This window comes from Streptomyces akebiae, from assembly GCF_019599145.1.
Classification (GTDB): Bacteria; Actinomycetota; Actinomycetes; order Streptomycetales; family Streptomycetaceae; genus Streptomyces; species Streptomyces akebiae.
In genome coordinates this window covers 513,852-571,522 of the sequence record NZ_CP080647.1, presented here as the reverse complement: position 1 = coordinate 571,522, position 57,671 = coordinate 513,852, and the positions used below count along the sequence as shown (strand labels likewise).

Here is a 57,671-nt window from a genome sequence, read left to right as displayed (position 1 = left end):
CACCGACCCCGGGGTGCCCGGCGCCGAGGACTTCTGGCGTTCGCAGGGTGTGGCCGTGTGCGACGAGCGCGAGACGACCGGGGAACGGGTGGTGCACTTCGAGGTCCCGGTGCCCGTGGCCGCGACCCCTTCGCCGGTTAGATGAAAATCATTCTCATGTAGTCTGCGTTCGCGCTCCGCCCCGCCGCCCGTCCCCCACAGAGAACCAAGGACCATGCGCTCTCCCCGCCGCCGTCGCGCCGTCGCCGGCCTGCTCCTCGCCCCCCTGCTGACCGGTTGCTTCGCCTCGGGCGGGGGGACGACCGACGACGCCTCCGGCGACGGCTCCCGGCTGCGGGTGGCCCTCGCCTTCCCGCCCGCCGAGAACCTCTCGCCGTACGGCGCCGACGCCACCCTCCTCAGCCGGCTCGGCGTCACCGAAGGACTCACCAAACTGGACGCCAACGGCGTCGCGGCCCCCGCGCTCGCCGAGTCCTGGACCCGTGAGAACGACCGGAACTGGCTCTTCACCCTGCGTGAGGCCACCTTCCAGGACGGCACCGAGCTCACCCCTGCCGCCGTCGCCGCGGCCCTCACCCGGGCCACCGAGGCCGAGCCGGTCACCGCCGCGCTCTCCGGCACCGCGCTCACGGCGAAGGCCGACGGCGACCGCCGGGTGCGCGTCACCACCGAGGAACCGGACCCCGCCCTGCCGTTGCGGCTCAGCAGCCCCGGCTTCGCGATCCTGTCCGCCAAGGCCTACCGCGCCGAGCGCGTGAACCCGGTCGGCACGGCCACGGGCCCCTTCGAGATCACCGAGGTCACGGGCACCACCGGGGCCACCCTGGACCGCTTCGACGCGTACTGGGACGGTCGTGCCCAGGCGAGCGGCATCGACGCCAGGTTCATCGCCGACGGCTCCGCCCGCACCAACGCGCTGCGCACCGGCCAGGTCGACCTGGCCGAGGCCGTCCCCGTGTCGCAGGCCGCCACCCTCGACAAGGGCACCCGCCGCGAGACGGCCACCACCCGCACCACCAGCCTTCTCCTCAACACGGAGTCCGGCGCCTTCAAGGACCCGAAGCTACGGGCCGCCGCCCGCGAGGCCGTCGACGGCTCCGTCCTCGCCCAGGACGTCTACGAGGGCCACGCTGACGCCGGCGTCGGCCTCTTCGGCCCCGCCGTGACCTGGGCCGCCGGCAAGCGCGTCGAACCGGCCGGCCGCGCCGAGGCCGCCGACCCCGACGGCACCTCCGTGACCATCGCCACGTACGACAACCGTCCCGAACTGCCCGAGGTCGCCCAGGTGCTGCAACAGCAGCTCAGGGAGGCCGGGTTCGAGGTGAAACTGGAGGTCCGCGAGTACTCGCGGCTGGAGAGCGACGCCCTCGCCGGCAAGTTCGACGCGTTCGTCGGGGCCCGCAACTCCCTGCTCGACACCGGCGACCCCGTCTCCATCCTGGCCAGCGACTTCACCTGCGACGGCAGCTACAACCTCGCCCTGCTCTGCGACAAGAAGGTCGACCGGGCCGTCGCCGCCGCCGAGAAGGAAGCCGACACCGCGAAGCGGCAGCAGGCGGCCATGAACGCCGAGGCCGCGATCCTCGCCACCGACGCGGCCGTCCCGCTCGTCCACCAGCGGATCATCACCGGCGTCGGCGACTCGGTGCGGGGCGTGATCCTCGACCCGTACGAGCGCACGCTGGTCGGAACGGGGACCCGGCGCTGATACGGGCACTCTGGCGGGCCCTGCTCGCCGCCGGTCTGCTGTGCGGCATCGGCCTGCTGCCGTGGCTGTCGCGCACCGACCCGGCGCTCACCGTCCTCAAGGCACGCTCGGCCGAACGCGACCCGACGCCCGAGGTCCTGGCGGCCGTACGCGACGAACTCGGCCTCGACGCGGGCCCCTTGAGACTCCTGGGGGAGTGGTTCGGCGGCCTGGCGCGCGGAGACGCGGGCCGGTCATGGATCTCCGGCGCCGAGGTCACCCCGTCCGTCGTCCAGGCCCTCGGTGTCTCCCTGCTGCTGATGACCGCCGCGCTCGTCGTCGCGGCGGCCACGGCCGCGGCGGTCTGCGCCCGCACCCTGTGGCTCGGCGCGCACCGCCGCCTCGACGACCGCCGAGGCGGCGGCAGCGGTGCCGCGATGCTCGCCGCGCTGCCCGAGTTCCTCACCGCCTCCGTCCTCGCCGTCGTCGTCGGGGTCCACCTCGGCTGGCTGCCCGCGCTCGGCTGGTACGGGCCGCAGTGGACGGTGCTGCCCGCCCTCGCCCTGGGCCTGCCCGCCGGCGCCCTGCTCGGCCGGATGCTCGGCGACCTGCTGCCCGGCGCCTTCGCCGAACCCTGGGCGCTGGCCGCCGCCGCACGAGGCATACCCGGGCGGGCCACCGCCCGCCACGCCGTACGCCGCTGCATACCCGGACTGCTGCCGAACCTGGGCCTGTTCGTGGTCGGCCTCACCGGCGGTGCCGTCACCGTCGAGCAGGTCTTCGACATCCCCGGCCTCGGCCGCACCACCCTCCAGGTCGCCCTCGCCCAGGACCTCCCCGTCCTCCAGGCCGGCACCCTCGCCCTCGTCCTGCTGGCCGCCGGCGTCGGCGCTCTCGCCCGCCTCGCCGCCCGCCTCCTCATCGGCACCGCCCTCCGCGACGGCGCGCTCCACTCCCTGCACCGCCCCGTGCCACCGGCCCCGAGCCGCGCCCCCCTGCTGCACGGCGCCCTCCTGCTGACGGTCGTCGCACTCGGTCTGGCCCGCGACCCACTGGCCCTCGACACCGGGGCCCGGCTCCAACCCCCGTCCTGGTCCCACCCGTTGGGCACCGACGCACTCGGACGCGATCTCCTCGCCCGCATCGGTCACGGCGCCTTCACCACCCTCGCCCTGGCCGTCGCGATCAGCGCCGCCGCGCTGCTGACGGGCGTGCTGCTCGGGCTGCTGCCCCGCTTCTCCGGGCCCCTCGTCGACACCGTCAACGCCGTGCCCGCGGTCCTCGCGGGTCTCCTCGTCGCCGGCGTGGCGGGCGGCGGAGCGGCGACACCCGCGCTGGCCGTGGCCGCCGTCGCCTGGGTACCGCTGGCCGCGCACACCACGGCCCTGCTCGAACAGGAGCGGGCCACGACCCACATCACGGCCACGAAGGGGCTGGGCGCGGACGACGCGTATCTGCTCCGCCGCGAACTGCTGCCCGCCGTGCTGCCCCCCGTCGCCCGCCACGCCCTCCTGCGGCTGCCCGGCGTGGCCCTCGCCCTGACCTCCCTGGGCTTCCTCGGCCTCGGCGCGCAGCCGCCGGACCCGGAATGGGGCCTCCTCCTCGCCGAGAACCAGCCCTACGCCGAACGCGCCCCCTGGGCCGTCCTCGCCCCCGCCGCCGCGCTCGCCCTCCTCGGCGCGCTCGCGGTGACGGCGGCGGGCGGGGTGCGGTGGCCGCGCCGTCCGCCCGCCGGGGCCGTACGCCGACCTGAGCCCACCGCCGCCCCCACCGTCGGAGAGACCGGATGACCGAGCCCGAACACCACCCGCCGGCGACGCCCGCGGGGCGAACGACCGGAGAGAGGACGAAGAGGGAGGAAGGAACACGCGAGGCGGCCGACGGCGCGGCCGCCAAGGTGTCGCGGCGCGGTACGTGGGCGAGGCTCAACCCCCTCCTGCGGCTGCTGATCCTCACCCAACTCGCCTTCAACGTCGGCTTCTTCGCGGTGCTGCCGTTCCTCGCCGAGCACCTCGGCACGGCGATCGGCATGGCCGGCTGGATGGTCGGCTTCGTGCTCGGACTGCGCACCTTCAGTCAGCAGGGGCTGTTCGTGGTCGGCGGTGCGCTGGCCGACCGGTACGGCGTACGGCCCGTGGTGCTGGCCGGGTGCGTACTGCGGATCGCCGGGTTCGCGTGGCTCGGGTACGCGGACGAGGACTGGTCCGTCATCGGGTCGGTCCTGCTGATCGGTTTCGCCGCCGCGCTGTTCTCCCCGGCCGTCGAGTCCGAAGTGGCCCGGCAGGCGGTGGTGTGGGAGGAGTCGGGCGGCGGGCCCCGTACGAGCGTGCTCGCGCTGTTCACGGTGGCGGGGCAGGCCGGGGCCTTCGTCGGACCGCTCATCGGGGCGTTGCTGCTGGCCGTCGACTACCAGGTGGTCTGCCTCGCGGGCGCCGGGGTCTTCGTCCTCGTTCTCGCCGGGCATTTCCTGCTGCTGCCGCAGCACATTCCGGGGCGGGCGCGGGTCGAGGTGCGCGGCGGCCTCGGCGGGCTGCTGCGCAACCGGCGGTTCCTGGCGCTGTGCTGCGCGTACGGCGCCTACCTGCTGGCCTACAACCAGCTGTATCTGCTCCTTCCCGACGAGGTGGAGCGGGCCACGGGATCGCAGGCGGCGCTGGCCTGGCTGTTCGGGCTGTCGTCGCTGCTGGTCGTGGCGGCGCAGCTGCCGGTGACGCGGTGGGCGGCCGGTCGGCTCGACCTGCGGCGGTCCATGGCGGGTGGGCTGCTTCTGATAGCCGCCGGGTTCGGGGTGGTGGGCGGGGCCCGGCCCGCCGAGTGGACCGGGAACGCGGGGCTGTTGCCCGCCGCCGGGTTCGTGGTGCTGCTGACGCTGGGGCAGATGCTGGTGGCTCCGGCGGCTCGTGCCTGGGTGCCCGACCTCGCCGCCGAGGGCCGGCTCGGCCTCTACACCGGGGCGATGTCCTCCGTCTCCGGCCTGATCGTCCTGGTCGGGAGCGCGGGCACGGGCTCCCTGCTGGACACGGGGTTGCCCGCCGCCGTGCCCTGGCTGGTGCCCGCCGCGATCACGCTCGCCGCGATCACGCTGATCCCGCGCGGCGTGGTGCGGGCGTGAGCGGAGCCAGGGCACGGTCCGTCACCGGCCGACTCGCACGGCCCCGCCACCCGGACCGGCTCTGTGTCACGGTGGGCACCAGCAGCTGACGGCATCGCAGCAAGGCGGCGGAGGCGGCGCAGGCACCTGGTGGGGCGGGTAGGGGGTGGCTGGAGGAGAATCCGGAGCCGTGCATGTCGACACCAAGGTCAGCAGAAAGATGATCGCCGCCAGAAATTCAACGAAGATGATGAAATTGCGCACCTGATCGTGGTCCTTCCCCCGAGCGGCGCCTGGCTCGCACATAGGTGGAGCCCGTTGTGCTGTGCACGCTATGGGGCAGCGGCACGGCACACACCGGGGATCTCCCTAGGGCGTGCGCGCGGGAAGGTCCGTGTCGACGGCCAGACGGCCGGCGAGTTCGACTCGGGACCGAACGCGGAGTTTGGCGTAGATGTGGTTGAGGTGGTACTCGACCGTCTTGTCCGACAGGAACAGCGCCGCGGCCACCTCGCGGTTGGTGTGCCCCTTGGCGACGAGGACCGCGACCTGCGTCTCTCGTTCCGTCAGCGCGACCGGTTCCCGGCCGCGACGGGTGGGCGTCTCGAATCCGGCCGCTCGGAGTTCCCGTTCGGCGAGCGCGATCCATGGATCGGCGCAGAGGCGCTCGAAGACCTGTCGGGCGGCGGTGAGCGGACGACGGGCGGCACCGCGCTTCCTTCTCCTGCGCAGAAAGCGTCCGTAAGCGAGCTCGGTGCGGGCCTTGGCGAAGGGGTCCGGCAGCCGCTCGTGGTGTCGCAGAGCCTCCAGGTAGGCATCCTCGTCGGCTTCGACGAGCCCCCGGCACCGTGCGCTCACCGCGAGTCCCCATACGGAAGGCGCCGGCCCGACCTGCTCCATGAGGTCGTCCAGCGCCGCTTGAGCGCCGGAGCGGTCGTCCGCAGCCAGGCAGGCTTCGATCAGGTCGGGCTGGTGCTGCAACACGGTCGGTTCCCTCAGCCCCGAAGCGGCCACCCGCTGCTGGAGGTCGTTCAGGCGGGCCGCGGCTTCGGAGTTCTTGCCGTTGCCCAGATCGAGGAGACCGAGTGCGCTGTCGATGTAGGGGCTGACCAGCTCCGCGCCCCGGCCCTCGACGAGTCCTCGGAACTGACGGGCATGCTCGGCGCACTCGGCGTCGCGTCCGCGGGCGGCCTCGATCCGGGCCGATGTGGAGATCGCATAGGCCCGTAGCACCGGCTGTCCGATCTCGGCGGCCAGGGCGGCTCCTTCGCTTGCCAGGGCGTAGGCGTCGTCCCAGCGGCCGGTGCGCAGTTGGGTGTCGGCCAGGACGGTCAGGTAGGGAACGAGCCGCTCGGTGGCCCCCATCCTGCGTGCGCACCGGACAGCTCGTTCCAGTAGCGTTCTCGCGGTGGCGAACCGCTCCAGCCACATGAGGTCCATCGCCGAGAAGCTGGTCACCTCGACGCCGATGGAGAGCGGGTCGGTCGCGGCGAGGAATTCGTCGCAGGAGTCGAACACGGCGGCGGCCGCGCGGCGTTCGCCGGCGAGCATCATCGTGTGCGCCCGCATCAGAGCCGCGGAATGATCAAAGACCGGGGCCTCCCCACGGCAGGCCAGCGCGGAGGCCCGATCCGCGGTCGCCCGCGCCTGGACGATCGCGCCGCCCATACATGCCGCACCCGCGGCGGCGACCAACAAGGGGACCGCTTGTACCGCGTCGAGCGGGACCGCCATGTCGACCAGCTGGTCGTGGACACGTCGTGGTGGCTGGCGTACGAGCAGCATCTGACTGCGCAGCCCGGTCGCCCCGGCCCGCACCGCCGCGTCATCGCTGGCGCTCGTCGCCGCCTCTGCCAGAGTCAACGCCCGGTCCCCCTGGCCGGCGAGCTGTGCCACCTCTGCCGCCGCCAGCAGGTAGCGGGCCCGGTCGACCGGGAGAGGCGAGAGATCAGCCGCACGCTCGTAGGCGCGTACGGCCGCGGGCAGGGCGCCCCGGTCGCGGGCCCGCCCGGCGGTATCGGCCAGCGCCGACGCCGTGGTCGGATCCGGCTCGGCGGCCGCGGCGGCGAGATGCCAGCTGCGTTGGTCACGGTCCACCGGGCCCTCCCGGTCGGCGAGTGCCCCGGCCAGGGCACGGTGGGCTTCTCGTCGCTGCTGGCCGCCCGCCATGTGGTACGCGGCGGCGCGCAGCAGCGGATGCGCGAACCTCACCTTGTTGCCGGACCGGTCGATGACGTTCGCGGCCTCTGGCGCCGATAGGGCCTCGCCGTCCAGGGACAGCTGGCGAAGCGCCGCGACCAGGACCGAGGCCTCCTCGGTGTATCCGGCCGCCGCAACCGTCAGCGCGCGACGACTGGCCTCCGGCAGGGCGGCCAACCGGGCGGAATAGGCGGCCGTCAGCCGTGGACCCACCGGCAGGGGCCCTTCCGGTGGCTGTACGCCCCATACGGAATCGCGCAGAGCGGACGCTGCCTCCAACAGGGCCAGCGGGTTGCCCGCGGTCTCCCGGTAGAGCCGTCTGAACGGCTCGCTGTCGGCGGGTATGTCGGCGACGCCTCGCACCAGCGTGGCGGCTGCCGCCCGGTCGAGACCGGTGAGAGCCAGCGCCGGCAGGCCGGCCTCGATGAACGGGCACCCCTCGCCGTCGCGTGCCGTGACCAGCACGGCCACCGCCTCGGCCTGCAAGCGCCGGAAAGCGAAGAGCAGCGCGCGGGTGCTGGCCTCGTCCATCCAGTGCGCGTCGTCCACGGCGACCAGTACAGGTGTCGTGGCTGCGGCATCCGTGAGCAGAGTCAGCGTGGCCGCCCCTAACGTCAGCCCGTCCGGAATCCGTCCTTCCTCCAGTGACAGGGCGGTACGCAGAGCACGCGCCTGGGCCGACGGCAGTCGGCCGATCGATTGCTCCACGGGACGCACCAGTTCACCGAGCCCGGCGAAGGCGAGTTCGGCCTCCATCTCGATTGCCGTGGCCCGCAGCACCGTCATCCCTGCGGCTTCCGCCACCGCCTTCTCCAGCAGGGCGCTCTTCCCGATTCCCGGCTCGCCGTGCAGCACGAGAACCCCACTTCGCCCCCGTCGGGCATCCGCGAGGAGCTGTCGTACCCGCGCCTGCTCCTCCGCACGCGACAGCAGCCCACATCGTCCAGGTCCAAACGTCACCCGAGCCCCCGAGAAATGACCACCGATCAGTGGCGATGCAACTACACCGTGTGACGATTCTGGCTGATCCCCAGCCACTTCCGCAGGAACTAGGGAACATCCCGATTTACGCAGCCCTCGAACCCGGCACGGTGGTATCGCATCCCGCTCGTCCGTGCGGGGCACACCGCGCCACGGGGACTCGGCAGACGCGGGTGGCCTTCGCGGTCGACGGGATCGGGAGCGGGATCGGGGACACACAGGGGGATTTCGGGGGCGCATGGTGGAACTCCACGACCTGGCCGGACACTTCTTCGAGTTGGGGGCGCGGTACTGGCAGACGGCTGACGCGGGACGGCCGACCGGACGGCTCTTCCAGCAGCTGACCGGCCTCGGGCGACGGATCCTGGCGGTGCTGGACGGGCCCGGCGGTGCCGTACCGGGTCCGGTGAAGGCGTCCGACGTCGCCGGTGTTCTGCTGGACGCCTACGGCCGCGAGCTGACCACCCATCCAGGCCGAGCCCGTACGTACCGGCAGGTCAAGGGGCATTGGGCGGAGGCCGAGGAGTTCACGCCCCACGCGACTGCGGACCAGCTTCGCAACTTCCTGGCGGGCAAGGCCCAGTACGAGCTTCAGGAGGGCCGGCTCACCGAGGCCCTGGCGCTCGTGGACCAGGCCACCCGCCTGCCCCACGAGCCTTCCCGGTCGCTGCACGGCACAACGGCCACCCCCTACGGCGACCTGCGGGTGCTGCGGGCCGAGACATTGCATCGGCTGTACGACGCCGAAACCGCCCTGGAGGTGCTGGTACCGCTGGAGAAGGAACTCGCGGCCGTCCTCCCGGACGGGCCGATCGACGAGAGCGACCCCGCAGCGATGAGGCCCCTCGCGGCCCACCTCGCGGGCGGTGACGCCGGGCGGGCGACGGTCGCCCGGCTGCTTCAGGCGTCCACCGTCTACTTCCGGCTGCTGGATGTGAAAGCGGGCGCGCTACGGGACACCGGCCGGCCGGAGGCCGCCGAGCGGGCGTATCTGATGGGCATGCCGCTGTACACGGCGTCCGGTCTGCCGGAAGCGGGACTGCTGCAGCTGGCCCGTTGCGCGCTCGACCGCGGCGCGGTGGCCGAGGCATACCGACGCCTGGATCTGGCCGCCCCGCTGTTCGAGGACGCCCACGTCGAGGACCGGAGTTCGATGCGGGCACATCTGCGGGTGGTGCGCGGCGCGGCATACTGCCGTATGCGTGCCGAGGCGGCCCGGCTGTCGAAGGCGGACAGGTGGTGGGAACAGGCGCTGCACTGGTGCGACCTGGGGACGCGCCGCACGGCCGACCATCCCGACGACTCTCTCGAGGCCGGTCTGCACGCCGAGCGCGCCCGGACCCACCGCGACCGCGAGGATCGGGCCGGTGCGGCGCGCGCCTATCACGAGATGGCCCTCGCCCTCGACCGGGTGCTGCGCGTGCCGCTCGGGCACCGCTTCGACACACTGCATCTGCGCTTCCGGCGGCCGCTGCTCGACGAGGCGCTGGCCTTCGCCGAGGAGACGGGCGACGCACGGCTGTGCGCCGTCGTCACCGATCTGCTCAAGGCCCGCGCCTTTTCGGCGCGGTTGTCGCTGGCCCGCTCGGACGCGCTGAGCACACCGGACGCGGTGGCCGAAACCACCGAGCAGGAGGCACGGAACGGACCCGACCGCGCCGCGTTCGCCGAACTGACCGAACGGATCGCGGAAGCCGAGCGACACGGCTCCGCGAAGGAAGCCGACCGGCTGCGCGCCCACCGAGCCGAACTGCTCACCAGAATCCGTGCGACCGATCCTCGCTGGCACCTCATCAGGGACGACCCGCCCTTCGACCCGGATCGGCTCACCCGCTTCCTGGCCGACTACGGCACCGCCGCCCCAGGAAGCAATCCCGGCCGCTGCGTGGCCCTGAGCCTGTACGCACGCCCCGACGCGATCCTGTCCCTGCTGGCCGGACCGGACGGCCGGCTCGTCACGGCTGTCCGCCGACTGGACGAGAAGACGCTTGCCGCACTGGAGGCCCATCGGCGCGAACTCCGGGGAGGAGGCGGACGCCTGGACTTCTGGGGCCATCACGGCATCGGTCTCGCCGACCTGATCCCCCCGGCCTTCGCCGACGAGATCGCGGACAGCGGCACATGCCTGCTGTCCCCGCACGGGCGCCTGCACACCCTGCCCTGGACGGTCGTGCGCCACCACGGCCGCCATGTGGTCCGAGAAACAGCCATCGGTATCGTCCCCAACCTTTCGTGTGTGCCGCTTCTGGACCACAGACCCGACGGACCGGTCCGTGCCACGCTGCTGGGCGTCACCCGACAGCCCGACGGCGAGCTGCTCCCCGAGGCACAGCGGGCGGTGCGCCAACTGTCCAGGTTCCTGGGGGCGGACCGGCTGCGCGAGGAACCCTTCACCGGCCGCCACGCCACGGTCGCGACGCTGGGGGGCCTGCTGAACTCCGGGCCACCCATGCGCGGCCGTACGGACGTGCTCCAGATCATCACCCATGGCCTGCCCGACCCCGGGGCGCCCTTCGGCGCCGGCATACGGATGACCGACGGCATGTTCGAGACAGGCGAAGTCCTCATGAGCCGGATGTGCTTCCAGGAGGTGCTGCTCACCGCGTGCAGCACGGGCCTGCGCGCCACGGCCGACCGCGGCGGCGGGCACGGGGCACTCGCCGGGCCGACGCCCCGGACGCCGAGCCCCCTCGAACTGGCCGGTGACGTCGCCAACTCGCTGGTCCACGCCTTCCACGAGGCGGGAGCGGGCTTCGTCCTGGCCAGCCCCTTCCCGATGTGGTCGAGACTGGCGATTCACCACTGCGTCGAGTGGATCGTCCACCGCTGCCACGGCAGCGCTCCGCTGGAAGCCGCCCGACGGGCGGCGGTGGCACTGCTGGACGACGACGAGTCGCCCGAGCAGACCGACAAGTGGGCCGGCATCACGGCGTACGGAGCAAGGTGACCACAGCCCCGGAGGACGACGATGACACCCGACATCGAGTGGAAAGGACGACGATGACGGACGAGACGGAGCCGCAGCCGACACCGCCCGCGCTCTCCGCCGAAGAGGAGGCCAAGGCGCTGAGGGATCTTCTGGACGAGGGCGCGGAACCGGACGAGGACCGCCCCCTGGGCATCCTCAGGAGCCGGTACCGGCCCGCCGACCGCCCCCGCCCCTCGCCCCCGCCGACCTCGCCGGCCCCGCCCCCGCCCCCACCCGCCCCGCCCACACCCCCACCCGCCGAATGAGCGTCCATGCCCTCCAGCCTCGCCGGGCTCGCGGCCCTGCTGTACGCGGCCGTCCCCGGCTACCTCTACCTCGTCCGCTACGAACGCCACAGCCTGCGCGAACGCCCAGGCGCCGCACGGGAGATCGCCGAACTGTTCACGGTCGGCACCTTCACGACGCTGGCCACCGCGGCGGGCGTCCTGGCCCTCGGCGAGCACGTGCCGGGCCTCGCCACGCTCGACGGGGCCCTGTCCGCGGCGGCCTACGCCCGCTCGCACGCCTGGCACCTCGTGCGGTCCGGCGTCCTCGTCCTCGTCCTCAGCACGCTCGTCTGTGTCGTGCTGGGGGAGCTGCGCGGCCGCCGCAGCGGCGCGAGCAGCTGGTCCACCGCGCCCGGCACCGTATGGGCCGAACTCCTCAAGCCCGGCCGTGGCGAGGCCGATCCCGCGGTTCAGGTGCTGATGGACGACGGCACGCTGGTGTGCGGCAGCGGACACATGGTCTCCGACGAGCGAGACACCTACTACCGTGACGTCGCCCTGCACCACCCGATCTCGATCCGGAGCCCCGGCGAGGACCGCCCGCGGCCCTCGGAAGCGGACTACGTCGTCATCCCCGGCGCGCACATCCGGCTCATCGAGGTCACCGCGGTCCCCGTGAACGGCGTCCCGGGAGACTGAAAGCCGGACCGCGGCACAGCCCTTCCGAGACCCACCGAGCGCGGCTCAGGCCATCTGGCGGCGCACCAGCTCGTGCAGCCGCCCGGCGGGGTTCGCCAGCAGCTCGCCCGGCGCTCCCACCTCCGCCACCTTGCCGTCCTCCATGACCACCACCCGGTCCGCGTCCATCACCGTGGACAGCCGGTGGGCGATGACGATCCGTGTGGCGTTCAGGGCCCGCGTGCTCTCGATGACCGTGCGCTGGGTCTCGTTGTCGAGGGCGCTCGTGGCCTCGTCGAAGAAGAGGATGCGGGGACGGCGGATCAACGCCTGGGCGATCATCAGGCGTTGCCGCTGCCCGCCCGAGATCGCGCCGTTGCCCTGGACGATGGTGTGCAGGCCCATCGGCATGCGCTGGATGTCCTCCGCCAGGCCCGCCATCGCGGCCGCCGCCATCGCCTCCTCGGGCGTGAACGGCTCGGTGCCGCAGATGACGTCCAGGATCGAGCCGGTGAACGGCTGTGCGTGCTGGAGCACGACACCGCACTGACGGCGTACGGCGGACTGGTCCAGGGCGCCGAGGTCCTGACCGTCGTACAGGACGCTCCCGGAGACCGGCCTGTCGAAACCGATGAGCAGGCGCAGCAGGGTCGACTTCCCGCAGCCGCTCGGGCCGACGATCGCCACGAACTCCCCGGGCTCGACGGCGAAGGACACGTCGTCCAGCACGAGCGGTCCGTCGTCCGCATAGCGGAAGGAGACCCGGCGGGCCTCCAGCGCTCCGGACAGAACGCCCGGCCGGGTGCTCGCCGTGCGGACCTCCGGCGTCGCCTCCAGCACCGGCTTGATCTCCTCGAACAGCGGCAGCACGGCCACCGCCGACACGAAGGCCCCCGTCAGCTGGGTGACCGACGTCAGCAGCATCGTCACCGAGGTGTTGAAGGTCAGGAACTCGGCCGCCGACATCGAACCGCGTGCCGGGCCCGCCAGCAGCATGAACATCAGCAGGGTGCACAGGGGGAGATACACCGCGCCCAGCACCGTGTTGAGGTTCTTGATGCCACCTACCTTCTGCTGGAGCTCCCGGCTGCGCGCGAACTCGCCGGCCCAGGCCGCGTAGGCGTAGTTCTCGGCGGCAGCCACCCGGAGCTTCGGCAGACCCCGCAGGGTCTGGAAGGCCTGGTTGTTCAGCTTGTTGCCCAGCACCACCAGACGGCGCTGCCAGCGGACCTGCCACAGACCGAGGCCGAGGAACACCGCCGCCACGACGACCAGCATGCCGATCGCCGCCAGAGCCATCGGGACGCTGTACCAGAGCAGCAGGGCGAGGTTCACCGCTCCGACGGTCACCGACTGGGCGACCACCGGGCCGACGCCTGCCAGGGTGCGGCGGATCGCGCTGATGCCCATGGCCGCGCTGGCCAGTTCGCCCGTGGAACGCGAGGTGAAGAACTTGGTCGGCAGCCGCAACAGACGGTCCCAGACCGCCGGTTGCAGCGTGGCCTCGATACGGCCCTCCAGACGGAGGATCGTCAGGTTCTGCAGCAGCAGGAACGCCGCCGACACCACACTCGCGAGCATGATCGCCAGACAGACCTGCACGATCAGGTTCTCCTGGGCCTTCGGCACGTACTCGCCCAGGATCCGGCCCGTCGCGACGGGCACGAGCGAGCCGAGCACGACCGTCACCAGCCCGCTGAGCAGCAGGCCCGTCATGTCACCGCTCGTCCCGTGGAGGCTGAACCGCATCAGGCGCAGCGGACTCAGTACCCGTTCGGGCAGCGGGCGGTAGAACATCACGGCACGCGGCTCGAACTCGGCCGCGTTCGCCTTCTCGATCGGTGTCTCCCGGCCGGACGACGGCTGGACGGCCACATAGCCGCCGCGCCGCCACAGCAGCGCCACCGGCGCACCGGACAGCGCCCGGTGCCCGACCAACGGCCCGACGTTCTCCCGCCACCAGCTTCCGGCGAGGCGTACGGCACGGACGCGGACCCGGGAGGCGAGCGCGATGCGTTCCACGGGGTCGAGCCGGTCGCTCTCGGTGCCGCTCTGCGCCGGCTCCGACAGCGAGATCCCCGCCGCCCGGGCGACGAGCCCGCAGGCCGCGTACGTGGCGTCCGCGTCGGCGGCCGTCGTACGCCGGTTCGTCGAGGACTTGCCGATGGAGGCGAGCAGGGTGCGGTCGGCCTGCGCGCGTACTGCCTCACCGGCCTTGATCCCGGCGGCCGTACGGTCCTCGTGGGTGCGCTCCAGCTGCTCGATCCAGCGGTCCAGCGTGGCCAGCAGCCGGTACTGCTGGTCGACCATGCTCTGCCAGACCCCCGGGTCCATCAGCAGATCGGCCGCCGCCTCCGCGCCGTACAGCGAGCCGTACTGGACACTGCCGGGCGGCACCCGCATCCAGAACACGTCGTCGTCGGTGGGCGCGGCGGCCTGCTCGGTGGCCATCGGCGCCTGGAAGAGGATGGACAGGCCACGGCCGACGCCCAGCGCGAGGGCGTATTCGAGAGGGCTCGTCTGCGGGGGTACGAGCTGCGGGTTGCCCCACTCGTCGTACGACCAGGTCTCGGTGCCCCCTTGCTGGTACAGCTCACGCAGGCCGATGCGCCGGACCACGCAGTCGCGCAGCGGGCGGGCGACCAGCGTGTGCTGGGGCCCGGCGACCGGACCGAGCAGCAGCGCACCCGCTTCGAGGCGGCCCAGATGGTGCCAGTGGCCCTGCTGGACGGCGTCGACCGCGAACAGGTCCAGGGCACCGGAGGCCACCAGCCACAGCGTCTGCGGGCCTTCGAGGTCCAGGCGGGTGTGGCCGGCGCAGTCGAGGGATGTGCCCATCGCGCCGAGCGCGCCGAGGACGAGGTCGCCGTCGTAGCCGCCCTGACCGCTCGGGTCCTCGTGCACGGAGGTCATCTCATCGCTCCCTGACGAGTTGGGCGTACGCGCCGCCGCGGGCCACCAGCTCCTCGTGCCGGCCGCGCTCCACGATCGTGCCGTGCTGCAGGACGACGATCTCGTCGCTGTCGCGGACCGTGCTGAGCCGGTGGGCGATCACCACACAGGCGCAGCCGCGCTTGCGCAGGTTGTCCATGACGGTCAGCTCGGTCTCCGCGTCCAGCGCGCTGGTCACCTCGTCGAGGACCAGGATGCTGGGCCTGCGGACCAACGCCCGCGCGATCTCCAGGCGTTGGCGCTGCCCGCCGGAGAAGTTGCGTCCGTCCTGCTCGACCCTGCTGTTGATGCCACCCGGGCGACGCGTCACCACGTCGTACAGGGCCGCGTCCCGCAGCGCCTCCACCACGGCCTCCTCCGGGATCGAGGGATCCCACAGGGCGACGTTGTCGCGGACGGTGCCCTCGAAGAGGAACACCTCCTGGTCGACGAAGGAGACGGAGGCGGCCAGCGCCCCCCTCGGGATGTCCTCCAGGCGACGGCCGTCGATGCGGATCACGCCCTCCCACGGGGTGTAGAGGCCCGAGATCAGCCTCGACACCGTCGACTTGCCGCTGCCGGAGCCGCCGACGAGCGCCACCTGCTGCCCCGGCCCGACGGTGAGGTCGAAGCCCGTGAGCAGGGGCTTGTCGAGAGGGCTGTAGCCGAAGGTGATGTTCTCCAGCTCGACATGGCCGTTGAGCCGACGCGTGGACTCGGCGGAGTCCGGGCGGGCGTACAACGGGTCGGCCCGGAAGTTCTCCACGTCCTTCAGCCGGGCCACGTCGGCCGCGAAGTCCTGGATACGGCCCGCCACCCCGTTGAGGCGGGTGAGGGGCGCCGTGAACCGGGTGACCAGAGCCTGGAACGCGACCAGCAGACCCACGGATATATGGCCCTCGACCGCCCGCATACCGCCGATCCACAGGATGAGCGCGCTGTTGATCGTGGCCAGGGTCGGGGCGACGACCCCCAGCCAGGCGCTCGGCACCCCCAGCCGCTGCTGTTCCTCCAGCGTGGTGGCGTGCTGCCCGGCCCACTTGCGGAAGTAGCCCTCCTCGCCGCCGGTCGCCTTCATCGTCTCGATCAGCTGCAGTCCGGTGTACGCCGTGTTGGTGAGCCGCGCGTTGTCCGCGCGCAGCTTCGCCGTACGGGTCGCGCGCAGCCGGATCACCACCCGCATCGCCACCACGTTCAGCAGCGCCACCGCGATGCCGACGAAGGTGAGCTGCGGGTCGTACGTGTAGAGGAGCACGGCGTAGAGGACGACCACGACCGCGTCCACACCGGCCGCCGCGAGATCCCGGGCCAGGGTCTCGGCGACCGCGTCGTTGGACTGCAGCCGCTGGACGAGGTCGGCGGGGCTGCGCTGGGAGAAGAAGGTGACCGGCAGGCGCAGGAGGTGCCGCAGGAAGCGGGCGCTGGAGAGGGTGGAGGAGATCAGCCGGCCGCGCAGCAGGTTGGCCTGCTGCAACCAGGTCAGCAGGACGGTCAGCAGCACGCACGCGCCCATCGACGCGAACAGCACGCCCAGCAGGGAGGTCTGGCCGCCGATCAGGAACATGTCGATGTAGGTACGGCTCAGCGCGGGGACGGCCGCGCCGACCGCCACCAGGAGGAGGCTGGCGAGGACGGCGGCGGGCAGCGTGCCGGCGGTGCCGCGCATCCGGGCGGGCATGGCGCCGAGGACACCGGGCCTGCGACCGCCCTTCGCGAAGTCGGCGCCGGGCTCCATGACGAGGACGACACCGGTGAAGCTGGAGTCGAACTCCTCCATGGGCACGAACCGGCGGCCCTTGCCGGGGTCGTTGATGTGGACGCCGCGCCGGCCGAAGCGGCGCCCCATGCCGTCGTAGACGACGTAGTGGTTGAACTCCCAGAACAGGACGGCCGGTGCCTTCACCTCGGCGAGGGCGGCCACGTCCATCTGCATGCCCTTGGCGGTCAGTCCGTAACTGCGGGCCGCCTTCAGCAGGTTGCTGGCGCGCGAGCCGTCCCGGGAGACACCGCAGGCGATGCGCAGTTCCTCCAGCGGGATGTGCCGTCCGTAGTGGCCGAGCACCATGGCGAGGGACGCGGCGCCGCACTCCACGGCCTCCATCTGGAGGACGGTCGGCGTGCGCACGGTCTTCTGCCTGCCCCTCGGCACCGGGCGCTTCGACGGGGCCGCCTTGCGTCTGCCGTGCGTGGGCGGCTGGGCGGTGTCCTGGGACGCGGTCACGGAAGCAGCCAATCGATCGGACGCTCGTCGGCCATCCGGATCGAAGCCGTGGCCATGGTCATGGAGGTCAGCTCGAACGGCGGCCCGTCCTGCGAGGACCACCTGTAGCCCGACTCGGTCGAGGCCGCGCGGTCCAGCCGTACGGTGACGGCCACCGGCCGGCCCTTCTTGGTGAACTGCTCGCCCAGCTGGGTGTCACCGAGGAACGCGCCGATGGACTGCGGGGTCTGCGCGGTGCGGTCCACCTTCTTCACATGGCCGCGCAGCACGCCGTAGCGCTGGGTGGGCGCCGACTGCACGGTCAGGTCCACCTCGGCGTCCTTCGGGATCGAGGCCGCGTTCTCGGCGGGGACGTACACCGTCGCGTAGAGCGGGTCGTCGGCGTCGGCGACCTTCTCGACGGCCGCGACGTTCGCGCCGGTCTGGATGATCTGGCCGATCGTGGCGGCGAGCGCGGAGACCCGGCCGGCCGCGACGGACCGTACGACGGTCTCGCCGTCGGTGGTGGCGACCTTCAGGACGGGGGCCTTGGCGGGCAGTCGCTCGCCCTGCTTCGCGAGGACGGCGGTGACCTGGCCGGCGACCGGGCTCTGCAGCACGTAACTGCCCTGCCCGTGGGTGAGGACGGCGGGCGCGCCGACCGTGGAGGCGACGGACCCCGTGACGGCCCACACGGAGGCGGCGGCCATCGCGATCACCGTCACGGACAGCACCAGCCAGCCCTGGGGGCGGGCGAAGCGCACGGGGAGGTCGAGTTCCTCCGGTGACTGGAGCTTGGCGAGGGCCTGTTGGCGGAACTGCACGGGACTTCCCTCACCTGCGTGACAGGAGACGACAGAAGACTGGATGGCGGAAGGCCGGTCGGCACAGGAGCCGAGGACTTCCGGGGCACCCCGAGAGTCCCGGAACCTGTCAGGTGGTTCCGGGACTCAGCGGCGTCAGGGCTCGATCAGAGACCGGCGACCAGGCTCGTGACCGGGGCGGTGTTCAGGCCGGTCACACCCTCGACGGTGCCGACGGCCGTGTTGACCAGGCCGGAGACCGGGGCGATGCCGTCCACCAGGCCGGTGACGGTGCCAACGGCGTTGACCGAGAGGCCACCGGAGACGGCGTCGAGGGCGGCGTCCGAGATCTCGGCGGTCTCAACCTGGGGGGTGGAGTTCATGTTGGAACTTCCCTTCATATAGCTATTCACAAGGGGGGAGCGGCCCCCTTCTGGGGACAGAACGACGGCCGCGCACGTGGGTGCCCACTTCTCGATCCGGAGAGCTGGCTGCTCCCGTCTCCGAGAGCTCGGCGGCCCCCGCGGTGCGATGGATATAAGCAGATCGCCGCCGCGCACATCCAATCAACATGGCCTCTCACCAGCGCACTTGGTGACCATGACGGTTCATTGGTGCAGGCTTGCGCACGGCTTGGGGCCAGCTTCTTCACATGGATCGCGGCATCGTCATACGCGCTTGATTGCCTGCGTGAAAACGAATTGGACAGTCCCGCCTCAAAGGCGCGACGCGCGATTCGCCCCTGTGCAGAACTCCCCGCGACCGTGACCCCGCTGGGCATTCGGTGTGGAGATTCCCTGAAGCCGGTTTCCCGATCATCGGAGTCGACAGACCGCCACCGGGCGGTAGCCGAGTGTGGCGAGGCGGGGGGTGGGGCGCCGGTGTCACGGGGTTCCCACCGGGCGCGCCGACGGGAAGTCGTGAAATGGCAGGCCAACGGGGGGCGTAGCGCGCTTTGCGAAGTGGAAGATCGGAATCTTTTCGCGGGGCGTTGAACACCCCATCGGAACCATCCGTACCAACTGGCAACCAGGCGCCCCCAGTTCACCCGCCGGACGGCGGTACGGACCCCGTCCCCAGGAGGTCAAGAGTTGAGTCACAAACGAGCCACCAAGCGCAAGGCGTTCATAGCCGCAGGCGGCGTGGCGGCGCTCGGCGCGGCAGCCCTCATCCTGCCGAACGCGATGGCGTCGCAGACGGACGCCAAGGGCGCCGCCCCGAAGACGCTCGCCGCGAGTGACGCCTCGGATCTCGCCTCCCAGCTGCAGGACTTGCTCGGTGACGCGTTCGCAGGCGCGTACTACGACTCGGGCGAACAGCGCCTCATCATCAACGTCATCGACGGCCTTCAGATCGAGGGCGACGACAACAACGTGATCATCCAGGCCCAGGAGGCCGGCGCGGAGGTCCGTGAGGTCGAGAACAGCTGGTCCGAACTGCTGAAGGGCGCGGCCACGCTGAAGGAGGAGGCCACCGTCCCCGGCACCGCCTGGGCGATCGACCCCCGCACGAACAAGCTCCAGGTCACCGCCGACTCCACGGTCACGGGCGAGAACTGGGACACCATCGAGTCGACGGTCAAGTCGCTCGGCGCGGACATGGCGACCATCAAGAAGTCCGCCGGTACCTTCAAGCCCTTCCTGGAGGGCGGCGACGCCATCTTCGGTGGCGGCGCCCGCTGCTCGGCCGGCTTCAACGTCGTCAACGCCGAGGGCGCCCCGGCCTTCCTGACCGCCGGTCACTGCGGTGTCGCGGAGGCCGAGTGGTCCGAGGAGGAGGGCGGCGCGCCGATCGGCACCGTCGACGCCGCGACCGCCACGTTCCCGGGCGCCGGCGACTTCGCCCTGGTCGACTACAACGACCCGGCGACGCAGGCGGCCAGCACGGTCGACCTCGGCAACGGCCAGACGGTCGACATCACCGCGGCCGGCGAGGCGGCGGTCGGCCTCCAGGTCTTCCGCATGGGCAGCACCACCGGTCTCGCCGACGGCCAGGTCACCGGCCTCGAAGCCACGGTGAACTACCCCGAGGGCACGGTCACCGGACTCATCCAGACCAACGTCTGCGCCGAGCCCGGCGACAGCGGCGGCTCGCTGTTCACCGAGGACGGCCAGGCCATCGGTCTGACCTCCGGCGGCAGCGGCGACTGCACCGTCGGCGGCGAGACCTTCTTCCAGCCGGTCACCACCGCCCTCGCGGCCACGGGTGCCACCCTCGGCGACGCCGGCGCGGGCGCCGGCGAGGAGGCCGACGGCGGTGCCGCCGCCGGTGCCGGTGAGGAAGGGGGCGCCGCAGCCGCGGGCGCGGGTGAGGAAGAGGGCGCCGCAGCCGCGGGCGCCGGCGACGAGGGTGCCGTGGCCGGCGCGGGCGACGAGGGTGCCGGTGACGCGGGTGCCGCCGCCGGTGCCGGTGAAGCGGGCCAGGAGCATGAGCAGGGCGTCGAGGAGCAGGGCGTCGAGGAGCAGGGCGTCCAGCAGTAGGCGAACGCCACCGAGTACGTGGACGACGGCCGGGGATCAGCGGCCACTGACCCCGGCCGTCGCCCCACGACCCACCCGTCGGCCCCACCACAGCGGTTCCGGCCGACAGGTGGCACGGTCCGGCCCTCCGGCGGGAGGGCCGGACCCATGTGCGTGTGGCGGTGTCAGCCCGCGGAACCGGTGGCCCGGAGCAGCAGCAGCGCCACGTCGTCCGCCCGTTCCTCCGCCGCCTCGGTCTCCCTCACCAGACTGTCGGCCAGCGCGTCCAGCGGCCGCTCCCCGGCCGACGACAATCGCTCCCCGAGATCCGCCAGCGCGTCCTCGATGTCGACACCCGGCGACTCGATCAGCCCGTCCGTGTACAGGACCAGCACCGAACCCTCCGTCAGCGCCACCTCCGTCGTCGGGTACGTCGCCGCCGCGTCGATCCCCAGCAGCGGACCACCCGCGAGGTCGAGCACCCGCACCTTCCCGTCCGGCCGGCGCAGCAACGGCGGCGGATGCCCGGCCCGCGCCATGACGGCCGTCCCGTGCTCCGGGTCCAGCCGCAGATACAGACAGCTGGCGAACAGTTCCGAACCCAGGTCGATCAGCAGCCGGTTGGTACTGCTCATCACCTCCTCCGGCGTCTGCCCGACGGTCGTGTACGCGCGCACCGCCGTACGGATCTGCCCCATCAGCCCCGCCGCCGTCACGTTGTGCCCCTGCACGTCGCCGATGACGGCCGAGGCCCTCCCGTGGGAGAGGACCAGGTCGAAGAAGTCGCCGCCGATGTCCATGCCACGGGTGGCGGGCAGATAGCGCGAGGCGGACTCGATGCCCGGGATGGAGGGCAGCGAGTGCGGCAGCAGCGCCTTCTGGAGCCCGTGTGCCACCTGGTGCTTGGCGTCGTACAGCAGCGCCCGCTCCAGCGCCTGGGCGATGAGGCCGCTGAGGCTGGTCAGCACCGCGCGCTCCTCGGCCGGGAACGGATGCGGCTCCGCGTACCCCAGCACCCAGGTGCCCACCGGCCGCCCCGAGGCGATCAGCGGGATGTACGCCCAGGCGCCCAGCCCGTCCGGGGTCTCCTGGCGCAGCGGATAGAGGTGCTCCAGCTGCTGCCGGGACTCGAAGAACGCGGGTACCCCGGTGGTCAGCGCGTGCGCCCCGGGCATCGCCGCGGTGAGCGGCATCCCGTCGAAGCGTTCCACGAGGTGCGGGTCGGCGTAGCCGCGGTGCCCGAGCACATGCAGGCGCCCCGCGCGGGAGCCGAGCATCACCAGGGCCTGGCTGCCGATGGCCGGGGCGATCTCGTCGGCGACCAGGTCCACCACGTCCTGCACCCCGACCGCCTCGGTGAGCGCGCTCGCCAGCGCCAGCACGTGGTGGATGGTGACCAGACGGCCCGGCCCGTGGTCCTCCTCCCGCGACGCGTGCTCGGCCTCGGCGACCGCGCGGGCCCGGGAGATCCGTACGCTCAGGCCGTTGCTCCCCGGGTACAGCCGGAAGGACAGCCAGTCGCTCGGCGGTCTCAGCGCCACGAACGAGGTCACGTGCTGGCTCATCAGGGCCGCCCGGTACCGGTCCTCGTACGCGGGATCGTTGAGCCACGGCACGGACACCCACAGCTGGGTGCCCAGCAGACCGCTCACCGGGATGCCGAGCAGTTCGGCCGTGGCCGCGTTGGCGAAGGTGATCCGCCCGTGCAGATCGAGCGCGCACATCCCGTACGGCAGCCGCGCCACCATCCGCGCGGCCTCCACCGTGCCGAGCGTGCCCGCGACCGTGGTCGTCGAGGGCGCCGACAGGTCCGGTTCCGGCAGCACCGGACGGCCCTCGTCCTCGGCGCGCCGCAGCCGCATCGCGAGCCGGTCGCAGGCCGAGGTCAGCTGGTCCCGTTCGCGCTCGCTGAGCTCCGGCGGGTGGGAGCCGGGCCAGGTCAGGAAGACGGCGCCGTAGATGGTGTCGCGGGTCGCCACCGGCAGCGCGGCCAGGGCGAACGGGTAGGGCAGGACCACGGCGATCCGGGGATAGCGGCGAGCCATCTGCTCCTCGCCGTTGACCCACACCAGGCGCCGCCCCCGCACGGCCTCGGAGACCGGTATCGGCGAGTTCAGTCCCACCCGTTCCCAGGGCGCGGCGAACGACCTCGGCAGCCCCGCCATGACCGCCATCTCCAGCACCGGCTCGTCCGGTGTCAGCAGATACACCGCGCCGGAGTGGGCCTGGACGTCGTCCATCATCGCGGCCAGCGCCAGCGACAGCAGAGGATGGCCGACGCGGCCCGTCTCGACGGTCGTCCGCGCTCCGGACACGTGGACGTCGGACATGCCGACCACCTCCTCGCACGACCGTGCGACAGACCCCAGGGTCAAGGCTCCCCCCTGGGGGCCGACCGCGCACGGCGAGAGCCGCGCCGCGGACACACCGCTGTACCCCCTGTCGACCCCGCCATGCCCCCGCGATGATGCGCGGCAGCGCGCACGGGCGCCGCGAGTGCGCCCCCACGCACCCCGATGGCTGGTTCTTCGCGCCCGGGCATGGTCGGGGACGCCAACAATGGGCACGCGCTGAGCGGAGGACATCGGTGGCCGGCAGGCGGAGGGGCGAACGTGATCCGGGTACTTCTCGTGCACGACGAATGTCTGGTCAGATCGGTGCTGGCGGAGTGGCTCTGCCGGGAACCCGACCTGGCGGTGTTCGACGCGTCCTGGCGCGTCGCGCCGGGGCGGGTGCGGACCTTGCGGCCCGAGGTCTGCGCGGCGGACCTGGACTGCGCGGACGCGGTCGGCATCCCGCCGCTCGCCGATCTGCGCGGCACGGGCGGCCCCGCCCCCGGCCTGCTGGTCCTCGCCCACGCCGGCAGACCCGGCCTCCTCAAGCGGGCGGCGGAGGCGGGTGCCCTCGGCTACGTGGACAAGGAGGGCTCCCCGCAGCGGCTGGTGTCCGCGATCCGGGAGGTCGCCCGAGGGAGACGTTTCATCGACGACTCCCTCGGCTTCGGCTTCCTCAAGGCCGCCGAGATGCCGCTGACCCGGCGGGAGTTGAGCGTGTTATCCCTGGCTGCCGAGGGAGCCTCCGTCGCGGAGATCGCCGGCAGCCTGCACCTCTCCCACGGAACCGTGCGCAACTACATGGCCGCGATCACCCGTAAGACGGGGGCGCGCAACAGGATCGACGCCATCAGGATCTCGCAGGGGGAGGGATGGCTCTGAGGCGCCGGGGGAGCGGACCGGTACGGGAACCGGGGACCAGGCGCCGACCAGGTCCCGGTAGAGCGGTGAGCGGGCCATGAGGTCGTCGTGGTCCCCGTACGCGGCGGACCGTCCGTCCATGAGCAGCACCCGGTCCGCGCGGCGGGCCGAGCTGACGCGGTGCGCGACGACCACGAGGGTCGTGCCCGGCCGACGGGCGAAGGCCCGCTCCGCGCGTTCCTCCGCCTCCGCGTCCAGGTGACAGGTCGCCTCGTCGAGGATCACGACCGACGCGTACGACAGATACGCGCGCCCCAACGCGACGAGTTGCCGTTCCCCGGCGGACAGCGCGCGCGGGTCGACCTCGGCGGCCGGGCCGCCCAGCCGGACCATCACCTCGGTGAGCCCCACGGCCTCCGCGGCGGCCCACAGCTCGTCCTCGGGCACGGGTTTCGGCCGTAGCTCGCCGAGGTTTTCTTCGAGGGATCCCCCGAAGACGTACGCCTCCTGCGGGATGAGCACCCGGTGTGCGCGGGATGTGACGCCGGGTACCGGGCGGCCACACAAGTGGACGGTGCCGTGCCGGGGGCGCAGGAGACCCGCGACGACCCCGGTGAGAGTGGACTTGCCGACGCCGCTGGGACCGACGACGGCCAGGTGCGTGCCGTGGGGGATGCGCAGGTCGAGCCCGTCGAGGACGGGGGTGCCGCGGGAACCGTAGGCGAAGGTGACGGAGGCGAGGCGGAGAGCGTCGTGCGAGGCCGCCGCGCGGGGGAGGGCGTCGCGGACATCGGCCTCGCCTGGGACGCCGGGATCCGCCGGCGACGGGGTCGGCGTCGAGGGCCGGGGGGCGTCCTTCGGGGGCGGTGGGGCGGGCACCGGGGCCAGCCGGCGGAGGACCACCGCGAGGCGGGAGCCGCTGGTGCCCAGGCCGTGGACCAGGTTCTGCAGGGCGGGGAGGAGGGACTGGGTGACGTAGGCGAGGGCGCCGACCAGGGCGCCCGCCGTGACCCCGTGGTCCAAAAGCCAAGGGGCGGTGACCAGGAGCAGCACGACGGGCAGTTGGCCACCGATCGCGAGGGAGGCGACCCGTGCGACGCCCCAGCGGGCCAGGGAGCGAGCGGCCCGCAGTTCGGCGTCGACGCACCGGCCGGTGTCGGCGGCGACCGTGTCCTCCGCGCCGGCCGCCGTGATGTCCCGCAAGCCCGGACAGACGGCCCCGAGCCGGTCGGCGAGGGCCTCGTCGGCGACGAGGAAGCCCTCCTGGCGGCGGGCCAGGGGCCTGAGCGTCACCAGGAAGAGGGCGACGCCGACGAGCAGCGGGGGCCCGACGACCAGCAGCAGGGGCGGGGCCAGCGAGAAGAGTCCGACGAGCGCCCCGGCGGAGGTGAACAGGAACGAGCGGGACACCATGACGAGTCCGGCGAAGGTGTCCCGGGCGATCTCCACCTGCTGGGTCAGCCCGGACAGCGCCCCGCCGTCCGCCTCCCGGACCCCCCGTTCGACCACCCCGCGCACCAGCCGGTCCCGCAACGGCTCCACGAGCCCCGCCACGCACCCGTACACCCGCCACGTGCCCAGCGCCCCCAGCACCACCGCCCCCGCACCGGCCCCGAGCCACCCCAGCCCGACCCCGGCCCGCCCCACGAGGAACCCGTCGTCGAGGGCCCGCGCGAGGGCGTACCCCATCAGAAAGGTCTGTCCCGTCTCCACCACGGACCACAGAACCAGCCGTGCGACGACCCGCGCCCGCCCGCGAAGAAAGCGCAGGCCCCGACGGAGGAGGCCGGGCGGGCGGAGGCCGCCCCCGGCACGCCGTCGTCCTCCCCGGCCGCCCTTCATCGGCCCTCTCCGCCCGGCACGCCCCGCGACGCGGTGCCGTCGCGGGCGGCGTCCGCCCGGCCCGTGCCGACCGGGGCCCACGACCCGAACAACTCCCGGTAATCCGCCGTCCGCCACAGCTCTGTATGCGGCCCCACCGCCCGCACCCTCCCCTTCTCCAGCCACACCACCGTGTCCGCGCGGGCGGCCGTGGTGACGCGGTGGGCGATGAGCAGGCGGCTGCCACCGGTGGTGGGGCGCAGGAGGGCGTCGGTGATGTCGTGCTCGGTGAGGGTGTCGAGGCTGGAGAGGGCGTCGTCGAGCACCAGGAGACGACTGTCGCGGGCGAACGCGCGGGCCAGGCCCAGGCGTTGCGCCTCACCACCGGACAGAGGAGCGTCGGCGCAGGGAGTGGCGTAACCGTCGGGGAGGCGGCGGACGAAGCCGTCGGCGTGCGCGGCTCGGGCCGCCTCCCGGATGCGGGCGGGGGAGGGGCGGACGACGCCGAAGGCGATGGTGTCCTCCACCGACCCACCCAGCAGGGCCGGGCGTTCGAAGGCGTGGACGATCGCCCGGCGCAGCTCCCGGCGGTCCAGCTCGGGCAGGGGCACCCCGTCGAGCCGTACCTCTCCGTCGTCGGGATCCGTCAACCGCCCGGCCACGGCCGCGAGCAGCGACTTGCCCGCGCCCGACCGGCCCACGACGGCGACCGTGGCGCCGGCCGGGACCACCAGATCGACGCGGTCCAACACGGTGCGCCCGCCCCGGCGGACGGTCACGGAGCGCAGCTCCAGTCGGCCCGTCCCGGCGGGCGGCAGGGCACGTTCGCCGTACGTGGTCGGGGGCTCGCTCCGTACCTCGTCCAGGCGCTCTGCCGCCGTCCGCGCGCGGACCAGGCCCGAGAGCTGCCCGACCAGGACGCCGACGCCCGCGGCCAGTACGGCGTAGCGGGACGCGGCCAGCAACTCGCCCACGGACAGGTGCTGTCGGGCGAGCAGGACGCCGGCGGTGGCCACGACGGCGAGTTGCAGGAGCGGGGCCACGGTGGCGGCTCGGGCGGCGGCGCGGCCCTGGACGTGCCACATGCGGTGCCCCTGGTCCGAGAGTTCGGCCAGGGGACGCAGGACGCGGGCGACGGTGCGGTCCGCCGTGCCGGCGGCCACGATCGTGCGGTGCCCGGCGACGGCCTCGGCCAGGCCGCCCGCGATACGGCCCTGGGCGCGCTGGTAGCGCGTCACGCAGTCGGAGGAGTCCCGCGCGAGGGCGCGCAGCACGAGGGCGAGCAGCGGGGCACCGATCAGGAAGACCGCCGCGAGCCGCGGGTCGATCAACGCGAGGGCCGCCACCGCGCCCAGGGGCCCGGCGAGCGCGGCGAGCAGCGCGGCGGCGGTCGCGGGGGCCGTTCCCGCCTGGGCCGCGTTCCCGACGAGCCGGGCCACCAGGTCTCCCGGGCCGAACCGGGTGAGGGCGCGTGGCCCCACGGCCAGGGCATGCCGGACCAGACGGTGGCGCAGCCAAGCGGTGGCCCGGGCGTTCGTGGTGCCGCCGAGCACGGTCTCGACCGCGTCGAGGACGGCCACCGCGAGGACCAGCGCCGCGCACCACAGCACCCAGCGCGAGCCGTCCGGGTCGCGGGCCAGCAGCAGGTCGAGGGCCCGGCCCAGCGCGACCGGCAGCGACAGGTTCGCCCCCGTCGAGGCCATGGATACGAGCGCCAGGGCCGTGCAGCGGGGGCCGGAGTGGCGGACGGTGGCGCGCAGCAGGGGGTCGGAGACTGCCGCCGGGCAGTGGGCAGCGCCTTCGGTGAGGGTCGTCATACCCGTCCTGACGTGGGACGACCGGATGAACGGCCGGATGAAGGACCGGACGAACGGCCGGATGAACGGCCGGATGAACGGCCGGATGAACGGCCGGATGAACGGCCGGATGAACGGCCGGATGAACGGCCGGACGAATGACCGGAGGGGCCCGCTGGGCTCGATGGGGCCCGGTGAAGGTGGACGAACGGCCGTCGAGCGGGGCGGCCGGGTGGCCAGATGGATGAGCCCCGGACGGCCCCTCCCCGGACAGGGGAGAGGAACCGTCCGGAGCCGTCGGCGCGACTCAGCCGCCGTGCGGGTCCGACGGGCGTCCCGGGTGGCCGGGACGCCCCGCTCGGGTCAGAGGCAGAGCGTGATGCTGGCCGCGCTCACACAGGACAGCACGCTCAGGGAGCTGGGGCCGCCGGTGCCGGTGGTCTCGTCGGCTTCCATCGTCTGCAGGTCGAGAAGTGCCATATCGCTTCCTTTCGATCGGTGGCCCGCTCAAGGGCCCTGGTGGGGACGGGAGTGTTGCGTCACGACTGGCGCCGGGCGGCGCAGCCGCGTCAATGGGGCCGCCGTCGCGGCGGCGGCAGGAGCGGAAGGTGCGCCGTGGTGTCGTCGTCGGCGGCGGCGTGGGCCGCGCCGAGTGCCAGCAGGCACCCGGCCGTTCCGGTACCGAGGTCCATGGAGAGCCGCATCAAGTGGTTGCCGGGGAAGGCCAGTTGTCCCTGGTAGGGCATGGAGTGCCAGCCGAGGGCGGCGATCTGTTCCGTCAGCCGCTCGCGCGGGGCACCCGTCCGGGCGAGGTGCAGGATCATCCCGGCGCGGCCCTCGAACAGCCCCGGCTGCGCGTAGAAGCGGTAGGTCGCGGCGGTCAGGACGCCTGCGCGGACCCGGGCGAACTCGTCCGTGCCCGGGGCGAGTTGGCCGGTGCCGGTGCCGGTGCCGGTGCCGGTGGCGGTGGCGGTGCCGGTGGCGGTGGCGGTGTCGCTTCCGCCGTCCGTGCCGGTGGCGGTGGTTCCGGTCGCCGCCAAGTGGTCGTCGAGCACCATCGCGACGCCCACGCTCCCGTCGCCGAGGTACGGCATCGTGCGCCACCCCTCGTCGACGGCCAGCCCGCCGTTCCTCTGCTCGACGAGACACTCCAGGTCCTGCCGCAGCGCCTCGCCCGCCGCGTCGAGCAGCGCGCGGTCGCCCGTCGCCTCGTACCGGCGCAGCAGGAACAGCGCGGGCCCGCTCGCGCCCCGCAGCAGGCCGGCACGGCGGCGGGGTGGTGCCGGGCGGGGCTCGGCGAGACGGGACACGAGGAGCTCGGCCGCCTGTGCCGCGTGGTCGCGCAGCGCGGCCTCACCGGTGGTCCGCGCCAGCTCGTCGAAGACCAGTCCGAGCCCGGCGAGCCCGCCGCGCAGGTCGGAGGACAGCTTGTGCCACTTCTCGCCGAGGAGCTGCTCGACCAGGTCCAGGGCCCGCTGCCGGTGCCCCAGCCGGTCCAGGGTGTGGGCGACGCCCGCGAGACCGTCGTACAGACCGAGCGGCGTGCCGATCGGCACCGGGGCGGTGTGGTCGAGCAGCCAGCGCTCGCCCTCCTCGTAGCGTTCGGCGCCGACCTCCGCGAGCGCGTACAGGACCCCCGCCGCGCCGTGCGCGAGCCCGAGGCCACCACCGTCGGAGAACTGGGCGACGTCGCCGGGGAAGAGCCGGTCGTCGCGCTCCGGCGTCGCGGAGGCCAGGATCGCCTTGACCATGGAGTCACGGCTGTAGGGCCAGTCGCCGGGCTCGGCGAGGGACCAGCCGGCCTCCACGACACCCGCCCCGGCCGCGGGTGCCCGGGTCCGCGCCACTCGTGCGGGTGCCCGCTCCTGGGCCCCGTCGTCCGTTGCCCGCTCCGCGCCCCCGCCGCTGCGGGAGATCTCGGCCACCGCCTCGTCCAGGAACGCGGGCGGCACCTGCGGGAACTGCTCCGCGATCACCGCCGCCAGATGTGCGGCCTTCTCCCGTTCCACCACCAGCAGCGAGGTGACCGGCAGGAACAGTGCGAGGCGCAGACACGCGAGGGCGTAGCGGTCGACGTCGCGGCCGGTGCGGTCCCAGGGCGCGAGGAAGCCGGGGTGGGCGACGACCTGACGGCCGTTCTCCTCGGCGGGCGCCGCCGCCTCGAAGTCCAGCAGCGACACCGAGCGCTCGTCCGGCGCGACCATGATGTTGAAGACGTGCAGGTCGTTGAAGACGATCCCGCGCGAGTGCACCGCCTCGACCGCCTCCTCGACGGCCCGGTGGACGTGCAACGCCCAGGCCGTGTACGCGGCGACCGCGTCCGGTCCGGGGTCCGGGGCGAGCAGCGGGTGCCGCTCGGCGACGTACGAGTTGAGCGGGCGGCCCTCGACGAAGTCCATGACCAGGAAGCGGTGGTCGCCCAGGGTGAACCAGTCACGCACCTCGGGCACCACCCCCAGGCCGGCGAGCCGCTCGAGCGCGGCCTTCTCCCGCTCCAGCCGGGTGACCGCGTCGGCCCCGTCGGCGGCCAGCCCCGCGTGCGGGCGCCCCTCCTTGAGCACCACCCGGCGGCCGTCGCGGGTGTCGGTGCCGACGTACACCCCGCCGCCGTTGGAGAAGTGCAGCGCCTTCTCGATGCGGTACGGCAGCTCGCCGACCGTGGTCGTGTTGCGTGCCGCCAGCTGCGGCTCCAGGAAGGCGGGCAGGGTCACCCAGTCGGGCACATGGAAGGTGGGCCTGCGCTGGTCCGGCACCAGGGTGCCGGCGCCGTCGCGGACGGCCGGGACGAGCGTGCCGCGCTCGTCGACGACGAAGGAGCGGGCGAAGGCGCCGTAGCGGACGTACAGCGGCCCGTCGTTCCAGCGCAGGTCGGTGAGGATGTACGGCCCGTCGAAGCCCTCCAGGAGCGCTCCCAGCTCGCGCAGGACGAGGTGCAGCTGCTCCTCGTCGGCCGGGTAGACCGTCACGAACTTGCCGCTGGTGTCACGTGCCGCGTACTTCGCGTTGCGCAGATGGAGCAGGTGCGGGCCCGGCACGAACTTGAACGGGATCCGCCGGGGCACGCAGTAGTCCCACACGATCGCCGCGACGCGGTCCGCGTTCGCCCGGGTGGCCGAGGCGTGCACTTTCCATCCCTGGGTGGGTCCGGGACGGGGCCGCCCGCCGTCGTCGACCGGGGTCAGCGTCAGCCAGTCCCCGATCCGGGCGGACCGCCAGCCCCCGGGGACCGCGCGCCCGGCCGTCTCGTAGCCCGGCGACGCCGCGTCGGCGCCGTCACCGGCCAATAGGTCCGGTGTCTCGTAGAAGTGTCGGTCGGCCAGCGCGTAAGCCTCGTACCGCTTGTCCATGCGCGTCCCCCGGGTCGTGTGCCGTCACCGCCGTCGCCCCCTGGGCCGGGTGAGGACGAGCCTTCCAGCCCGCCCCGGGGCCCGACAGTCACGGCTGTCACCACTGACCCGTCACGGCTGTCACGCGACCACCGTGCGGAACGCACGCGTAAAGATCTGTTCGGTCTTTTTCGAGTCCTGCGGCTCCCCGCGGCAGGGCCCCGGCCTCGCGGAACGGTCCCAGGGGCTGCGCGAGCGTGCCGGAAGCGCTGTAATTGCGGACGTGGTCAGTGAGGGCGCTGCGGAACCAGGAACGAGGACGCTGCGCGCCGAACTCGCGCTCAAGACGCTCGGCGGCGATCTCGATCCGTACGAGCGGCTGCACGCCATCCTCGAACAGGTGCTCGTGTTCACCAGTGCGACCGTCGCGGCCGTGTACCTCCCGGACGGTGAGGGGCAGGCGCTGTCCCTCACCGCGTCCGCCGGCGTGCCGAGGAACCTGTACGGGCTCTCCGACAGCTACCCGGCCGCGGGCACCGCTCCCGTGGCCGAGACGTGCCGTTCGGGCCGACCGAGCTGGCTCGTCTCCACCGACCTGCACGAGGACGCAGACGCCCACCCGGTCGCCGCCGACCACCCTGGCGCAGACGCCCACCCTGGCGCAGACGCCCACCCGGTCGCCGCCGACCACCCTGTCGGCGACGTCCAGGAGGGCGCCGGTCCCCCCGAGGACGCCGACATCCGCCGTGTCCGGGCCGAAAGCTTCTCCCTGGGCGTGCTGCCGCTGCGCGAGCGCGGCTGTCTCGTGGCCGTCGGCGACGGTACGGACGCCTTCGACGCCGAGGACCGGCACTGCCTCGACCTGCTCGCCGAGGCGGCCGCCGGTGCCGCCCCCGCCCCGCCCGCCGGGTTCGGAGCCTCGTTCGACCTCGCCATGGACTCCGGGCGGGTCGAGGTCGACGACGCGCTGCTGGAGCTGTTCGGCATCGGCCAGGACGACTTCGACGGCCGGGTCGAGACGCTGATCGCGCTGACCGTGCCCGAGGACCTGCCGGCGCTGATGTCCGTCGTGGAGGCGGACCACATGTCCATCGGCGACCGGGAGCTGGAGTTCCGCATCCTGCAGCCGTCCGGCGAGCAGAGGTGGCTCCGGCTGCGCGGCCGGATCCTGCCCGGCGGGGAGAACCGGCCCGCCCGTCTCGTCGGCACCGTCGCCGACGCCTCCACCCTGCGCACCGGTCGCGGCGACGTGGCCCGCATCCAGCGCCTCGCCGCCGCCCTGGCCACCGCCGGCACCGTCCGGGACGTCAGCCAGGCCGTGGTGACCGCCCTGCGCAAACCGCTGCGGGCCGACCGGATCGCCCTCGCCGAGCTGGAGGGCGACCGCCTGGTCGTCACCGTCCTCGATCCGCCGCAGCCGGAGGTCTGGCCCGAGGTGTGGCGCTCCGAATGGCGCTCCGAGTGGCCGGACGCGCCGGTGCGCACCATGCCGACCCTCGCCACCGCCCTGCGCGAGGGACGCGCCGGGATCTGGCCCGCCGGAGCCCATCTGGAGCCGGCCCTGGCCGACGTCGGCCCCGGCGGCCTCGCCGTCCTCCCGCTGCCCGCCGGCGGCCGCATGGCGGGGGCGTGCCTGATCGGCTGGGACAGCCCCCACGACTTCGGTCCCGAGGAACGTGCCCTGCTCACCGCCGCCTCGGGCCTGGCCGGGCAGGCGCTGATGCGGGCCCACGCCTTCGACGCCGAGCACGAACTCGTGGGCATGCTCCAGCGCACCCTGCTCCCGCGGCGGCTGCCCCAGCTGCCCGGCGCGGTCGCCGTGGCCCGCTATCTGCCCACCACCGCCGGTCTGGAGGTCGGCGGCGACTGGTACGACGTGATCCCGCTGCCCGACAACCACGTGGCCCTCGTCATCGGCGACGTCCAGGGCCACAACGCCGGAGCCGCCACCCTGATGGGTCAGATGCGCACCGCGCTGCGTGCGTACGCCGTGGAGGGGCACCCCCCGGACGTCGTCGTCTCGCACGCCAACCGGCTCCTCATGGACATGGAGACCGACCTCTTCGCCACCTGCTGCTATGTCGACATCGACATGGAGGAGGGCTCCGCCTGGTACGTCCGCGCCGGCCACATCCCTCCCGTGCTGCGTCACCCGAACGGCAGCACCGAGATCAGCGAGTCCGAGGGCGGCCCGCCGCTCGGCGTCGTGATGCAGGCCGACTTCCCGATGAGCCCCCTGCGACTGACCCCCGGCACCGTGCTGGCCCTCACCACCGACGGCCTGGTGGAGTCCGCGGACATCGACGTCGAGGACGGGCTCGACCAACTCGCCGCCGAACTGTCCGCCGCCGACCCCGCGCACCTCGGCGTGGTCGCCGACACCCTGCTCGGCGGCGCCAACCGTGACGACGACGTGGCCCTGCTCCTCATCCGCTACGACGGCATGGCGCTGCGCCCCCAGCGCGAGAACTGGAGCGTGTGGCGCGTCCCCCAGGCGGTCGGGCAGGCCCGCCGCTACACCCGGCGCGTCCTGCGCCGCTGGGGCGCCGACTCCGTGTCCGACAGCGTGCTCCTCGTGGTGTCCGAGCTGGTCACCAACGCCCTCGTGCACACCGACGGCCGGGTCCGCCTCGACCTCACCCTGCTCGCCGACCGCCTGCGTGTCTCCGTCGCCGACTCCTCCCCACGCACCCCGGTGAAACCCACCGTCATCGGCTGGGAGGCCACCGGCGGCCGCGGCATCCTGCTCGTCGAGGCCATGTCCTCCGCGTGGGGCACGGTCCCGGTCAGCGGCGGGAAGCAGGTGTGGGCGGAGATCCCCATCGAGTGACACGCTGGCCGGGTGCGCCTGTTGCTCCTCTCCGACACCCACCTGCCCAAGCGCGCCAAAGCACTGCCCGCGCCGCTCCTCGCGGAACTGCCGCACGCCGACGTGGTCGTGCACGCCGGCGACTGGGTGGACGAGGCCACCCTCGACCTCCTCCAGGCCCGCTCACGGCGGCTGATCGCCGTGTACGGCAACAACGACGGCCCCGGGCTGCGCGCCCGTCTGCCCGAGGTGGCCCGTGCCGAACCGGGCGGGCTGCGCCTGGCCGTCGTCCACGAGACCGGCCCCGCCCAGGGCCGCGAATCCCGCTGCGCCGCCCGCTTCCCCGACACCGACGTCCTGGTCTTCGGCCACAGCCACATCCCGTGGGACACGACCACGTCCACCGGCCTGCGCCTGCTCAACCCCGGCTCCCCGACCGACCGCCGCCGCCGGCCCCACTGCACCTACATGACGGCGACGGTCGCGGACGGCGTGCTGACGGAGGTCCACCTGCACCGACTGCCGCCCAGGACCTGAGCGGGGGACGCGCCGCCGCCCCGCTCACCGGGGCGGGGTCGGCGGATGGATCAGCCCGGTCGTCGCGGTCAGCGGCACCCCGCTGCCGCCCCACCTCAGCGCGACGATCTCCGCCGCGACGGACACGGCCACCTCCTCCGGTGTACGGGCACCGAGGTCCAGGCCGACGGGAGAGCGCAGCCGGGACAGTTCGCCCGGGCCGAGCCCGGCCTCCCGCAGCCGCCGGGTGCGGTCCTCGTGCGTCCGGCGGCTCCCCATAGCCCCGACGTACGCCGCCGGCCGGCGCAACGCCTCCTCCAGGAGCGGCACGTCGAACTTGGGGTCGTGGGTGAGGACGCAGACGACGGTGCGCTCGTCGGTGGCGGTGCCGCGCAGATAGCGGTGCGGCCAGTCGACGACCACCTCGACGGTGGGGGGAAAACGTTTCGGGGTGGCGAAGACCGGGCGGGCGTCACACACGGTGACCCGGTACCCGAGGAAGTCGCCGATACGGGCCACCGCCGCCGCGTAGTCGATCGCGCCGAAGACCAGCATGCGGGGCGGCGGCGCGAAGGAGTGCAGGAAGACGGTGACCGAGTCCTCGCGCCGCTCGCCGTGCGGGCCGTAGTGCCGCGCTCCGGTGACCCCCTGGGCCAGCTCCCCGCGCGCGTCGGCCGCGACCGCGGCGTCCAGGCCCTCCGTACCGAGGGAGCCGCGGGTCCGGTCCGGCCACACCGCCAGCGTGGCACCGCGCCGTCCGGGGCCGTCGACCACGGTCGCCACCGTCACCGGAAGCCCGGCGCCCACCGTCTCGACGACCTGCCCGAACGACGGATCCTCGGTCGCCGTCACCCGGCGCACCAGGAGCGTGATCTCCCCGCCGCAGCTCAGCCCCACCGCGAACGCGTCGTCGTCGCTGTAGCCGAAGGTCGCCGACCGTGCCTCGCCGGACGCCACGACCTCCTGGGCCAGCTCGAACACCGCGCCCTCCACACAGCCGCCGGAGACGCTGCCCACGACCTCGTCCCCGGGCCCGACCGCCATGGCCGCCCCCGGCCCGCGCGGCGCGCTCCGGCTGACCGCGACGACGGTGGCGAGGCCGAAGGGGGAGCCCGCCGCGTACCACTCGCCGAGCGCCGGGAGGATCTCACGCATCGTCCGCTCCTCTCGCCACCACCGCCGGACGCCCGAGCGGGCCGGACCGTGGATGTGCCGGGGACCGCGGCCCCGGGGGGCTCCCCCTCCATCCAAGTACGAGGGCCGGGGTACGGCACACCGACGGGTCGCCCCCTGCCGACGTGCACACGCGTGAAGGGGGCCGATCGGGTGCCCGGACGCCCAGGAGGACGACCGTCCGCGCCCCTGTTCGGGTGGCCTGCGCCGCCCGCCGCGCAAGGCGCGTTGCCATGCGGGCCCCCGGTACATGAAATGACCATGTTCCTGATTCCGAACACCCACAGTCACCCACCTGGGAGGATGCATGCCCTCAGCCACTGCCCGCGGCGCCGTGACCCTCGGCACCCTGGCCGCAGCTCTCACCATGTCGCTCGCCGCGCCGGCCGCGGCGGACGTCGGGGACGAGGACGTCGTGCGGGTCAAGCTCGTCGGTCATGCCGCGTACGACACCGCCCCGGAACACACCGCGCCGGGCGACAGCTGGACCACGTACCTGCACCTGCACGACCCGAAGGGCAAGTACGTCGGCGACGGCGGCTCGCGCTGCACCGTCGTCGAAGCGGACCACCACCGGTTCACCGCCCAGTGCACGCGGGTGCTGCGCCTCAAGGGCGGGGAGATCACCCTCCACGACATGATCAGCCGCACGGGTCACAAGCCCGTCACCGCCAAGACCTCCATCGCGGGCGGCACGGGCATCTACAACGACGCCGAGGGCGAGGGCTACATCACCTTGGAGCGCAAGCGCATCGTCTTCGACCTCTACGTCGATGACTGACCGGCACACACGCGCCGACGGCACGTCGGCCGTTCCGCCGTCCGAGTGCACCCCGTCCGAACTGGAGGTTCTGTGATCACATCGGCTGTCCGCAGGGTGGTCGTGACCGCCCTAGGCACCACCCTCGCCCTTCTTCCGACGTCGGCGCAGGCCGAGCAGAAGGACCAGGACAACGACATCGAGAAGGTCGAGCTCGTCGGCGTCAACCGGGTCGCCACCTGGCCGTCCCTGGACGGTGTGGTGGGCGGTACCTGGACCACCCCGCTGGACCTGTACACCAAGCACAAGGTCAAGAAGACCGGGAAGACGGAGCTGCGCCACGCCGGTGACGGCGAGTCGGAGTGCGACGTGGTGCAGAGCCGGGCCCAGGCGGTCACCGCGCAGTGCACCCGCGTGCTGCGCCTGAAGAAGGGCACGCTGACCCTCAGCGACATGGTCGACTACCGGCCGCTGCAGCCGGTCACGGCCAAGACGGCCATCGTCGGCGGCACCGGGCATTACCGCTCCGCCTACGGAGACGGCTACATCACGCTGGACGGTCACCGGACCCACATCGTGCTGAACGTCGACGAGTGACGCGAGGCTGACCCCACCGGTGCGGGAGACGTGATGCGCGCGTCCCCGCACCGGTGCCGTCCGGGCCGTCCTCAGTCGTTCACGCCCGAGGTCTTCTCGATGAGGCGGGTGAACACGATGAGCGCCCCCAGAGCGGGCAGCAGACCGGCCAGTGTCCACAGGACGCAGAAGCCCGCCGACGCACTGACCGTCATGAGCAGCAGTGTGGGCGCGTCCTCGGAGATTCCCGCCATCAGCAGCAGGAACACGATGGACAGGATCCCCATGGCGATGATGGTGAAGAACGGCCACAGATAGTTGACGATGGGGAGGAGCCGGGCCTTTCTCGCCTTGCGCAGAAAGGTGTTGTCGCAGGCGCGGGTGATCATCGCCAGGACGGCGAACACGGACCCGATGATGACACCCACCATGGAGACGGCGACGCCCAGCACCTCGTCCATCGGCAGGTCGTCGTCGTGCCCGATCCAGGCGCCCCCGAGACCGCCGAACGTCGCCGCCAGCGGTTCCCCCCACCACCAGCTCCGCAGGCTCACGTGCACAAGCCTCATGAACTCCTTGAAGTACTTGTTCCCCGTGGTGCGTCCCGGGGGCTCCTCGGGGGACGAGCCAGTGTCGGTCCGCGGTTCTGTGCCCATGCAAGCCCAGCCCGATGGTGGTCAGTCACGCCGAGCCCCTCACACGCGGCTCGGCCTTTCGCGTCACTTCGTCACGGGCCGGGCAGGAGGTCGTCACCGCCCGTCCGGCGTCTCTCCGCCTCCACCGCCGCCTCGTACCTGCCCATGTCCCGTATCGCGTCGTACAACGACGCGCAGCGCTCGTTCCGCGAATCCGAGCGCTTCTCCCCGTCCGGTGCCCCGAGGCGGTCGAGACGGGGCAGGGCGCTCCTCGGGTCGAAGTCACGAGTGCCTGGCTTGTGTTCGCGGAGCCCGCGAAAAGAGCTGTCCACCGCTCGTACCGCCTTTCAGGTGTGCCGGACGGAGTACGGAACAAATCGGCTCAAACTGCGCTCAACCATAGGCCGGTTCCGTCGGCAGGGCCCTTCGTGGTGACGTTCGGGTGAACATCGGCTGAATTCCGCAGGGCCGCGGTCGGCGGCGTCCCCCGTGCGGCCCGGTCGCCCCGGCGGTCGGCGGCGAGCCCCGGCGTGGTCGCGCGAGGGCAAAGAATCGGCCGTGAAAAGTGAACTGTCTTGCGAAAATGGGTACTTACTCGTGCGTCAGTTGCTATTGACGGCTCGCCTGCCCATTGGGACGGTAGTGCACATGTCGAATGTGGCGGACATGTCAAGATTGCGCACTCGTCTGCTCGGTGTTCTGGTACTCCTCACCGGCTTCCTGACCACGGCGGGCTCCACCCAGCCCGCCTCCGCTCTCACTGACGAACTCTGGTTCGACGCCCAGGCCGCGGCCACCCTCACGGTCGACGGCGGAACCTTCAAGGACGGCCTCGGCCGCGAGGTCGTCCTGCGCGGCTACAACGTCTCGGGTGAGACGAAACTCAAGGAGAACAACGGTCTGCCCTTCGCGTCGGTCGCCGACGCGAAGAAGTCGGCGACCGCGCTCAGGGCGCTCGGCGGCGGCAACTCCGTCCGCTTCCTGCTCTCCTGGGCGTACGCGGAACCGGTGCGCGGGCAGGTGAGCACCTCCTACCTCGCGGCGGCCACCGCCCAGATGGGCGCGTTCCTGGACGCCGGGATCAAGGTCTACCCCGACTTCCACCAGGACCTGTACTCCCGCTGGCTGTTCGACTCCGACAGCTGGTACACCGGCGACGGCGCCCCCAAGTGGGCCGTCGACCTCGGCGACTACCCCGACGAGTACTGCGGCATCTGCCCGTTCTGGGGCCAGAACATCACCTCCAACGCGGCCGTGACGGAGGCGACGTACGACTTCTGGCACAACACCTACGGGCTCCAGGACTCCTTCCTGGACACCGCGCAGAAGACGATGACGTATCTGAAGGCGAATCTCACGACCGCCCAGTTCCAGGGCCTCGTGGGCTTCGACCCGTGGAACGAGCCGCACCCCGGGACCCTCGACTCCGGGCAGACCAGCAGGACGTGGGAGAAGAACGTCCTGTGGCCGTTCTACGTCAAGTTCCGTGCCCGGATGGACGCGGCGGGCTGGCAGTCCAAGCCGGCGTTCGTCGAGCCGAACCTCTTCTGGAACGCCAACATCGACTTCCAGAAGCAGGAGGGCGGACTCCTCGACGCGGGCACCATCGGACCGCGCTACGTCTTCAACACCCACTTCTACGACCAGAAGGCGATCTCCGGCGTCTTCATGTGGGGCAAGGCGGAGAACGGCCAGTACGTGAACGACTTCGGTACCGTCCGTGACCGGGCCACCGCCGGCGGCACGACGGCCATCGTCAGCGAGTTCGGACACCCGCTCAGCGGCTCGGTCTCCGACAAGGCGCCCACGGTCTACAAGGCCATGTACCAGGCGCTCGACTCCCGGGTGAAGGGCGTCGACTGGTGGTCGAACCCGACCGCCTCCGGCCCGGTCCTCTCCGGCTCCCAGTGGCAGTGGGACATCTACTGGGGCCGCCACCACGAGCTGATGAACGACAACCCCGACAAGGTGCAGGTCGAGGGCGACGCCTGGAACGACGAGGATCTCTCCGCCGTACGGCTCGACGACTCCGGAACGGCCGTGCTCCGGCAGGACGCCCGGATGCTGGACCGGATCTACCCGAGCGCCACCGCGGGCCGGACGGTCGCCTTCACCTACGAGGACCGCTCGCGCGACGGCTCCACGACGCTGACCTGGAACCCGGTGCCCAGCTCCCTGCCGAACGTCTCCTCGTTGGTCGGCTCCGGCCAGTACTCCCTGTTGGTCTGGCGCTCGGACGGCAGCACCGAACCGACCGAGCTGCACCTCCCGGCGTCCTTCCCCACCGCGTCCACCACGGTGGTGTCCGACCTCGGGGTGACGGCCGCACCGCCGGCGTACACCACGTCCACGCCGGTCGCCGCCGCCAAGGAACCGGGCGGCACCGGCAGCCGTCGCCTGCTCCTCACCGCCGCCGACACGGGCAAGCTGCACTACGCCCTGGTCACCAACGGCGCGACAGCCCCGTCCGCCACGCAGCTGAGCGCGGCACGGACGGAGCTGTCCAACTGGCTGACCACCAGGTTCAGTTAGCCGAGGGTCCGGTCCAGTCGGCGGGCACCTTCGCCACCCGCACCCGCTGGGGGTGGTCGCCGACTGCGACGGACACGGTCTTCTTCCCGGTGGCGAAGTCGATCGCGGTGACCTGGTCGGCGCCGCTCTCGGAGACCACACAGGACTTGCCGTCACCGCTGACGGTCGACCAGTACGGCTTGGAGACGGGGACGAGCGGGCCCTCCTGGAGGGTCGCGCGGTCCACGACGGTCGCGTAGTCGTCCATCGTGCCCGCGATGCACAGCTTGGTGCCGTCCGGCTTCATGGTCAGACCGTGGTGGCGGGAGTCGTTGACGAAGGTGGTGCGGTCGTCGCTGACCCCGGGGGACTTCGGCAGGGTCTTGGTGCGGGTGATCTTGTCGGTGGCGATGTCGTACTCGAAGAAGCCGTTGAAGAACGACACCTGGAAGTACAGCTTCGTCTCGTCGGGCGAGAACGCGGCGGGACGGACCGCGTCCGAGTAGTCGCTCAGCCCGATCGCGTTGAGCCGCTCCCGCATGTCGATCACCTTGACCTGCTGGAAGGTGTTCGCGTCGGCGACGGTGATCTTCCGGTCACCCTTCGTCCAGTCCAGCCAGGGCGCGTCGGTCTGGGTGTTCACATCACCGATCGCCATGTTCCAGATGTACTTGCCGTCCTTGGTGAAGATGTTCTCGTGCGGCTTGTCGCCGGTCTTGAACGAACCGACCTGCTTGCCGGTGACGATGTCCAGGACGTGCACGGTGTTGCCGGTCGACGCGGACACCGCCACGCGCTTGCCGTCGGGGGAGACCGCCATGTGGTCGGCGCGGTAACCCGACACCGCGAAGCGCCAGTTGATGGCGCCGGTCCTGACGTCGATGGAGACCACGTCGGCGAAGCTCGGCCGGGAGACCACCATCGACGAGCCGTCCGGTGTGGAGTACATGTCGTCCACGAACTGGTCGTGGCCCTCGCCCACGCTGTTGCGGATCGTCATGAACGCGATCCAGCGGATCGGATCGGCGTTGATCTCCGCCATCCGCGCGTCCTTGTCGGGGATGACGTTGACCCGGCCGATCTTCGCGAAGTCGCCGGAGGACTTGATGACGTCCGCGGTGCCCTCCCAGTTGTTGCCCACGAACATCACCTCCCGCAGGTCGGCAGCGGCGTTCGCCGGGGTCGCGGTCGCCGCGGCGGAGGCGGTCAGCGCGAGGGCGACGCCGACGGCACCGAGATGCCGGTTCCTGCGGCTGCGGCGGGTGGGGGAGAGGGGCATGTCGGATCCTCCTGCGCGGGCGGAGTCTGAACACACCTGTGTTCAGAGCAGACTTACTGGAAAGTAAGGAACGGTCCGGCTTCACCACAAGACCAGGGACACGACAAAATCGAGCGACGGCCCCATCGGCCGTCCTACGTGGGGTTCGTCGGGAGGAGAAACGTGTCGGGCAGGCTCAAACAGCCCACCGGCCGTTACGGGGGCAGATCCGCGGCGGAGCGCCGGGCCGAGCGCCGGGACCGCTTCCTCGACGCGGGTCTGCAACTCTTCGGCGACAGCCCCGGCTTCCGGGGGACCACGATCGCGGCGCTGAGCGAGGCCGCAGGGTTGTCGACGCGCCAGTTCTACGAGGAGTTCCGCTCCCTGGAGGACGTGCTGGCCGCCCTGCACCTGCGGGTCAACGACTGGGCCGAGGAGGCCGCGCTCACCGGACTGGCCACCGCGGAAGGGGAGTCGATCGCCGAGCGTGCCACCGCCGCGTTCCTCGCCTACGCCGCCAATGTAACCGGCGACCCGCGCCGACTGCGCATCACCTTCACCGAGATCGTCGGCGTCAGCCCCCGTATGGAGCGCCAGCGCCTCGAACGCCGCGCCCGCTGGATCGACTTCATCTGCGCCGAGGCCACCGCGGCCGCGGAGCGCGGCGAGGCCGTCCACCGGGACTACCGCATCGCCGCCACCGCCTTCATCGGCAGCGTCAACGGCCTCCTCCACGACTGGCAGGCCGGCTGGGTCGACGCCCCCCTCGACGAGGTGGTCGACGAACTGGTCCGACTGCTGCTGGGGATACTGCGACCGGAGGGTTGGCGACCGGAGGAGGGCGGAGGGGCGGAGCGGTAGGGGGGCGGCGGGGTGGTTGTGCGGGTGCGGGTGTGGGGGGCTTCTCGCGCAGTTCCCCGCGCCCCTGAAAGCAGGGGCTGCGCCCCGGGCTTTTCAGGCCGCGGAGATGTCGCCTTTCAGTCCCGCGGGCGTCCTCGCACGCTCAGCCCGCCAGTCGGTTCACCGCGGACAGGACGGGGGCCACTCCGTCCTCCGCGCGCAGTTCCTCGGCCAGCGCTCGGGCGCGACGGCCGTACGACGGGTCGGTGGTCGCCCTTCGCAGAGCGGCCGTCAGGGCGGTGGCCGTGAAGCCGCGCAGCGGGACGGCACCCGGGGACACCCCGAGGGCGACCAGACGGGCCGCCCAGAAACCCTCGTCGAACTGCACGGGTACCGGAACGGCCGGGACCCCGGCGCGCAGGCCCGCCCCCGTCGTGCCCGCGCCCGCGTGGTGGACGACGGCCGCCGTCCTCGGGAAGAGCAGGGAGTGCGGCACCTCGCCCACGGTGAACATGTCGTCGCCCTCGCCCCGCAGTTCGCCCCAGCCCTGCTGGATCACCCCGCGCAGCCCGGCCGCCCGCAGGGCCCGTACGATCTCGCCGCTCATCCGTTCGGGAGCGGGCACGGTGGCGCTGCCCAGGCCCACGAAGACCGGGGGCGGACCGGCGTCGAGGAAGTCCAGCAGCGGGGCCGGCAGGCGGTCCTCGCGGTCGTACGGCCACCAGTAGCCGGTGACGTCCAGCCCGGCGCGCCAGTCCCCGGGCCGTGGCACCACCCGGGGGCTGAAGCCGTGGAACACCGGCCAGCCCAGCCGCTCCCGGGCCCGCCGCGCGGCCACCCGGCCGGTGGGCGCGAGCCCGTACTCCGCGCGCAGTCGGCGCACCTCCTCCGTGAAGATCCACTCGACGGCCGTGTTCACCGCGTGCCCTGCCGCCCGGTTGACGACCGGACCCCAGGAGCGCACCCCGGTCATCGGAGGCGCGAACTCACCTGTCGGCGCCAGCGGTTGGAGGTTGACGCCCAGGCTCGGGATCGAGAGTCCCTGGCCGATGGTGTGGCCAAGAGGTGCCAGGGTGCCCGCCAGCAGCAGGGCGTCACTGGCGCGGGCGGCGGCCACCAGATCGTCGGCCATCCGGCCCACCAGACTCCGGGCCATCTCCATCGCCCGGTACAGCTTCCCGGCGCCGGTGGAACTCCGGTGCAGTCCCTGACCGCGCTCCGACTCCAGCTCCGCCCGCGGATCCACGGGCAGAGCGTGGAAGACGACCCCCGAGCCCGCCACCAGCGGTTCGAACCGGCCGTGGGTCACCAGCGTGACCTGGTGCCCCGCCCGCACCAGCCCGTGTCCGAGCCCGGTGTACGGCGCGACGTCACCCCGGGAACCCGCCGTCATGATCGCTACACGCACGCCCGCCAGTATGGCGTCGCGGCCACGCCCCGTCAGGGGGGCCCGCACGGCGATGACCCGAAAATGCCCCCTGTCCGAAAGCGCGCCGCGCCTCGGGTCGGCCGACTACCTCGGGAAGGTCGCACCGACCGTCGAGGACCGGTCAGCGACGGCCACGAAGGCGGGCCCCGCGTTGCGCGGACGCCGGGTGCGGCAACTGCCGTCGGGGCCCGCCGCGCGCAGCGCCGAGCCGACCAGGGCCGTGGACAGCCGTCGGCCCGCCGCCGTGAGCGTCCGGGACGGCGCGGCGCCCCGGACCGCCCGAGCGTCACCCGGGCAGAGAAGGTCCAGTTCGGCCGGGAGGAGAGGCCGATCCGCACCGGACGTCCCTCCGCACGCCCTCCGCGGTCACTCGTCCCAGGCCTGGATCATGGTGTGGTCGACGATCTTCCCGTCCTTGAGGGAGATCATCGAGCTCGCCAGGACCTTTACCCCGTCGGGGTATTCACAGGATTCGGTGAACGCGACCTGGTCACCCTGGACCAGACACTGCTCGACCTTGTGGGTCATCTCCCGGCTGCAGACGTCGTCGAACATCGCGCCGATCTCGGACCGGCCGTGCAGGACCTTGGGGTGGCTGGGCTGGGTGTTGCGGTCCACGACGCGCAGTTCTGCGTCGTCCGCGTAGAGCGACGTCAGTGTGGCCGCGTCGGCTTCTTCCGTGCCCCTGCGCAGCGCTTCGACGTCGAAGGCGGGGCTGGTCGAGGTGCCCATGGATGGCCTCCTTCGAAAGGCCGTGGCCCGGCATGGGTGAACGGGCCGCGAACGGCCTCTCCCTCGAGGCTCCTCCGCCGGACGGGACACGGCAAGCGCAAGCGCGACAGGCGCCGCGCGGTGGGGCACGCGGTCCCGCGTTCGGGTATGCGCCTCCCGGGTGAGCGGCCGTGACCGTCGGGGGCCGGGAACCGTTGCTGAGGGCATGATCTCAACTCGACGTATCGTCGCCGCCGTGGGTCTCGCCGTCGGTGTCACGGGGCTGGCCGCACCGATGGCGAACGCGGACGCCGTCGCGGAAACGACGCAGCTCAACCCGATGACCACGCTGGACTCGCTCGCCGCCAGTGACCTCCCCGAGGAGCACAGGGCCGCCCTGTCGCGCCCCTCGCAGCAGCTCAAGAGCCTCGACCAGGTCCACGAACTGAACCGCCTCAACGAGTTGCACCAGGTCACCGACATGGCCGCTCCCGCCCTCGGCCTGCTGGGCGCCATCGAGTAGCGGAGCCGGTCGCACACGACGGGAGCCCCGCCACGCGCGTCGTGGTGGGGCTCTTGACATGCGCGGGGGCCGGGCAGAGCATCACGGAACAGTAACGTAATTGAATTTCGCACTAAGAACGCTCAAGAGCGATCATGCTCGATCGCGTACCGTCGTCGATACGTAACCCGAGGAAGCCGCATCATGGCCATCACCCGTGACCTTCTGATCGGCGGCAAGGACGTGCCCGCCACGTCCGGCCGCACCGCCGAGGACCTCGACCCGTACACGGGGGAGGTGTACGCGACGGTCGCGGCGGCCGGGCCGGAGGACGTCCGGCGGGCCGTGGACGCCGCCGACGCGGCTTTCGAGGAGTGGGCCGCGCTCACCCCCTTCGCCCGGCGGGCGATCTTCTTCAAGGCCGCCGACCTGCTGGAGGGCCGGGGCGACCAGGTCGCCGACATCATGGCCCGCGAGGCGGGCGGCACCCGGCCGTGGGCGTACTTCAACGTGGCGCTCGCGGCGAACATCCTGCGCGAGGCGGCGGCCGCGATCACCGCGCCGCGCGGCGAAGTCCTCAGCAGCCAGAAGGAGGGCGCGCTCGGCCTCGCGGTACGCGAACCCCTCGGCGTGGTGGCCGCGTTCGCCCCCTGGAACGCGCCCGTCATCCTCGGTGTGCGGGCCGTGGCGGCGCCGCTGGCCGCCGGCAACACCGTCGTCGTCAAGCCCAGTGAGGACGCCCCGATCGCCTGCGGACTGCTGGTCGCGGACGTGTTCCGGGAGGCGGGCCTCCCCGACGGCGTGCTCAACGTCGTCACCAACGCCCCCGAGGACGCGGCGGAGATCGCCGAGGCGCTGATCTCCGACGCGCGGGTGCGCGCGGTGAACTTCACCGGCTCCACCGGCGTCGGCCGGATCATCGGCGAGCACGCGGCCCGTCATCTCAAGCCCGCCGTACTGGAGTTGGGCGGCAAGAACGCCGTGATCGTGCTCGATGACGCCGACGTGGACTACGCCGTCGACGCCGTCACCTTCAGCGTCTTCATGAACGCCGGGCAGATCTGCATGTCCGGCGACCGCATCCTCGTCCACGAGTCGCTGGCGGCGGAGTTCGCTCAGAAGTTCACCGCCAAGGTCGCCACGCTCCAGGCCGGCGACCCGAACCACCCGCACACGGTGGTCGGCCCGCTGGTCAGCGCCGACGCCGCCCAGCGGATCGCCGCGCTGGTCAAGGACGCCGTCGCCAAGGGCGCCACGGTGCTCACCGGGGGCGGGCAGCCGGAGGGCGCGGTGCACCCGGCGACCGTGCTCACCGACGTCCCCGAGGACGCCGACCTCTACTACCAGGAGTCCTTCGGACCGGTGTGCGTCCTGCAGTCGTTCGCCGACGACGCCACGGCCGTGGCCGCCGCCAACGACACCGACAACGGCCTGAGCTGCGGCGTCATCACCGAGAACGCCACCCACGGACTGGCCGTCGCGCGCCGGATCCGTACCGGCATCGTGCACGTGAACGACCAGTCGGTGGCGGACGAGCCGATGGCCCCCTTCGGCGGGGTGAAGGCCTCCGGCTACGGGCGCTTCGGCGGCCGTTGGGGCATCGAGGCGTTCTCCAACACCCGCTGGGTGACCATCGCCGGCCAGCAGTCGCACTTCCCCTTCTGACCGCCTACCGGTCCTTCCCGACGGCCGGGATCACCCGGCCGTCGCGAGGAACTGCGTGGCCGCCAGCTCCGCGTACAGCGGGTCGGCGGCCACCAGTTCACGGTGGGTGCCGACCGCGCGGACCCGGCCGGCGTCCATGACGACGATGCGGTCGGCCATCGTCACCGTGGACAGCCGGTGCGCCACGACCAGCACCGTCGTCGTACGGGCCACATCGGCGACCGTGTCGCGCAGCGCCGCCTCGTTCACCGCGTCGAGCTGGCTCGTCGCCTCGTCGAGCAGCAGCAGCCGGGGCCGGCGGAGCAGGGCCCGCGCGATGGCGACCCGCTGACGCTCACCGCCGGAGAGCTTGGTGCCCCGGTGGCCGACCAGGGTCTCCAGGCCCTGCGGGAGCCTGGCGACCAGTCCGTCCAGGCGGGTCGTCTTCAGCACACGGCCGACCTCGGCCTCGTCGGCCCGCGGGTTGCCCAGGAGCAGGTTGTCCCGCAGCGTCCCGGACAGCACGGGCGCGTCCTGTTCGACGTACCCGATCGCGGACCGCAGCCGGGACAGGTCCCACTCGGCGACATCGCGGCCGTCGACCGTGATGAGCCCCGCCTCGGGGTCGTAGAACCGCTCGATCAGCGAGAAGACCGTGGTCTTGCCGGCACCCGAGGGGCCCACGAACGCCGTCATGCCCCGTGCCGGGACCTCGAAGGTCACCCCGTGGTGGACGTACGGCAGATCGTCGGCGTACCGGAAACGGACCTCGTCGAAGGCGAGCGCGGCGGGCGCCGCGTCGGAGGACGGCAGCGGGGCCGGACGGGCGGGCGGTTCGGCGGGCAGCCGCAGCGCCTCCTGGATGCGGGCGAGGGCGGCGGCACCGGTCTGGTACTGCGTGATCGCGCCCACGACCTGCTGTATCGGCGACATCAGATAGAAGACGTACAGCAGGAACGCCACCAGCGTGCCCACGTCGATCGCGCCGGTCGCGACCCTCGCGCCGCCCACCGCCAGCACGGTGATGAAAGCGATCTGCATGGCGAGTCCGGCCGTGTTCCCGGCGGCGGCCGACCACTTGGCGGCCCGCACGCTCTGCCGCCACGACTCCTCCGCCGCCGCGTGGATCGTCTCCTCCTCACGGTGCTCGGCACCGGACGCCTTGACCGTGCGCAGCGCGCCGAGGATCCGCTCCAGCGAGGCCCCCATCGCGCCGACCGCGTCCTGCGCGGCCCTGCTCGCCCGGTTGATGCGCGGCACGATCACCCCGAACACCACGCCCGCGCCCACGATCACGCCCAGGGTCACGAGCAGCAGTACCGGATCCACCAGACCCATCAGCACCACCGTCGCCACCAGGGTGAGCCCACCGGTGCCGAGGCCCACCAGGGTGTCGGTGGTGACCTCGCGCAACAGGGTGGTGTCGGAGGTGATCCGTGCCATCAGGTCGCCCGGTTCGCTGCGGTCCACCGCCGTGATCCGCAGCCGCAGCAGATACGACGACAGGGCGCGGCGCGCGCCGAGCACCACCGACTCGGCGGTGCGCCGCAGGACGTACGAACCCACCGCGCCCACCGCCGCGTTGCCCACCACCAGCGCGGACATCAGGAGCAGCGCCCAGGTGATCGTCCGGTCGTGCGACAGGTCGTCGATCAGCTCCCGGGCCACCAGCGGCAGGGCGAGGCCGGTGGCCCCGGTGACGAGGGACAGCAGCGCGCCCAGCAGCAGTGCCCCACGGTGGGGCCGTACATAGCCGAGCAGCAGCCGCCAGGTGGGTGGCTGCCGCTCGGCGGTGGTCTCAGGGGTGCTCACGAGGCTCCTCGGCAGGTCGGTCGGGGAGTGGGGACCGGGCGCGGAGCTTCAGCCTACGTCGGGGGTGAGGAGCGCCGGGAACGACTTTCGACCGCCCGGCAGGAGGGCCCGGTCCGGGGCGAGCGGGGTGTGCGGGGGTACGTTCGGTGGACGGTGGTGGCCTGCGGTCCTTTCCTGCGGGAGGCGGTAAAATACCCCCAAGGGTATATAGAGGAGTGAGTGGTCGTGGAGCTGGACTTCGAAGGCGATGAGCTCAAGTCGGTGCTGAACCGGCTGAAGAGGGCCCAGGGGCAGATCTCCGGGGTGATCAGGATGATCGAGGAGGGGCGCGACTGCGAGGACGTCGTCACCCAGCTGGCCGCGGCCTCCCGTGCCCTGGACCGGGCGGGCTTCGCGATCATCGCCACGGGGCTGCAGCAGTGCCTCACCGACGCCGACAAGAGCGAGCGGAACGGCGAGACGAACGAACAGATGCGGGCGCGGCTGGAGAAACTCTTCCTGTCGCTCGCGTAAGCACGTGCGGGCGCGGGGCCGCGGCGATGCGGGCGAGCTCCAGGCGTGCCCGACCGGCACGCCCCGCAGGGCCGTGGCCCCGGTCACCCGACCGCACAACCTTTTCGGCCATGGCTCCCTCGGCACGGGAGGCCCTACTCGCTGGTCAGTCCGTAGGGTGACCATGGGCGGGCGACCGCCGTTTCTCGGATCGAACGGAAAGGTTCACCATGGCGCAGGAAGTACGCGGCGTGATCGCACCGGGCAAGAACGAGCCGGTGCGGATCGAGACGATCGTGGTGCCCGACCCGGGACCGGGGGAGGCCGTGGTGAAGGTGCAGGCGTGCGGGGTGTGCCACACCGACCTGCACTACAAGCAGGGCGGCATCAGCGACGACTTCCCCTTCCTGCTCGGCCATGAGGCCGCCGGTGTGGTCGAGTCCGTCGGAGCGGGCGTCACGGATGTCGCCCCGGGCGACTTCGTCATCCTCAACTGGCGTGCGGTGTGCGGTAGTTGCCGGGCATGTCGACGTGGTCGCCCCTGGTACTGCTTCGCCACCCACAACGCGAAGCAGAAGATGACGCTCGCCTCGACCGGTCAGGAGCTGTCACCCGCTCTCGGCATCGGCGCCTTCGCGGAGAAGACCCTCGTCGCCGCCGGCCAGTGCACCAAGGTCGACCCGGCCGCCGCCCCGGCGGTCGCCGGACTGCTGGGCTGCGGGGTGATGGCCGGCATCGGCGCCGCGATCAACACCGGGAACGTGGGGCGCGGCGACAGCGTCGCCGTCATCGGCTGCGGCGGCGTCGGGGACGCGGCCATCGCCGGTTCCCGGCTGGCCGGCGCCGAGAAGATCATCGCCGTCGACATCGACGACCGGAAACTGACCACCGCCAAGAGCATCGGCGCCACCCACACGGTCAACTCCAAGGACACCGACCCGGTCGAGGCGATCCGTGAGCTGACCGGCGGCTTCGGTGCCGACGTCGTCATCGAGGCGGTCGGCCGCCCCGAGACCTACAAGCAGGCCTTCTACGCCCGCGACCTGGCCGGCACGGTCGTCCTCGTCGGCGTCCCCACCCCGGAGATGAAACTCGAACTCCCCCTCCTCGACGTCTTCGGCCGCGGCGGCGCCCTGAAGTCCTCCTGGTACGGCGACTGCCTGCCCGACCGCGACTTCCCCATGCTGATCAACCTCTACCTCCAGGGCCGCCTGGATCTGGAGGCGTTCGTCACCGAGACCATCGGACTCGACGACGTGGAGAAGGCCTTCGAGCGGATGCACGGCGGCGACGTCCTGCGATCGGTGGTGACCCTCTGATGGCCGCCCGCATCGAACACCTCGTCACCTCGGGCCAGTTCAGCCTCGACGGCGGCACCTGGGACGTCGACAACAACGTCTGGCTCGTCGGCGACGACCACGAGGTCCTCGTCATCGACGCCGCCCACGACGCCGACGCCATCGCCGAGGCCGTGGGGGACCGCAGGCTCGTGGCCATCGTCTGCACCCACGCCCACAACGACCACATCGACGCCGCCCCCGCCCTCGCCGAACGCACCGGCGCGCCGATCTGGCTCCACCCGGACGACCTGCCGCTGTGGAAGCAGACCCACCCCGACCGGCTGCCCGACCACTGGCTGGCCGACGGCCAGGTCATCGAGGCCGCCGGCGCCGACCTGACCGTCCTGCACACCCCCGGCCACGCCCCGGGCGCCGTCTGCCTCCACGACCCCGGTCTCGGCACCGTCTTCACCGGAGACACGCTCTTCTCCGGCGGCCCCGGCGCCACCGGCCGTTCCTACTCCCACTTCCCGACGATCATCGACTCCATCCGCGACCGCCTGCTCGCCCTCCCGCCGGACACGGTCGTCCGCACCGGCCACGGCGACACGACGACGATCGGAGCGGAGGCCCCGCACCTTCAGGAGTGGATCGACCGGGGCCACTGAGAGGCCCGCTCGCCGCGCCCCGCGCCCCCGCAGGGGCGCGGGAACGCGCGACACATCCGGCTCCCGGGCGTCGCCACCGAAAACCCGACAGAAGATGTCCGGCTTCCACGACATCCTCGTGTCGACGACGCCGGAACATCCACGGCGTCGGCAAGGTGACACCCGTACGCAATGGAGGTCGAAGATGTCGAAGCCGCTGGACGGCAGGATCGCACTGGTCGCAGGAGCCACGCGCGGAGCGGGCCGGGGGATCGCCGTGGAGCTGGGGGCGGCCGGAGCCACGGTCTACGTGACAGGGCGTTCCACGCGGGAGCGGCGCTCCGAGTACGACCGCCCGGAGACCGTGGAGGACACCGCCGACCTGGTCACCGAGGCGGGCGGCCACGGCATCGCCGTACCCACCGACCATCTCGAACCGGCACAGGTGCGGACCCTCGTCGACCGGATCGCCGAGGAGCAGGGCCGGCTCGACGTCCTCGTCAACGACGTCTGGGGCGGCGAGAAGCTCTTCGCATGGGAGAGTCCGGTCTGGGAGCACGATCTCGACAACGGGCTGCGGCTGCTGCGCCTCGCCGTCGAGACCCATGCCATCACCAGCCACTTTGCCCTGCCGCTGCTGCTGCGCCACCCCGGCGGCCTGGTCGTGGAGATGACCGACGGCACGGCCGAGTACAACGGGGCCAACTACCGCAACTCCTTCTTCTACGACCTCGCCAAGTCCGCCGTCCTGCGCATGGCGTTCGCCCTCAGCCACGAGCTGGGGCCGCGGGGCGCCACCGCCGTGGCCCTCACCCCCGGATGGCTCCGCTCGGAGATGATGCTCGACGAGTTCGGGGTCACCGAGGAGAACTGGCGGGACGCCCTCGAACGCGTCCCCCACTTCGCCATCTCCGAGACCCCCCGCTTCGTCGGCCGGGCCGTCGCCGCGCTCGCCGCCGACCCGGAGGTCGCCCGCTTCAACGGGCAGTCCCTCTCCGGCGGCTCCCTCGCCCGGACCTACGGCTTCACCGACCTCGACGGCAGCCGGCCGGACGCCTGGCGCTATATCGTCGAGGTCCAGGACGCGGGCAAGCCGGCGGACACGACCGGCTACCGCTGAGCACCCTCACCGCGGTTGAGCGGGCCACCGTCACCGTGATGCGGTGGCGGTGCCTGCAGCTGCCATCGTGCAGAGTGGCCGGGCGGGAGCGCCAAGTCCTCCCGCACGGCGACGTAATAGGCCTCCCGCCCGGCGCGCTGCCGCTCCAGCAGCTCCTGCCAGGCCCGGGGATCACGGGTCCCGGCGCGCAGGAACTCCTCCATCCTCATCACCGTGACGACCCAGGCGCGGGCCTTCTCCACCACCTCGGGGCTGCCGAGGAGCAGCAGTGCCTCGCCGGAGGGGTCCCGGGCGTCCGTCGCCTCCGCCATGAGGGGCGCGGCCTCCTCCGGTGAGAGGGGGTGGGGATGCGGGTCGTTGCCGAGATGGGAGGCGACCCGGTAGGCCAGGGTGATGGACTGCTTCAGAGCCCGCGCCCAGTCGGCGTACACCGTGAGCCGTCGCTCCTCCCAACGGGTCGCCCGCTCCTGCCGGAACCGCACCTGCTCGCCCCGCATCACCACCAGATACGAGCCGAGCGCGCCGATCACCACACCGAGCAGGGCCGGGAGTTGCTGGATGAAAGTTGACATGATCAGACGGTAACCGGGACGAAGATCGCGTCGCATCCGTCCCGGTGACGGGTGGCGCCGAGTAGTTTCTGCCGTATGCATGCGACGGGACGCTTCGAGGGTTACGGGGTTCTCATCACGGGCGCGGCGCGCGGGATCGGCGCGGCCACGGCCCGGCGGCTGGCCGAGGAAGGGGCGAAGGTACTCGTCACCGACGTGGACGCGGAGGCGGCCGAGCGGACCGTGACGGAGTTGCGGCAGCGCGGGCAGGCCGTCGAGGCGTACCGGTGCGACGTCGGGGACCGGGAGTCCGTCGAGGCGGCCGTCGCGTACGCGGTGACGGCCCTCGGTTCGCTCGACGTCCTGGTCAACAACGCCTTCGGCTGCAGCCCGGACGCGCCGCTCTTCGAGGACACCCCCGACGAGACCTGGGCCCGCGACCTGGACCTCACCCTGACCGGCGCGTTCCGCTGCGCCCGCGCGGCCCTGCCGCACCTGGTGGCCTCGGGACGCGGCGCCATCGTCAACATCGGCTCCGTCAACGGCCTCCAGCACTTCGGCAGCCACGCCTACAGCGCCGCCAAGGCCGGTCTCGGCTCGCTCACCCGTACCCTCGCCGGTGACGCCGCGCCCCGTGGCGTCCGCGTCAACCTGGTGGCCCCCGGCACGGTCCGCACCCCCGGCTGGGCGGGCCGCGAGGCCCACTTGGACGACCTCGCCGAGATCTATCCCCTGGGCCGTGTCGGCGAGCCGGCCGACATCGCGGCGGCCGTGGCCTTCCTCGCCTCCCGGGACGCGGCGTGGATCACGGGCACCACCCTGCCCGTGGACGGTGGCCTGCTCGCCATCAACACGGCGTTCGCCCGGGCGGCGCGGGCCTGGCGGGACGAGGAGCGGGCGTAAGCCTTCGGGGCACGGCTCCGCGACGGTGATCAGGCCCGCGACGGCGGTCACGGCTCCCCGACGGCGATCAGACCCGGCGACGGCGGTCACGGCCTCGCGGCGGTGGTCACGGCCTCCGCGGCCGTGACCACCGTTTCGAGAACCCGTTCCGTGTCCGCCGTCGTCGTGCGCCAGTTGCTGAACGCGGCTCGCAGCGCGTGCGTCCCACCGAGGACGGTCGGGGTCACGAAGGCCTCGCCGGAGACGGCGATCGCCCGGGCCAGGGCCTGGACCCGTTCCCGGGTGGGCCGTTCGGCGAGGGTGAAGCAGACGACGTTCAGCCGGACCGGTGCGACGAGGGTCAACCCCGGCGCCTGTGCGAGGCGTTCCCCGAGGGCGCGGGCCAGCGTGACGTTGCGCTCGACGATCTCGCGGTGCCCCGCCCGGCCGTACGCCATGAGGGAGAACCAGGCCGGGAGGGCGCGCAGCCGACGGGAGTTCTCCGGAGTGAGGTGCAGGAAGTCGGGCTCGCCGGTGGGGAGGCCGAGGTACGGGGAGTCGTTGCGGAAGACACGCACCTGGAGGTCCCGGCGGCGGGTGAACTGGACGGCGGCGTCGTAGGGAACGTTCAGCCACTTGTGGAGGTCCACGCAGATCGAGTCGGCGGTGTCGAGGCCGTCGACGAGATGCGCGTACGACGGCGACAGCGCGGCGAAGCCGCCGAACGCGGCGTCCACGTGGAGCCAGAAGTCGTGGCGTTCCTTGAGTGCGGCGATGGCGCGCAGATCGTCGAAGTCGACCGAGTTGACGGTCCCGGCGTTGGCCACCACGATCGCCGGCCGCCCGTCCAGCGCCTCCAGGGCGGCGGCGAGGGCCTCCACGTCCACGGCCTCACGGCCCCCGGACAGCAGGGGGACGGCACGCAGCCGGTCGCGGCCGACGCCGAGCACGGAGAGCGCCTTGGCGATGCTGGAGTGGGGGCTGCCGGACAACACGTCGACGGGACCGAGAGCGGCGACGCCCTCTTGGGACACGTCCACGCCCAGCCGTTCGCCGAGCCACTCGCGGGCGACGGCGAGCCCCACGGTGTTGGAGACGGTCGCACCGGTCACGAAGGCACCGCCGTACTCCCCGCCCAGTCCGAACAACTCCCGCAGCCACCCGAGGGTCTGCCGTTCCAGAGCGCTCGCGGAGGAGTCCTGGTCACCGGAGACGTTCTGGTCGTAGGCACTGGTCAGCCAGTCCCCGGCGACGGCCGCCGGGGTGGCCCCGCCGGTGACGAAGCCGAGGTAGCGGGGCCCGGCCGAGCCGGAGAATCCGCCGGCCCAGCGCTCGGCGAACTCCGCCAGGGCTCCTTCCGCGCCGACGCCCTCGACGGGGAGCGGCACGGTCCCGGGCGGCCCGTCGAGCCGGGCGACGGACCGCTCCGCGAGACCCGCCACCTCCTCTGCGGCGAAGTCACGGGCGGCCTGCAACAGTTCGGGAAGCCGGGAGAGATCGTCGGCGAGTACGGAGTCCATGATCGGCAGCGTAGGGCGGGAGTCGACCGTGGTCCCGGTCCACCTGCGGAGAACTGGCCCTGTCGACGGGCGGACGGGTGGGACGGGCTGACGGCGGACGGGCGACCGGGCACGGGACGGCATGGCTCTCCTTCGCATTCCTGTAATTCCCCGAGGGGTCGATGGCGAATGGTGCGCCTATTCCGACCCTCCGGGCAAGCGCTTCCGGGAATTACCGGAAGTTACTCCGGCGTACCCTTGTGGCAGAAAGCGTCAAGGTGTCTGAAAGGCTGCCATAAGTGCACGATCCGGACAGCGTCGAAAAACTTCGTTGAGGCTTGAACGGCGCCCGCGTTCTTCGCGTATTCGACGGCGTGAGCAGGAATCCCGTTACCGTCACCGTCGCGTACCAGGTGGTGCCGGGGCGCGAGGCCGACTTCCACTCATGGGGGTGGGCCGCGCTGCGTACAAGTGCGCAGCAGCCGGGTTTTCTGGGGGGTGGCGTACTCGTCGACGGAGAGGCTGAGTGGCATGTGGTCTACCGCTTCGACAGCGAGAACTCGGCCCGGACCTGGGAGAATTCCGTGGTCTGGGCTCAGTGGTCGGCCCGCGCCGACGGACTGGCACAGGAGACCGGCCGTCGGAGCATCGTGGGTTCCCGGGCCTGGTTCGACTCCCAGACCGCCCGGGCCCCGACGCCGGCCGGCCCTCCGGGGCCACCCCCGAAATGGAAACTGTGGTTGGTGAATTCCGGTGCGGTCTTCCCGCCCGTGTTCTTGTTCAACCAGGCGATACTTCCCTATCTCAACGACCTGAATCCGCTTTTCCGTACACTTCTGCTGTGTCTGACCGTGGCAGCCATCGTCACCTGGATTCTCATGCCGAGACTCCAGAGATTCTTGAAGAAATGGCTGTACCCGCCGTTGCAGGCGTTGCGCGGCCGGCACAAACGACGGACCGCCTAGGTCCGAGAACGAAGAGGGGGGTGGGCGGGTGAAGACCCTGCTCATCGACAATTACGACTCGTACACGTACAACCTGTTCCAGCTGATCGCCGAGGTCAACGGCGAGGAGCCGGTGGTCGTGCTCAACGACGCTTCGGCCGACGACATTCCGGATCTGGGAGAATTCGACAACGTGGTGGTGTCGCCGGGACCCGGCCACCCCGCGGAACGGCGTGACTTCGGAATCGCCGCCCGGCTGATATCCGAGGCCGAGATCCCCGTGCTGGGCGTCTGTCTGGGCCACCAGGGCATCGCGGTGGGGGAACACGCCGATGTCGAGCCCGCCCCGTGGCCCCGCCACGGGCACCTGTCCACGGTCCGGCACGACGGCCGCGACCTGTTCCGGGGCCTCCCGCAGAACTTCACGGTCGTCCGCTACCACTCGTTGTCCGTGCGCGAGCCGTTGCCGCCGGCCCTGGAGGCGACCGCCTGGTCCGAGGACGGCGTCCTCATGGGTCTGCGTCATCGCGAACGGCCGCTGTGGGGCGTCCAGTTCCACCCCGAGTCGATCCTCACCGACCACGGTCACCGGCTGCTGGTGAACTTCCGCAACCTCACGGCGGAACGGGCCGGCAGCCCTCGCACCAAGAACACGGCCGTCGCACCCGTCACGAACACGCACCACACCGCGCTCACCTCCCTCGCGGGCGCGATCCCCCGCCCCCGCCGGGCGCCGGGCGCCGGGTACCGACTGCACACCCGTCGCATCGCCGGAGCCGTCGACGCCGAGGCCGCCTTCACCCGGATGTACGCCGACGCGCCGCACGCCTTCTGGCTGGACAGCTCCCGCGTCGAGCCGGGCCTGGCGCGGTTCTCGTTCTTCGGCGACGGCAGTGGCCCCCTCGCCGAGGTCGTCCGCTACGACGTCGACAGCGGCAGTTGCGAGATCGAACGGGAGGGCCGGCCCACCCGCAGGGTCCAGGCGAGCGTCTTCGACTATCTCAAGCGGCAGCTGGCCAGCCGCAAGGTCGACGCGACGGGTCTGCCCTTCGACTTCACCGGCGGCTACGTCGGCTACTTCGGCTACGAACTCAAGGCCGACACCGGCTCCGAGAACCGGCACAAGGCCGAGACCCCGGATGCGGCCTGGCTGTTCGCGGACCGGCTGATCGCCGTGGACCACCAGGAGGGGCACACCTACGCGGTCTGCCTCTCCGAGGACACCCCGGCGGCGTCCCGCGAGGCCGGCGACTGGCTCGACACCGCGCTGGCCCAGCTGACCTTCGTCGGCTCGGACCCCACGGTCCCCCTGAGGGCCGCCACCGCGCCCTACCCGCGCGCCGCCGAACCCTGGCTGGTCCGCGACCGCGCCACCTACCTCGCCGACATCGAGGCCTGCAAGGCGGAGCTGAACGCGGGCACCAGCTACGAGGTCTGTCTGACCAACGCGGCCCGGTTACCCGCTCCCTACGACCCGTACGACTTCTACCGGGTGCTGCGCCGCGTCAACCCCGCCCCGTACGCAGCCTTCCTCAGGTTCGGCGACCTCGACATCGCGGGCTCGTCGCCCGAGCGGTTCCTGCGCATCACCCGCGACGGCATCGCCGAGGCCAAGCCCATCAAGGGCACCGCACCCCGGGGCGCCGATCCGCACGAGGACGACCGGCTCCGCGACGAACTGGCCGCCGACGCCAAGACCCGCGCCGAGAACCTGATGATCGTCGACCTGCTCCGCAACGACCTCGGCCGCGTCTCCCGGACCGGCTCCGTGAAGGTCACCCGCCTGATGGCCACCGAGACCTACGCCACCGTGCACCAGCTGGTCTCCACGGTGGAGGGCAGGCTGCGCGAGGGCACCGACGCCGTCGACTGCGTCCGGGCCTGCTTCCCCGGCGGCTCGATGACCGGAGCACCCAAGCTGCGCACCATGGAGATCATCGACGCGCTGGAGACCGAGGCGCGGGGCGTGTACTCGGGAGCCCTCGGCTACCTCGGGTGCAGCGGCGGCGCGGACCTCAACATCGTCATCCGTACCGCCGTGTTCCAGGGCGGCCGTATGCATCTGGGCGCGGGCGGCGCGATCGTCCTCGACTCCGATCCCGCCGCCGAGTACGACGAGATGCTGCTGAAGACGGCGGCACTGATGCGGGCCCACCGGGAGCACGCCTCCGCCCCCGCCGTCACCGAGGAGCCGACGCGATGACGATCACGACGACGTCCCGGCCCACCCGGCAGTCCGCCGACGCGGGCGCCCCCGGCAACCTCGCGGCCCATCTCGCCGCCCTCGTCGAGCGACGCGGCTGGGCCGACCGCCCGGCCTTCCACCAGGGCCACCGGGCCTGGTCCCACGGAGAGATCCACGACCTCGCGGCCCGCACCGCCACCGTCCTCACCGATCACGGCGTCCGCCCCGGCGACCGCGTGCTGCTCGCCCTCCCGGACTCCGTCACCTGGGTCACCACGTTCCTCGCCCTGGCCCGCCTGGGCGCGGTGGCGGTCCTGGTCAACCCCGAACTCACCCCGCCCGAACTGCAGTTCATGGCAGAGGACACAAGGGCGGCCCTCTGGGTGACGGGGCCAGGGGTCGACGGTTACATCCCCTCGCCCCGAACGGCGCATTGGACCGCGACCCCTGCGGCTCCGCAGCGCGGGCGGGACCAGCCACCGACGACCCGCACCGGGAACATGTCCGAGCCGGCGCGGCGCCTCGGTGCCGACC

General features: G+C 72.3%; 43 protein-coding genes and 1 pseudogene (2 of these 44 cut by a window edge). 25 read left to right on the top strand and 19 right to left on the bottom strand.

The window, feature by feature from the left end:
* The 4 genes from K1J60_RS02465 to K1J60_RS02450 form a co-directional block, all read left to right on the top strand.
* Window positions 1-145: the end of a GNAT family N-acetyltransferase gene (locus K1J60_RS02465; RefSeq protein WP_259407525.1), read on the top strand. 410 nt of this gene lie to the left of the window's left edge; 145 of the gene's 555 nt are visible here — the last part of the coding sequence; the start codon falls outside the window, past its left edge; its stop codon occupies window positions 143-145.
* Between the two features lie 69 nt (window positions 146-214).
* Window positions 215-1,708, top strand: a complete 1,494-nt coding sequence (locus K1J60_RS02460; RefSeq protein WP_220644688.1) for an ABC transporter substrate-binding protein — start codon at window positions 215-217, stop codon at window positions 1,706-1,708.
* Between the two features lie 299 nt (window positions 1,709-2,007).
* Window positions 2,008-3,477: an ABC transporter permease subunit gene (locus tag K1J60_RS02455; protein WP_220651234.1), complete on the top strand. Its 1,470-nt coding sequence runs from the start codon at window positions 2,008-2,010 to the stop codon at window positions 3,475-3,477.
* Window positions 3,474-4,799: an MDR family MFS transporter gene (locus K1J60_RS02450; RefSeq protein WP_220644687.1), complete on the top strand. Its 1,326-nt coding sequence runs from the start codon at window positions 3,474-3,476 to the stop codon at window positions 4,797-4,799. The genes K1J60_RS02455 and K1J60_RS02450 overlap by 4 nt, the downstream gene beginning before the upstream one ends.
* Before the next feature lie 348 nt (window positions 4,800-5,147).
* On the opposite strand, the gene K1J60_RS02445 is transcribed toward K1J60_RS02450, so the two are convergent.
* Window positions 5,148-8,198, bottom strand: a complete 3,051-nt coding sequence (locus tag K1J60_RS02445) for an AAA family ATPase (RefSeq protein ID WP_259407524.1) — start codon at window positions 8,196-8,198, stop codon at window positions 5,148-5,150.
* Here K1J60_RS02445 and K1J60_RS02440 point away from each other — a divergent pair.
* Genes K1J60_RS02440 through K1J60_RS02430 form a run of 3 tightly spaced genes read left to right on the top strand, consistent with a single transcriptional unit; the run spans window position 8,197 to window position 11,852 of the window.
* A complete protein-coding gene (locus K1J60_RS02440) occupies window positions 8,197-10,905 on the top strand; it encodes a CHAT domain-containing protein (RefSeq protein WP_220644685.1) in 2,709 nt (902 codons plus the stop codon). The two genes, K1J60_RS02445 and K1J60_RS02440, sit on opposite strands and share 2 nt — an antisense overlap.
* 53 nt (window positions 10,906-10,958) lie before the next feature.
* Entirely contained in the window at window positions 10,959-11,192 is a 234-nt protein-coding gene (locus K1J60_RS02435) for a hypothetical protein (protein WP_220644684.1), read from the top strand.
* A gap of 6 nt (window positions 11,193-11,198) precedes the next feature.
* On the top strand, window positions 11,199-11,852 hold the full coding sequence (locus K1J60_RS02430; protein ID WP_220644683.1) for a DUF6338 family protein: 654 nt from the start codon (window positions 11,199-11,201) through the stop codon (window positions 11,850-11,852).
* A 45-nt stretch (window positions 11,853-11,897) separates the two neighbouring features.
* Here K1J60_RS02430 and K1J60_RS02425 read toward each other — a convergent pair whose 3' ends face one another.
* From K1J60_RS02425 to K1J60_RS02410, 4 genes are all read right to left on the bottom strand, one after another.
* Window positions 11,898-14,744: an NHLP bacteriocin export ABC transporter permease/ATPase subunit gene (locus K1J60_RS02425; RefSeq protein WP_220644682.1), complete on the bottom strand. Its 2,847-nt coding sequence runs from the start codon at window positions 14,742-14,744 to the stop codon at window positions 11,898-11,900.
* A 1-nt stretch (window position 14,745) separates the two neighbouring features.
* On the bottom strand, window positions 14,746-16,911 hold the full coding sequence (locus tag K1J60_RS02420; protein ID WP_259408218.1) for an NHLP family bacteriocin export ABC transporter peptidase/permease/ATPase subunit: 2,166 nt from the start codon (window positions 16,909-16,911) through the stop codon (window positions 14,746-14,748).
* Between the two features lie 68 nt (window positions 16,912-16,979).
* On the bottom strand, window positions 16,980-17,786 hold the full coding sequence (locus tag K1J60_RS02415) for an HlyD family efflux transporter periplasmic adaptor subunit (protein WP_220644680.1): 807 nt from the start codon (window positions 17,784-17,786) through the stop codon (window positions 16,980-16,982).
* A gap of 146 nt (window positions 17,787-17,932) precedes the next feature.
* On the bottom strand, window positions 17,933-18,148 hold the full coding sequence (locus K1J60_RS02410) for a hypothetical protein (RefSeq protein ID WP_033528587.1): 216 nt from the start codon (window positions 18,146-18,148) through the stop codon (window positions 17,933-17,935).
* 708 nt (window positions 18,149-18,856) lie between these two features.
* Here K1J60_RS02410 and K1J60_RS02405 point away from each other — a divergent pair.
* The gene (locus K1J60_RS02405; protein WP_259407523.1) at window positions 18,857-20,245 is read left to right on the top strand and encodes a S1 family peptidase; all 1,389 of its coding nucleotides are present in this window, start codon (window positions 18,857-18,859) and stop codon (window positions 20,243-20,245) included.
* 164 nt (window positions 20,246-20,409) lie between these two features.
* On the opposite strand, the gene K1J60_RS02400 is transcribed toward K1J60_RS02405, so the two are convergent.
* Window positions 20,410-22,554 carry a SpoIIE family protein phosphatase gene (locus tag K1J60_RS02400; RefSeq protein ID WP_220644679.1) on the bottom strand — a complete coding sequence of 715 codons (2,145 nt, stop codon included), beginning with the start codon at window positions 22,552-22,554 and terminating at the stop codon, window positions 20,410-20,412.
* A gap of 186 nt (window positions 22,555-22,740) precedes the next feature.
* On the opposite strand from K1J60_RS02400, the pseudogene K1J60_RS02395 reads away from it, so the two are divergent.
* Window positions 22,741-23,355 (top strand): annotated as a pseudogene (locus K1J60_RS02395) (LuxR C-terminal-related transcriptional regulator); the annotation flags it as partial.
* Here K1J60_RS02395 and K1J60_RS46820 read toward each other — a convergent pair.
* The 4 genes from K1J60_RS46820 to lanKC all read right to left on the bottom strand — a co-directional run bounded on the left by K1J60_RS46820 (window position 23,278) and on the right by lanKC (window position 30,382).
* A complete protein-coding gene (locus tag K1J60_RS46820) occupies window positions 23,278-25,260 on the bottom strand; it encodes an ABC transporter ATP-binding protein (protein ID WP_317619690.1) in 1,983 nt (660 codons plus the stop codon). The pseudogene K1J60_RS02395 and the gene K1J60_RS46820 overlap by 78 nt on opposite strands.
* The gene (locus K1J60_RS02385; RefSeq protein WP_220644678.1) at window positions 25,257-27,056 is read right to left on the bottom strand and encodes an ABC transporter ATP-binding protein; all 1,800 of its coding nucleotides are present in this window, start codon (window positions 27,054-27,056) and stop codon (window positions 25,257-25,259) included. Before K1J60_RS02385 ends, K1J60_RS46820 begins: the two co-directional genes overlap by 4 nt.
* Before the next feature lie 342 nt (window positions 27,057-27,398).
* Complete coding sequence (locus tag K1J60_RS02380) at window positions 27,399-27,515, bottom strand: SapB/AmfS family lanthipeptide (RefSeq protein ID WP_005483995.1); 117 nt, start codon at window positions 27,513-27,515, stop codon at window positions 27,399-27,401.
* An 89-nt stretch (window positions 27,516-27,604) separates the two neighbouring features.
* Window positions 27,605-30,382, bottom strand: coding sequence for a class III lanthionine synthetase LanKC (lanKC, locus tag K1J60_RS02375; RefSeq protein WP_220644677.1), 2,778 nt, complete (start codon window positions 30,380-30,382; stop codon window positions 27,605-27,607).
* 262 nt (window positions 30,383-30,644) lie between these two features.
* On the opposite strand from lanKC, the gene K1J60_RS02370 reads away from it, so the two are divergent.
* Window positions 30,645-33,191, top strand: coding sequence for a SpoIIE family protein phosphatase (locus tag K1J60_RS02370; protein ID WP_259407521.1), 2,547 nt, complete (start codon window positions 30,645-30,647; stop codon window positions 33,189-33,191).
* A gap of 12 nt (window positions 33,192-33,203) precedes the next feature.
* Window positions 33,204-33,707: a metallophosphoesterase family protein gene (locus K1J60_RS02365; protein WP_220644676.1), complete on the top strand. Its 504-nt coding sequence runs from the start codon at window positions 33,204-33,206 to the stop codon at window positions 33,705-33,707.
* 24 nt (window positions 33,708-33,731) lie between these two features.
* Here K1J60_RS02365 and K1J60_RS02360 read toward each other — a convergent pair whose 3' ends face one another.
* Window positions 33,732-34,841, bottom strand: a complete 1,110-nt coding sequence (locus tag K1J60_RS02360) for an XdhC family protein (protein WP_220644675.1) — start codon at window positions 34,839-34,841, stop codon at window positions 33,732-33,734.
* 325 nt (window positions 34,842-35,166) lie between these two features.
* Between K1J60_RS02360 and K1J60_RS02355 the strand changes: the two genes are divergently transcribed.
* Both K1J60_RS02355 and K1J60_RS02350 read left to right on the top strand, forming a co-directional pair.
* Window positions 35,167-35,640: a hypothetical protein gene (locus K1J60_RS02355; RefSeq protein ID WP_220644674.1), complete on the top strand. Its 474-nt coding sequence runs from the start codon at window positions 35,167-35,169 to the stop codon at window positions 35,638-35,640.
* A gap of 72 nt (window positions 35,641-35,712) precedes the next feature.
* Window positions 35,713-36,216 carry a hypothetical protein gene (locus K1J60_RS02350; RefSeq protein ID WP_220644673.1) on the top strand — a complete coding sequence of 168 codons (504 nt, stop codon included), beginning with the start codon at window positions 35,713-35,715 and terminating at the stop codon, window positions 36,214-36,216.
* 71 nt (window positions 36,217-36,287) lie between these two features.
* On the opposite strand, the gene K1J60_RS02345 is transcribed toward K1J60_RS02350, so the two are convergent.
* Window positions 36,288-36,764 carry a hypothetical protein gene (locus K1J60_RS02345; RefSeq protein ID WP_220644672.1) on the bottom strand — a complete coding sequence of 159 codons (477 nt, stop codon included), beginning with the start codon at window positions 36,762-36,764 and terminating at the stop codon, window positions 36,288-36,290.
* A 158-nt stretch (window positions 36,765-36,922) separates the two neighbouring features.
* On the bottom strand, window positions 36,923-37,162 hold the full coding sequence (locus K1J60_RS02340) for a hypothetical protein (protein WP_220644671.1): 240 nt from the start codon (window positions 37,160-37,162) through the stop codon (window positions 36,923-36,925).
* Between the two features lie 316 nt (window positions 37,163-37,478).
* Here K1J60_RS02340 and K1J60_RS02335 point away from each other — a divergent pair, with 316 nt between their 5' ends.
* Window positions 37,479-39,362, top strand: coding sequence for a cellulase family glycosylhydrolase (locus K1J60_RS02335; RefSeq protein WP_220644670.1), 1,884 nt, complete (start codon window positions 37,479-37,481; stop codon window positions 39,360-39,362).
* Here K1J60_RS02335 and K1J60_RS02330 read toward each other — a convergent pair.
* On the bottom strand, window positions 39,355-40,620 hold the full coding sequence (locus K1J60_RS02330) for a YncE family protein (RefSeq protein ID WP_220644669.1): 1,266 nt from the start codon (window positions 40,618-40,620) through the stop codon (window positions 39,355-39,357). The genes K1J60_RS02335 and K1J60_RS02330 overlap by 8 nt on opposite strands.
* A 162-nt stretch (window positions 40,621-40,782) precedes the next feature.
* On the opposite strand from K1J60_RS02330, the gene K1J60_RS02325 reads away from it, so the two are divergent.
* Window positions 40,783-41,460: a TetR/AcrR family transcriptional regulator gene (locus tag K1J60_RS02325; RefSeq protein WP_220644668.1), complete on the top strand. Its 678-nt coding sequence runs from the start codon at window positions 40,783-40,785 to the stop codon at window positions 41,458-41,460.
* A gap of 142 nt (window positions 41,461-41,602) precedes the next feature.
* Here the strand turns inward: K1J60_RS02325 and K1J60_RS02320 are convergent, their stop codons facing one another.
* On the bottom strand, window positions 41,603-42,832 hold the full coding sequence (locus K1J60_RS02320; RefSeq protein WP_220651230.1) for a glycosyltransferase: 1,230 nt from the start codon (window positions 42,830-42,832) through the stop codon (window positions 41,603-41,605).
* Between the two features lie 402 nt (window positions 42,833-43,234).
* A complete protein-coding gene (locus K1J60_RS02315; RefSeq protein ID WP_220644667.1) occupies window positions 43,235-43,600 on the bottom strand; it encodes a nuclear transport factor 2 family protein in 366 nt (121 codons plus the stop codon).
* A 205-nt stretch (window positions 43,601-43,805) separates the two neighbouring features.
* Here K1J60_RS02315 and K1J60_RS02310 point away from each other — a divergent pair, with 205 nt between their 5' ends.
* Both K1J60_RS02310 and K1J60_RS02305 read left to right on the top strand, forming a co-directional pair.
* Window positions 43,806-44,102 (top strand): hypothetical protein, encoded by a 297-nt coding sequence (locus K1J60_RS02310; protein WP_220644666.1) that lies wholly within the window; start codon window positions 43,806-43,808, stop codon window positions 44,100-44,102.
* A gap of 183 nt (window positions 44,103-44,285) precedes the next feature.
* Window positions 44,286-45,746, top strand: a complete 1,461-nt coding sequence (locus K1J60_RS02305) for an aldehyde dehydrogenase family protein (protein ID WP_220644665.1) — start codon at window positions 44,286-44,288, stop codon at window positions 45,744-45,746.
* A 30-nt stretch (window positions 45,747-45,776) separates the two neighbouring features.
* Here the strand turns inward: K1J60_RS02305 and K1J60_RS02300 are convergent, their stop codons facing one another.
* Window positions 45,777-47,537: an ABC transporter ATP-binding protein gene (locus K1J60_RS02300; protein WP_220644664.1), complete on the bottom strand. Its 1,761-nt coding sequence runs from the start codon at window positions 47,535-47,537 to the stop codon at window positions 45,777-45,779.
* Window positions 47,538-47,762: 225 nt separating this feature from the next.
* On the opposite strand from K1J60_RS02300, the gene K1J60_RS02295 reads away from it, so the two are divergent.
* The 4 genes from K1J60_RS02295 to K1J60_RS02280 all read left to right on the top strand — a co-directional run bounded on the left by K1J60_RS02295 (window position 47,763) and on the right by K1J60_RS02280 (window position 51,076).
* Window positions 47,763-48,050 carry a metal-sensitive transcriptional regulator gene (locus tag K1J60_RS02295; RefSeq protein WP_220644663.1) on the top strand — a complete coding sequence of 96 codons (288 nt, stop codon included), beginning with the start codon at window positions 47,763-47,765 and terminating at the stop codon, window positions 48,048-48,050.
* Between the two features lie 209 nt (window positions 48,051-48,259).
* Window positions 48,260-49,348, top strand: a complete 1,089-nt coding sequence (locus K1J60_RS02290) for an S-(hydroxymethyl)mycothiol dehydrogenase (RefSeq protein WP_220644662.1) — start codon at window positions 48,260-48,262, stop codon at window positions 49,346-49,348.
* Entirely contained in the window at window positions 49,348-49,977 is a 630-nt protein-coding gene (locus K1J60_RS02285) for an MBL fold metallo-hydrolase (protein WP_033528608.1), read from the top strand. The genes K1J60_RS02290 and K1J60_RS02285 overlap by 1 nt, the downstream gene beginning before the upstream one ends.
* 184 nt (window positions 49,978-50,161) lie before the next feature.
* A complete protein-coding gene (locus tag K1J60_RS02280) occupies window positions 50,162-51,076 on the top strand; it encodes an SDR family oxidoreductase (RefSeq protein ID WP_220644661.1) in 915 nt (304 codons plus the stop codon).
* Here the strand turns inward: K1J60_RS02280 and K1J60_RS02275 are convergent.
* Window positions 51,067-51,648, bottom strand: a complete 582-nt coding sequence (locus K1J60_RS02275) for a hypothetical protein (protein WP_259407519.1) — start codon at window positions 51,646-51,648, stop codon at window positions 51,067-51,069. The two genes, K1J60_RS02280 and K1J60_RS02275, sit on opposite strands and share 10 nt — an antisense overlap.
* 75 nt (window positions 51,649-51,723) lie before the next feature.
* Here K1J60_RS02275 and K1J60_RS02270 point away from each other — a divergent pair, with 75 nt between their 5' ends.
* Window positions 51,724-52,530: an SDR family NAD(P)-dependent oxidoreductase gene (locus K1J60_RS02270; protein ID WP_220644660.1), complete on the top strand. Its 807-nt coding sequence runs from the start codon at window positions 51,724-51,726 to the stop codon at window positions 52,528-52,530.
* Between the two features lie 86 nt (window positions 52,531-52,616).
* Here K1J60_RS02270 and K1J60_RS02265 read toward each other — a convergent pair whose 3' ends face one another.
* A complete protein-coding gene (locus K1J60_RS02265) occupies window positions 52,617-54,029 on the bottom strand; it encodes a pyridoxal phosphate-dependent decarboxylase family protein (protein ID WP_220644659.1) in 1,413 nt (470 codons plus the stop codon).
* Window positions 54,030-54,346: 317 nt separating this feature from the next.
* On the opposite strand from K1J60_RS02265, the gene K1J60_RS02260 reads away from it, so the two are divergent.
* The 3 genes in view from K1J60_RS02260 to K1J60_RS45555 are tightly spaced (at most 28 nt apart) and all read left to right on the top strand, a layout consistent with a single transcriptional unit that may run on beyond the window.
* Window positions 54,347-54,973 (top strand): antibiotic biosynthesis monooxygenase, encoded by a 627-nt coding sequence (locus tag K1J60_RS02260; RefSeq protein ID WP_220644658.1) that lies wholly within the window; start codon window positions 54,347-54,349, stop codon window positions 54,971-54,973.
* Window positions 54,974-55,001: 28 nt separating this feature from the next.
* Entirely contained in the window at window positions 55,002-57,155 is a 2,154-nt protein-coding gene (gene pabB, locus K1J60_RS02255) for an aminodeoxychorismate synthase component I (protein WP_220644657.1), read from the top strand.
* On the top strand, window positions 57,152-57,671 hold the beginning of the coding sequence (locus K1J60_RS45555; RefSeq protein ID WP_259407518.1) for a benzoate-CoA ligase family protein. It continues 1,109 nt past the right edge of the window; the window shows 520 of its 1,629 coding nt (coding positions 1-520); it begins with the start codon at window positions 57,152-57,154; the stop codon falls past the right edge of the window. The genes pabB and K1J60_RS45555 overlap by 4 nt, the downstream gene beginning before the upstream one ends.

Bases quoted from the DNA above. Each gene is read 5' to 3' on its own strand.
- K1J60_RS02450 (WP_220644687.1), top strand. From the start codon at position 3,474: ATGACCGAGCCCGAACACCACCCGCCGGCGACGCCCGCGGGGCGAACG.
- K1J60_RS02440 (WP_220644685.1), top strand. From the start codon at position 8,197: ATGGTGGAACTCCACGACCTGGCCGGACACTTCTTCGAGTTGGGGGCG.
- K1J60_RS02285 (WP_033528608.1), top strand. From the start codon at position 49,348: ATGGCCGCCCGCATCGAACACCTCGTCACCTCGGGCCAGTTCAGCCTC.
- K1J60_RS02380 (WP_005483995.1), bottom strand. From the start codon at position 27,515: ATGGCACTTCTCGACCTGCAGACGATGGAAGCCGACGAGACCACCGGC.
- K1J60_RS02435 (WP_220644684.1), top strand. From the start codon at position 10,959: ATGACGGACGAGACGGAGCCGCAGCCGACACCGCCCGCGCTCTCCGCC.
- K1J60_RS02430 (WP_220644683.1), top strand. From the start codon at position 11,199: ATGCCCTCCAGCCTCGCCGGGCTCGCGGCCCTGCTGTACGCGGCCGTC.
- K1J60_RS02445 (WP_259407524.1), bottom strand. From the start codon at position 8,198: ATGCGCCCCCGAAATCCCCCTGTGTGTCCCCGATCCCGCTCCCGATCC.
- K1J60_RS02360 (WP_220644675.1), bottom strand. From the start codon at position 34,841: ATGCGTGAGATCCTCCCGGCGCTCGGCGAGTGGTACGCGGCGGGCTCC.
- K1J60_RS02345 (WP_220644672.1), bottom strand. From the start codon at position 36,764: ATGAGGCTTGTGCACGTGAGCCTGCGGAGCTGGTGGTGGGGGGAACCG.
- K1J60_RS02330 (WP_220644669.1), bottom strand. From the start codon at position 40,620: ATGCCCCTCTCCCCCACCCGCCGCAGCCGCAGGAACCGGCATCTCGGT.
- K1J60_RS02305 (WP_220644665.1), top strand. From the start codon at position 44,286: ATGGCCATCACCCGTGACCTTCTGATCGGCGGCAAGGACGTGCCCGCC.
- K1J60_RS02310 (WP_220644666.1), top strand. From the start codon at position 43,806: ATGATCTCAACTCGACGTATCGTCGCCGCCGTGGGTCTCGCCGTCGGT.
- K1J60_RS02385 (WP_220644678.1), bottom strand. From the start codon at position 27,056: ATGACGACCCTCACCGAAGGCGCTGCCCACTGCCCGGCGGCAGTCTCC.
- K1J60_RS02280 (WP_220644661.1), top strand. From the start codon at position 50,162: ATGTCGAAGCCGCTGGACGGCAGGATCGCACTGGTCGCAGGAGCCACG.
- K1J60_RS02400 (WP_220644679.1), bottom strand. From the start codon at position 22,554: ATGTCCGACGTCCACGTGTCCGGAGCGCGGACGACCGTCGAGACGGGC.
- K1J60_RS02410 (WP_033528587.1), bottom strand. From the start codon at position 18,148: ATGAACTCCACCCCCCAGGTTGAGACCGCCGAGATCTCGGACGCCGCC.
- K1J60_RS02275 (WP_259407519.1), bottom strand. From the start codon at position 51,648: ATGTCAACTTTCATCCAGCAACTCCCGGCCCTGCTCGGTGTGGTGATC.
- K1J60_RS02290 (WP_220644662.1), top strand. From the start codon at position 48,260: ATGGCGCAGGAAGTACGCGGCGTGATCGCACCGGGCAAGAACGAGCCG.
- K1J60_RS46820 (WP_317619690.1), bottom strand. From the start codon at position 25,260: ATGAAGGGCGGCCGGGGAGGACGACGGCGTGCCGGGGGCGGCCTCCGC.
- K1J60_RS02335 (WP_220644670.1), top strand. From the start codon at position 37,479: ATGTCGAATGTGGCGGACATGTCAAGATTGCGCACTCGTCTGCTCGGT.
- K1J60_RS02425 (WP_220644682.1), bottom strand. From the start codon at position 14,744: ATGACCTCCGTGCACGAGGACCCGAGCGGTCAGGGCGGCTACGACGGC.
- K1J60_RS02270 (WP_220644660.1), top strand. From the start codon at position 51,724: ATGCATGCGACGGGACGCTTCGAGGGTTACGGGGTTCTCATCACGGGC.
- K1J60_RS02320 (WP_220651230.1), bottom strand. From the start codon at position 42,832: ATGACGGCGGGTTCCCGGGGTGACGTCGCGCCGTACACCGGGCTCGGA.
- lanKC (WP_220644677.1), bottom strand. From the start codon at position 30,382: ATGGACAAGCGGTACGAGGCTTACGCGCTGGCCGACCGACACTTCTAC.
- K1J60_RS02455 (WP_220651234.1), top strand. From the start codon at position 2,008: ATGACCGCCGCGCTCGTCGTCGCGGCGGCCACGGCCGCGGCGGTCTGC.
- K1J60_RS02315 (WP_220644667.1), bottom strand. From the start codon at position 43,600: ATGGGCACCTCGACCAGCCCCGCCTTCGACGTCGAAGCGCTGCGCAGG.
- K1J60_RS02460 (WP_220644688.1), top strand. From the start codon at position 215: ATGCGCTCTCCCCGCCGCCGTCGCGCCGTCGCCGGCCTGCTCCTCGCC.
- K1J60_RS02355 (WP_220644674.1), top strand. From the start codon at position 35,167: ATGCCCTCAGCCACTGCCCGCGGCGCCGTGACCCTCGGCACCCTGGCC.
- K1J60_RS02265 (WP_220644659.1), bottom strand. From the start codon at position 54,029: ATGGACTCCGTACTCGCCGACGATCTCTCCCGGCTTCCCGAACTGTTG.